Below are 57,671 nucleotides of genomic sequence, written 5' to 3'. Positions count from 1 at the left end.
AAGATTTCACCGACATCATACACACGGTTTCATCCTGCGAAGGGATCGATAAAGTGGCCATGACCACTAACGGTTACCGGATGGCAAAGCAGGTTGAAGACTGGCGGCAAGCAGGATTAACCCACATCAATGTCAGCGTGGACAGTTTGGATCCCCGGCTGTTTCACCAGATTACCGGTGAAAACAAATTTCATCAGGTGATGGAGGGCATTGACCGTGCTTTCGAAGTCGGCTACGAACAGATCAAAGTCAACGTAGTATTGATGAAAGACCTCAATCACCAACAGCTTCCTGCGTTTCTCGATTGGATCAAACATCGTCCGATACAACTGCGTTTTATCGAGCTGATGCAGACCGGCGAAATGGATGACCTATTCAATCGCCACCATGTTTCCGGAGTGGCCATCCGCAATCAACTGATCGCCAACGGCTGGGTACTCAAAGCGCGCGCCAACAACGATGGTCCCGCTCAGGTATTTGTGCATGCCGAATATCAGGGCGAAATCGGTTTGATCATGCCTTATGAGAAAGATTTCTGTAAGAGCTGCAACCGACTGCGGGTCTCCTCAACCGGCAAGCTGCATCTTTGCCTATTCGGCGAGCATGGCGTGGAACTGCGCGACCTGCTGCAACAGGATCAGCAGCACGATGCTCTGATTGAGCGTATTCAGGCGCAGTTGCAAACGAAGTCGGTCAGCCATTTCCTGCATGATGGTAATCCAGGCGCTACGCCACATCTGGCGTCAATCGGCGGCTAATTCAATTTATTCAAGCTCACCGGCAAAGTCCGGTGATTACATCCGTATTATTCAAGGTAGGTGGACTAATGGGTCACGCAGAAAGCAAATTCCAACCCGCTAATATCGCAGTACTAACCGTTTCAGATACCCGAACCGAGGAGAATGACACCTCGGGACGATTTCTGGCTGAAGGCGCCATTGATGCGGGCCACAATGTGGTTGATAAGCAGATCGTCATTGACGATAAGTATAAGATTCGCGCCATTGTGTCGCAGTGGATTGCCGATGAAAACGTTCAGGCGGTCCTGATCACAGGAGGCACAGGTTTTACTTCTCGTGATAGTACACCAGAAGCACTATTGCCGCTGTTTGATAAAGAAGTCGAAGGGTTTGGTGAGCTGTTCCGGATGGTCTCTTATGAAGAGATCGGTACTTCAACCATTCAGTCACGTGCGGTTGCCGGGTTTGCCAATCATACCGTGATCTTTGCTATGCCGGGATCAACCGGTGCCTGTCGTACCGGCTGGACTAAAATTATTCGCCAGCAACTGGATGCCAGCCACCGCCCATGTAACTTTATGCCTCACCTGGCAGTATAAGGGCAGCGCGATGAGTGAACTTACCCACATCAATGCTTCTGGCGAGGCGAACATGGTGGATGTGTCTGCTAAAGCCGATACGGTGCGTGAAGCTCGCGCGGAAGCGTTCGTCACTATGGCGGAATCTACCCTGGAGCTGATCATCTCTGGTCAGCACCACAAGGGAGATGTGTTTGCCACTGCCCGTATCGCCGGTATTCAGGCGGCCAAAAAAACCTGGGACCTGATCCCGCTCTGCCATCCTCTTTTGCTGTCGAAAGTGGAAGTGCAGCTGGAGGCGTTACCGGAGCAGAATCAGGTACGGATTGAATCAGTGTGTAAGCTGGCGGGGAAAACCGGCGTGGAAATGGAAGCGCTCACGGCCGCTTCAGTGGCGGCACTGACCATCTATGACATGTGTAAAGCAGTACAGAAAGACATGGTAATAGGCCCGGTACGTCTGTTGGAAAAGTCCGGCGGCAAATCGGGTCATTTTAAGGCGGAGTCATGATTACAGTTTTGTTTTTTGCTCAGACCCGGGAACTGGTCGGCACCGATCAGCTGACCCTGGAACAATCTTTTACTTCGGTCGAGGCCGTTCGCCAACACTTGGCCGAGCAGCCAGGTAAGTGGGACCTGGCTCTGGAACCGGGTAAGTTGCTGGCTGCAGTGAATCAAGCGATTGTACCCTTGACTCATCCGGTTCAAGACGGCGATGAAGTGGCGTTTTTCCCACCGGTAACCGGAGGCTGATATGACGATGCGTGTATCGGTTCAGCGGCAGGATTTCAGCCTGGCCGATGAATACCAGATGTTGTCAGAAGGCACGGCGGCTGGCGCGGTGGTGACTTTCGTCGGCAAGGTAAGAGACATGAATCTGGGGGATAACGTGACCGGATTGTCGCTTGAACACTACCCGGGTATGACTGAAAAATCACTGGGGCAGATCTGCGATCAGGCTGAGCAACGCTGGCCATTACAGAAAGTTCGGGTTATTCACCGTATCGGTGACCTCGATATTGGTGATCAGATCGTGTTTGTCGGTGTTACCAGTGCCCATCGTGATGCGGCTTTTGCCGCCTGCGAATTTATCATGGATTACCTGAAGACCCGAGCTCCGTTCTGGAAAAAAGAACGCACCGGTGAACAGACACGGTGGGTTGAGTCGCGCCAATCAGATCATCAGGCGGCTGAGCGCTGGTCTAAAGGATAGCGTCGATCGTTCTGATTGCAACTGACTGCAGATCCAGCCGTGATAGGATGCGCCAATTACAAAAATTGTTCGATTCCATTTAGTAAAAACAAGAAATTAGACGACAATTATCTAGTAGGCAGTAGGAGTTGCATTAAGGAGCGGGATATGGAATCTCTAAAAGTCAAAGATTATATGACCTTGCAGGCCGTGACGTTTAAACCGGATATGTCGTTAAGTGCCGCTTTGGAAAAAGTCATTCGGTCTGTTCATCTCGGTGGCCCGGTCATTAACGAACAAGAAGAAGTTATCGGTTTCTTATCCGAACAGGATTTGTTGGATAAACTGGTCAAGGCCAGCTATTTCAGCCAGGACACCAATCTGGTTAGAGAATGTATGCACAAAGAAGTGCTGTCGGTGTCGCCTGAAACCAGCATCATTGAGTTGGCTGAAATGATGAAAGTTGGCCGGCCGAAAGTGTATCCGGTAATCGATGAAGGCAAACTGGTAGGTATTATTACCCGTCGGGATGTACTGAAAGCGATTGGCAAAACGCTGATGTCCAATTTGCGTCATCCGGTTTGATTCTCCCTGTTACATAAATTGTTCAGACTGAATGTCATCAAGGAAAAGGCGCCGCCCGGCGCTTTTTTGTTGCTCTTTCGTGGCAGCCATTTTTTCTCATCCATTGTGCAATTTCTGCTTGACCCTGAAGTAGACTCCAAGGTTTATCCTTACCGTATTCACTACAAGAGGAAAGCCTATGTGCACCAAACATAAAGCCTGTCAGTCAAAACACACCTCTGTGCAAGGAAAGCAACAGAGCTGCTGCGCCGATAATCTGGCAAGCGGCACTGTCGCTGTAGATAGAGTCAGTTCCGGACATTCAGATCAATGTTCAGCGGCTAGCGGTAGCGATTCCGTTGGCGAAGACGACGAATCCGGTTCGTCCGGATTCAGCGACTCGAATACGCAGTTCAGTTGGTACATTGAAGGGATGGACTGTCCGTCCTGCGCGCGCAAAATCGAAACGGCGGTTAAGCAGCTCGACGGTATCGAGCAGGTTAAGGTCACTTTTGCCACCGAGAAGTTATTGGTGGAGACCGGTTCCGCCCACCTGATAGAACAGGTGGAACAGGCCGTCACTCGGGCGGGTTTTCGTTTTCGCCGCGCTGAGGGGCACGACAGTTATGAATTGCCGTCCGACCAACCGGAATTGTCTGCCTGGCGCTTATGGTTGTCGAACAATCTGCAAGTGGTGCTGATTTCGCTGGCGATTGTCGTGGCCGCATCGATTCAACCGTTTTACCCGCAAATTGGCCGCGGGCTGTTTTTCCTTACCTGTATTAGTGGCTTATTGCCGATTGTGAAAAAAGCGGTCACCCTGGCACGTACCGGCAGCCCGTTTTCGATTGAAACTCTGATGAGTGTCGCAGCTCTCGGTGCCTTGTATCTGGGCGAAACCGTGGAAGCGACCATGGTGCTGCTGCTGTTTTTGATTGGCGAGCGACTGGAAGCCTATGCGGCATCCCGGGCCCGTAGTGGTGTGCAGAGTCTGATGAAGCTGGTGCCGGAAAATGCCGTCAAACTGGTTGATGGCATTCGAATCACCGTCCCGGCCAGCGATCTGGTGCCGGGAGACCTGATTGAAATCTCGCCTGGTGGTCGGTTGCCCGCTGACGGTCTGCTTGAGGACGCGACCAGTCTGGATGAAAGCGCACTGACGGGAGAACCGTTACCGGTCGAGCGTTTGGCTGGTGAAGCGGTTATGGCCGGAGCCGTCGTAGTTGACCGGGTTGTCAGGCTGAAAGTGACTTCGAAACAAGGCCAGAACGCAATTGACCGAATACTGCACCTGATCGAACAGGCCGAAGCGCGGAAAGCCCCGCTGGAGCGATTCCTCGATCAGTTCAGCCGCTGGTATACCCCCACGATGATGCTGCTGGCGCTGTTGGTGATTATTCTGCCACCGCTGATGTTCGGCCAAGAGTGGCAAACCTGGATCTATCGCGGACTGGCTCTGTTGTTGATCGCTTGTCCGTGCGCCCTGGTGATTTCCACCCCGGCGGCGATTACTTCCGGCCTGGCCGCTGCGGCCAGACGCGGGGCGCTGATCAAAGGTGGCGCGGCTCTGGAGCGGCTGGGTAAAGTTGAACTGATGGCGTTCGATAAGACCGGCACGCTCACGCTGGGTAAACCTGGGGTGACCGACATTATTGGCCACGGTGAGTTTAGTCGTGATGAAATACTGGCGTCTATTGCTGCGATTGAAGTCGGCTCCAGCCATCCTTTGGCCGTTTCACTGGTGGACAGGGCTGCGCAGCAGCAGCTTAGTTTGGCGGAAGCTGACAATAAGCGGGCGCTGATCGGCAGTGGTGTTGAAGGCGAGATCAATGGTTGCTTATATCAGGCCATCGCACCATCAAAGCTGGCCATCCCGATGCCAGAACAACTGGCGCAACAGGTAACCCAGCTAGAACGGGAGGGTAAGACGGTGGTCGTGGCGACGCGCCGCCGAGACCAGCTCATGGGCCTGATCGCCTGGCAGGATACCGTAAGAGAGGATGCCAGGCACGCTATCCAGGCCTTGGATTACCTGGGTATTCAGGCACTGATGCTCACCGGTGATAATCCTCGCAGTGCTGAACATATCGGCCTGAGCATAGGTATCGATTTTGAAGCGAATCTGCTGCCAGAAGACAAAGTGGCCCATATTGAGCAAATGTCGCAGCAGTGCCATGTCGCTATGGTTGGGGACGGTATCAATGATGCGCCGGCGATGAAAGCGGCGGGGGTCGGTATTGCGATGGGCGGCGGAACCGACGTCGCGTTGGAAACCGCCGATGCGGCGATTACGCATAACCGTTTGCTGGAGCTGGCGGGGATGATTGAGCTTTCCCGGGCCACCTTACAGAATATCAGGCAAAATATTACCCTGGCGTTAGGGTTGAAAGGGGTTTTTCTGGTCACCAGCCTGTTTGGCATCACCGGTTTATGGGTCGCGGTATTAGCTGATAGTGGCGCCACCGCTCTGGTGACGCTGAATGCACTGCGATTGCTTAAGTTCAAGTCGAAACTTCCATCACTGCAAGTTGGTGGTCGTGACCAGTGATGGGCATGTTGTTGCATTATTGTCGCAATTAAATGTGATGCCAAACGATTTTCTATGTAAGTAATGTGTTTGCTATTCATTTTGATGTGACGGTTATCACTATATGTGTAGGGGGAGTTGGCTAGAGTTACAGCAATTCCAGTCGATTGATGCAATTGACCACCTATTCCAAACAAGGAGCTTCTTATGTCTCAAGCGGTTTTCCACCTTGGTGTTGACCAAGCTGACCTAAACGGTGCCACACTGGCGATTATTCCTGGCGATCCTGCTCGTGTGCAGAAAATTGCCGAACTGATGGATAACCCAGTATTTCTGGCCAGTCACCGTGAATACACGTTGTACCGCGCAGAGTTAGATGGTAAGCCGGTGGTGGTCTGCTCGACGGGTATCGGCGGTCCTTCAACCTCAATTGCAGTCGAAGAACTGGCGCAGCTAGGCGTAAGAACGTTTCTTCGCGTCGGGACTACTGGTGCGATTCAACCCCACGTTCAGGTTGGCGATATGATCGTTACAACCGGTTCGGTGCGCCTGGATGGGGCCAGCAGCCACTTTGCACCGATGGAATTTCCGGCTGTGGCCGATTTTGACGTCGCCACCGCAATGAAACAGGCGGTAGAAGAGAGTGGCAGTGCGGTACATATGGGGATTACTGCGTCGAGCGATACCTTCTATCCGGGTCAGGAGCGCTACGATACCTATACCGGCCGAGTGGTGAAACGCTTCCAGGGCTCTATGGAAGAGTGGCAGTCGATGGGCGTGCTGAACTACGAGATGGAGTCGGCTACGCTACTGACCATGTGTGCCAGCTCCGGCCTGCGCGCCGGCTGTGTGGCCGGGGTTATCGTTAACCGTACTCAGGTAGAAATACCTGATCATGATACCCTGAAGCAGGCGGAAAGCCGCTCAATTCAAATCGTGGTCAATGCCGCGCGTAAATTGCTGTAATTTATTTGCTTCGCGAATCAACAGGCCACCACTCATGGTGGCCTGTTCTCTTTTCGTCGTCATGGGTTTTCAGTTGCCAGCTTGGCCGACTGCTTAGCGCTGGATTGGCTGACGCTGAGATAGATAGCCACTAAGATGGTCGCCCCACCTGCAAACTGCAGTAACGACAGTTGCTCGCCTAACACCAGATAACCGAGCAGGCAGGCGGAGACACTGCTGAGAAAACCGAGGAACGATATCGTGACGGCGGGTAACCGTTCAATGCCGCGAAACCAGATCAGATAACCGAACAGGCTGGCGACAAAACAGAGGTGGCCATAACCGAGCGCATCGCGGACAGTAAATGAACTTGGCCATAAATTCATTTGCCAGACTAGCGGTAACAGTAACAGCCCTCCCAGAGTCAGCTGCCAGCCGGTAAAGCCCAGCAGTGACATATTGTCAGGCCTTCCCCAATACTTGGTCAGTACCAGTCCGGTCGCCATGCTAAAGGTGCCAAGCAAACCAATTAGTACGCCTTCACCATTGAGCGCGGCATCGTCGTTCAGCACCAGCATCGCCATCCCCAACACGCCAAGTAGTAGTGCCAATGTGTAGCGGCGGGTAAAACGGGTAGCAAACAGCAGTCGGCTTAATACCAGCACCAGCAGAGGCTGTCCTGACATCAGTAGTGCCGCCATACCGCCGGGCAGCAAATATGCGGCACTAAACAGGCAGTAGAAAAACAGCCCGATATTCAGGGTGGCCAGCACAGTCAGTTTCAGCCACCATTGGCCCTGCGGACGATTGCGAGTAATTAATAGCAGGATCACTCCGGCAGGCAAGGCCCGGACCATCGCGGCAAACAGGGCGTGTGTGTCTGGCAGCAACTGGGTACTGACCAGATAGGTACTGCCCCAGACCAGCGGTGCCAGGGCGGTGGTCAGCAAAAGGGGAATACCGGTTTGATTAGCCATATTTACCTCCATTATCTTAAGTTTAAGTAACTTTATAAAAAGATACTTTTTATAAAATAATGGTATTAAGTCTTTTGATCAAGTATCTTTTTTAAAAGGTAAATTAGGAGGTGTTATGGCAACTGATCACGTCGACGTTATATTGCAGCAGTGGCAGCAGCAACGGCCGGATTTGGACTGCTCATCAATGGCCATTATCGGCCGGATCAACCGTTTGTCGAGCTTGCTCAACAAGCAACTTGCCGAGGTTTTTAAGGCTCATCAACTGAGCGCCGTCGAGTTTGATATTCTGGCGACGCTGCGCCGAAGCGGTAACCCACAGACACCGACTGAACTGTATCAGGCGTTGTTGTTATCCAGTGGCGCAATGAGTACCCGGTTAGAGCAGTTGGTGCAAAGAGGGTTAATTGAGCGCCTGGCTGGCGAAGGCGACAGACGTAGCTGCCGGGTGCAGTTAACCGAGCAAGGTCTGCAACTTATCGACGCTGCCTTAGAGAGTCATGTGGCCAATATGGAGCGAATTCTGGCTGATTTTCCCGCCCGGCAAAGAGAGGCGCTGGCGAGTCTGTTGCAGCAGCTGTCTGGTCAAGTGGAAGGATAGCGCTAATCTTGGCAATGTGGTGGGTCAAAATGACGGAATTATTCGATAATAAGGGCCATCGGATGATGGCCTTTTTTATTGATTGCGGGCTATACCAGTGCCATCTTTGGCAAAGGCAGATAGAGTGACTCGGTAATGTCCGACAGAACCTGGTCGTACACCTGGCAGATGGACAGCGAGATATCGCTACTGACCCGGTACATTTCCTCGGAGCTGATGTCCATGTGACTGTTGTCGTGCATTTCGCTCAGGACATGCATTGCTTTTGAACAGGTTGGTGACGCGATCGACAGTGGGCTGATCAGCGCCAGCTGGTTTAGCTTGCGACGCATACGATCACAGTAGTAGTTGAGACGTAGCCGGCCCTCATCGTTGTCCAGATCCTGAATTGCGATACGCAATTGAGTCAGCGCTTCCATGGCGTCGATCACTTGCTGCCAGTTGGTGTGGTACTCATCGCTTAGGTCTTCGCGTCCGGATTCCACCAACCAGGCCAGAGCAATTTCATCCATCAGAAACATGCACTGGCGAATCACCTTACCGTGCATCATTTGGTTGCGGGCGACGGTTCTGTCTCGCCAATCTTTGCTGAGTTCCTTCAGCTTCAGTTGCAAGATGCGATACATGGGCCGGTTTTCAAACTGGGCGGTCGCCACCAAGTGGTTACTCTGTTCGATCAACTGGTCTTCTATTCGCACCAGTTCCGATTTCGGATCGTACTGACTGGTGAGAGCATAATGAGTGGCGCTGCGATGTTGTCGACAAAGATTGAGTAGCTTTCTTAAATCTACCAACAGTTCATATTTGCGCTGCAGGCCGGTCTGCTTCTGACGAGAAAAGAACAGCATTGCTGCCAGTATGCCGATAGAAATTAACATTGAGACAAAAACGAACATAACCAACTCCTTGTTATTAGTATTACTACTTTAGAGTTAGCAGTTTAAATGCCAGATTTAAATTTACTTATAAATCAATAATATAGGAGGTTTGCTGCTGAGCCATTGCATTGTAGTGGTGCAAATTGACCCAAAATTGTGATGTGGTTCAAATAAAAATCCCCGCGTTAAGGCGGGGATTGAGTGAGGTGAAAGCGGAATTTACATTACCCGCATACCCGGCTGGGCACCTTCATGAGGTTCCAGGATCCACAATTCGCTGCCGCCGGGGCCGGCGGCCAGGATCATGCCTTCCGACATGCCGAATTTCATTTTACGCGGTTTAAGGTTGGCCACTACAACAGTGTATTTACCAACCAGATCTTCCGGTTTGTAAGCGGCTTTAATACCAGAGAAGACCTGACGCATTTCACCACCGATATCCAACTGGAATTTCAGTAGCTTGTTCGCTTTCGGAACTTCTTCACATGATACGATCTTGGCAATGCGCAGATCGACTTTGGCGAAATCGTCGAATTCGATTTCATCCGCGATTGGATCTTTGCTCAGCTCGGTTTCGGTCGCCGCTGCCTGCGCTTGTTCACTGGCTGCTTTTTCCGCTGCCGCTTCTTCTTTAGACGCTTCTACCATGGCTTCGACGTGCTTAGGATCGATACGGTTAAACAGCGCTTTAAACTTAGTGACTTCATGGCCGGTTAGTGGCGCAGCAACGCCGTCCCAGGTCAGTTCCTGGTTCAGGAACGCTTCTGAGCGGGCAGCCAGCGCCGGCATAACAGGCTTCAGGTAGGTCATCAGCACGCGGAACAGGTTGATACCGACAGAACAGATATCCTGCAGCTCCTGATCTTTGCCTTCCTGCTTGGCCACTACCCAAGGCGCTTTTTCATCCACATACTGGTTGGCTTTGTCGGCCAGTGCGGTAATTTCACGAATGGCACGGCCAAACTCACGGGATTCGTACAGCTCGGCAATCCGCTCTGCGGCCGCCGCAAATTCTGCATACAGCACTGGCTCTACACAGTTTTGTGCCAGTTGGCCGTCAAAACGTTTACTGATAAAGCCAGCATTACGTGATGCCAGGTTGACGATTTTATTCACCACATCAGCGTTAACACGCTGGGTAAAGTCTTCCAGATTCAGGTCCAGGTCATCAATTCGGCTGTTCAGCTTGGCAGCGTAGTAGTAACGCAGGCATTCTGGATCCAGGTGATTCAAGTAAGTACTTGCTTTAACGAAAGTCCCTTTAGACTTAGACATCTTGGCACCGTTGACGGTGACGTAACCATGGACAAAAACGTTGTTTGGCTTGCGGTAACCGGCGCCATCCAGCATGGCAGGCCAGAACAGGCTGTGGAAGTAGACAATGTCTTTGCCGATAAAGTGGTACAGCTCGGCGCTGCTGTCCTGCTGCCAGTACTCGTCAAAATCCAGGTCATCACGCTTGCTGCACAGGTTCTTAAATGAGCCCATGTAACCGATCGGCGCATCCAGCCAGACGTAGAAGAACTTGTCTTTTTCGCCTGGGATTTCAAAACCGAAGTACGGCGCATCGCGGGAGATGTCCCACTGTTGCAGGCCGGATTCAAACCATTCCTGCATTTTGTTTGCGGTTTCAGACTGCAGCGAGCCAGAGCGGGTCCACTCTTTCAGCATGCTTTCAAACTGCGGCAGGTCAAAGAAAAAGTGTTCTGAATCTTTCATTACCGGTGTGGCACCGGAAACGGCCGATTTCGGGTTGATCAGCTCTGTCGGGCTGTACGTTTCGCCACAGGCATCGCAGTTATCGCCGTACTGATCTTCGGATTTACATTTCGGACAGGTGCCTTTCACAAAGCGATCCGGCAGGAACATCTCTTTTTCTGGGTCATACAGCTGAGAAATGGTACGGCTGGAGATAAAGCCATTCTTTTTCAGTTGCAGGTAGATATGTGACGCCAGTTCGCGGTTCTCTTCCGAGTGAGTGCTATGGTAATTGTCAAAGCTGATATCAAAGCCAGCGAAATCTTTCTGGTGTTCTTCACTGACGGCGGCAATCATCTCTTCTGGTGTAATACCCATCTGTTGCGCTTTAAGCATGATCGGGGTGCCATGGGCGTCGTCTGCACAGATGAAGTTTACAATATTGCCACGCAGGCGTTGGTAACGAACCCAGATGTCCGCTTGGATATGCTCAAGCATATGACCCAGGTGGATCGATCCATTCGCGTACGGAAGGGCACAAGTTACCAGAAGTTTTCTTGGATCGTTTGCCATACTTAATATTCGCTTTTCTCGATAGGTATAAAAAATAGAGACTAATACTACCCGATCCACCGCATGACTCCAAGGTATCCGCAACGGCAAAGCCTTAGTTTTTTCGGGGTTCTGTCTAGGGATGGGCGGTGATAGCATGGAGCATATCAAGGAGGGCCTATGCGTCAATTATTATCACAACAAGATTACAGCGATTGGTTAAACGAATTTCACCATCCCAACCTGATTGAAGGCTGGGCCAATACTCCAGGCGTCGTCGCCTTAAACGCCCAGCAGCAAGTGACGGTAAACCTGCCGTTTGCCGCTAATGAAGTTATTGAGCAACTGACCGCGTGGATTGAGCGGGGCATCGCATCTCAATCTGTGGCACCGTTTGCTGTTCAGGTTCACTGCCAGGTCAAATCGCTGCAAAGCCACGTTGACCATAGAGTCAATGGGGTTAAAAACATCATCGCCGTTACGTCGGCCAAAGGCGGGGTGGGGAAATCGACCACCGCGGTGAATCTGGCGCTGGCTATCGCCCGTTCAGGGGCCCGGGTCGGGCTGTTGGATGCAGATATTTACGGTCCGTCTGTACCGCTGATGATGGGTCAGCAGCAAGCCAAACCGGCGATTCGCGATAACAAATGGATGCAGCCGATCCCGGCCCACGGCATCGTTACTCATTCGATTGGCTACCTGGTGGACCAGGCGGATGCGGCAATATGGCGCGGACCGATGGCCTCGAAAGCGTTAAGCCAGCTGCTGAATGAAACGGAATGGCCCGATCTGGACTATCTGGTGATCGATATGCCGCCAGGTACCGGAGACATTCAACTAACCTTGTCACAGCAGATCCCGGTCACTGGCGCCATCATAGTGACCACGCCACAAGACCTGGCTCTGGCAGATGCCCGTAAAGGTGCGGCAATGTTTGATAAGGTCGACGTGCCGGTGATCGGTATCGTGGAAAATATGAGCTACCACATTTGCAGCCATTGTGGCGAGAAAGAGCATATCTTCGGTGTCGGTGGAGCCGGACGCATGGCACAAGAGAGCGGTCTGGCGTTACTGGCTCAAATCCCGTTGCATATTGAGATGCGGGAAGATGTCGACAGAGGCGCTCCGACGGTAGTGTCACGGCCGGACTCGCCGCACAGTCAATGTTACCTGCAACTGGCTGAGAAAGTGTGCAGCCGAATGTTCTGGCAGGGGCAAGCCAAACCGGACGCCATCAGTTTCACCCTGGTTGAGTAACACTGTTATTCAATGTAAACGATTGCCTTAGAGCGTGTTATTCCAAAATGGCCGCTCTGGGCAAATTCCTCTCCCAGTGACTGGTATCTACCCCTTGTTCTCCCTATAATCAGGCCGATTTCCTTTTCCACCACAATTCATCGGGTGAATCCATAATGTCTGATAACAATCAATGCGTCATTGTCGGTATCGCGGGCGCGTCTGCTTCCGGTAAAAGTTTGATCGCCTCGACTATTTATAGCGAGCTCAAAGCCAAAGTCGGCGATCATCAAATCGGGGTAATCACGGAAGATTGCTATTACAAAGATCAAAGCCACCTAAGCATGGATGAAAGAGTCAAAACCAATTATGACCACCCGAATGCGCTCGACCACGATTTGCTTTGCGAACACTTGTTGCAACTGACTCAGGGCCAGGCGGTGGATGTACCGGAATACAGTTACTCTGAGCACACCCGCACCAGCAACGTCAACACCATGACACCAAAGAAAGTCATCATTCTGGAAGGTATCCTGTTGCTGACGGAACCTCGCTTGCGTGAATTAATGCACGCGACGGTATTTATGGATACGCCACTGGATATTTGTCTGTTGCGCCGGGTTAAGCGCGATGTTGAAGAGCGTGGCCGTACTATGGATTCGGTACTGAAACAGTATCAGGAAACCGTGCGGCCTATGTTTATGCAATTTATTGAACCGTCAAAGCAGTACGCGGACATCATAGTGCCACGTGGCGGTAAAAACCGCATAGCGATTGATGTTCTCAAAGCACACATTGCAAAATTACTTAGAACTTAAAAGCTTAACAGTATTCTGGCTTTCTTTTTTGTTTGAGAAGTGGCACCTTATGTGCCACTTTTTTTGTCTCCGGGATGCGCAGAGTTGCGTATACTAGGAGGAAGAGTTATGCAAGGAACAAAGCGATGAAAAAACTGTGGTTGATAGTTGCAATTCCCGTTGGTCTGGTGCTGATCGCGATGCTGGCACTGGTGTTATTGGTCAATCCTAACCAGTTTAAGCCAATGATCATCGAACAGGTCAAAGCTCAGACTGGCTTAGAGCTGGTGATTGACGGCGAGTTGAGCTGGCAATTTTTTCCGGCGGTCGGTTTACAGCTGGGGCACACCGAGCTGAGAAACCCTGCAGGTTTCAGTCAGCCTAACCTGTTTAAAGTTGAGCAGGTTGGGGTAGAAGTGTCCGTTATGCCTTTGCTGAGCCAGCAGTTGGAAATCGGTAATGTTCGCCTTGATGGGGCGGAGATTTACCTGGAGACGCTAGCGGACGGGCGCAAAAATATCGACGCTTTGAGTCGAACTGAACCGCAGGCGGCTGATTCCGAGGAAGCTAAGCCAGCCGAAGAGACTCAAGCGCCATCTGAACCAGCGAGCGGCAGTGACTGGTCAATTAACCTGGCGGGTATCACCATCAGCGATGCATTGTTGCAGATCGAAGACAAGCAGGCTGGCACCCTGACCAAACTGTATGATGTCGGCCTGACCGTGTCTGAGTTTGCATTTGACCAGTGGACCACGGCGGAATTCGCCGCTAAAGGGGAAAACAACCAGCAACGATTTGCCGCAGAAGGCAGCGCTGAGTTTACAGTTAGCGCTAATCTGAAAGATTATGCCCTTCGCGAAGTGAAACTCGACAGCAGCTTCAGCGACCCTGCGACCCAGATCGATTCTGCCAGCCTGGAACTGGACAGCTTTGCCTTCGATAAAGCCAATATGTTCAGTTACGCAGTAAAAGGCCAGGCGGCGGACATGACTCTGGACATCAATGGCCATGGTCAGTTGACGGTCGATCAGGCGATATCCAAACTGATGCTGAATGGTCTGACGTTAAAAGGCCAGGTCAGCGGGGCTGGATTACCGCAATCGCCATTGGAGCTGGGACTGGACTCCGACCTGAGTTTTGATCTCGCCAGCAGTCAGTTAGCGCTGGTTATCAGGTCGTTGACCGCCAATGCCATCGCACTGGACGGCAAAGCCGACGTGACTCTGGCGGATATCCCCCGGGTACGTTTTACTCTGCACAGCCCGAATATCGACCTGGATGAATTTCTCGGCCTGAATACGGCTCAAGATGGCCAATCAGAGGCTAAGCCGGACCAGCAGCCGCAATCGACTTCACCGGCCAAACCCGCCGAGGAGCAAGAGCCGGACCTGAGCGTACTCAAGACGGTGGACGTAGCGGGTAAAGTCACCATCGACAAGTTCAAAGCCAGTAATGCCCGGATGCAGAACGTGGTTGCCGATGTATCGATCGCCAAAGGGTTTGCCAAGCTGGATGCCTTTTCCGCCAACCTGTATCAGGGCAGCGTAAAAGCGACAGCGACGCTGGATGGACGTAAATCGCCAGCCAGTTACACCGTCAGCAAGCAACTGAGCGGAGTAAAAATTCAGCCACTTCTGATGGACGTTGCCGGTAAAGATATGCTGGAAGGCACCGGTGCGATCAGCGCCAACCTGAACGGTTCAAGCCTGACTCCTGCGGGGATCCAACGTAATTTGGTCGGTCAGATTCTGGTGAATTTCGCCGATGGTGCATTCAACGGTATCAATGTTGCGCAGCTGATCCGTGAAAACTACGCTAAATTCAAAGGCCAGAGTTACGATGATTCCCAGCAGGTGCAAAAAACCGATTTCAGCGCCATGAAAGCGACCATTAACCTCAACAAAGGTCAGTTGCAGACCGATGATCTGCAAATGCAGTCACCCTTGTTGCGGGTTCGCGGTAAAGGAACGGCCAATTACCTGAGCCAGACGGTAGATGCCACTATCAGCACTTCCGTAGTCGGCAGCCTGGAGGGGCAGGGCGGTAAAGATATCGATGAACTGCGTGATGTGACGATTCCAATCAATGTCACCGGTAACTGGAGCGATCCTAAGTTCCGGCTGGTATTTGATGAAGTGCTGAAGCAGAAAGCGCAAAAAGAGATTGATCGCGGTTTGAAAAAGCTCGATGACAAGCTCGGCGACAAGATCAAAGATGAAAAAACCAAAGAGGCGGTTGATAGCCTGCTTAAGGGCTTGTTTAACTGACGCTTGAAACCAAACAGGTTGGCCATAGTGCCAACCTGTTTTACTTCCGCGGCAGACAGTTACCAGTCTACCCCTTTTAATGCTTTGACCCCGGCCTCGAAGGCGTGCTTTACATTACGTACTTCAGAAACGGTATCGGCCATTTCAATCAGCTGCCGATGCGCCCCACGTCCTGTGATCACCACCGACTGCATCGCCGGACGGTTGGCTAACGCTTCCACGACCTCGTCCAGATCGATATAGCCATAGCTCACCATATAGGTCAGCTCGTCGAACAGGATTACGTCCAGCGATTCGTCTTGCAACATACGCTTGCAATGTTGCCATACCTGTTGGGCGGCTTCGGTGTCCGCGGCGCGATTTTGCGTTTCCCAGGTAAAACCAGTGGCCATCACCTGAAACTCGACCCCAAGTTTTTCCAGTAAGTTCCGTTCGCCGTTATCCCAGGTACCTTTGATAAACTGCGCCACGGCGCAATTGAGGCCGTGACCGACGGCGCGGGCAATAGTGCCAAATCCTGAGGTCGATTTCCCTTTACCATTGCCGGTGATAACCAGCAGTAAGCCTTTCTCTTGTTGAGCTGCGGCGATTTTGGCATCTACCTGCTGTTTTACTTTTTGCTGGCGGGCCTTGTGGCGGTTTTCAGCCTGTTCCTTGTCTGTCATTGTCAGTCCTGATCACGAAATATTTACTGGCATGATACCCAAAAAGCCCGCGGTTAAATACGGCTAATCTGCAGGGCTATTGATTGGTCAGACAACTGCGGTGTTGAAAATTAATCCAGTAACTGTCTGTTGGCCAATGTATAATTTTTAGATGGCACGGAAAAAGTGGAGTCAAGGTATGGCCAATCAAAGCGAACCAAACAAAGCAATCAAACGAATTCTGGTGGTCTGCATGGGCAATATTTGCCGATCTCCGACCGGAGAAGCCATCTTGAGAACCAAAGCTCGCGAGTTAGGGATCGCCGTTGAAATTGATTCCGCCGGTACCATAGATTACCACCAGGGCTGCCGGCCCGATCTGCGGGCCATGCAGGTGGGTCAGCGGCGGGGATATTCTTTTGAAGGCATTCGGGCCCGCCAGGTCGAAGGGCGGGATTTTGACTATTTTGACTTGATTCTGGCGGCCGATATGCAAAACCTGGCGGATTTGCAATCGATCTGTCCTGCAGACTTACAACATAAATTGTCGCTGTTTTTGAGCCATGGCGACTCCGGTATGCTGGAAATTCCGGATCCCTATTATGGCGGCGAAGAGGGTTTTGAGCTGGTTTTAGATCTGATTGAAAATGCTGCCGAGAGGGTACTGGCCAAACTGTAATGGTTTGACACCAGCAGGCGCCAAACTACCTTTTTGACCGATGGCCACTATGCCGCCATCACCCGGCCACTGAAGTAGTCGTTAGTGACGATATATTCTGTGTTGCGAATCAGTTCGTGATAGACCTCACCCCAGTGGGGAACGCCATTTGGTGCATCCAGGCTGGGAACCACGCCGCCAACGCGAATATGAAATGGTGTCAGTTCTTTTGCCCAGCTCTGGGTTAAACCGGTCACCATGGATGCGGCACTTTCAAAGCCAAGCAGATCGTCATACCCCTCCCTGGAGATGATATTCACAATCACGCCTTTTTTGTTTTCCTTGCGCATACGCTCAGCGCTGGCCCGGCCAAAACTGAACATCGCCGAGATCATCGAAGTGAGGTTCTGACTAAATACATCGGTGGAACTGTCACTGATTAAACGTGGAAAAGGTTGAGTCGGCAATATATTCACCAGCACGTCAGGGCAGGTATTACACTGCTGATAAATGGCGTCATACATCTGCTGGATAGAATTCATCGAGCGGTTCGGCAACTGAAAGCAGTGTACCCGACCGGTTATGGAGAGGCATTTCTGATAACTGTTGTGCAAAGCCTGGATTTCCTGATCACATAAAATCACGGTTGCGCCCAAGGATGCAAAGTGCATTGCCTGGGTACTACCGAGCAAAGATCCCGCAGAAGTGATTAAAATTACAGCATTTTTAATGTCCATTTTGCGCTCGCACTAAAGTGATCGGGTTAAAAGTTGTCCACAAAGCATGGTAGATAAGCTGTGGGCTATGTGTGAAAGACATCAAATAACCGCTTTGAGTTCAGTACATTTGCTTCAGTTTGAGCAGGATTTCACATTTAGCGTTGAGAGTAATGTATGGACGTTTAATCTTTATGATTAATGGCCACTTCTCATGATCTGGAATTGACGCTGGGCGCTAACCAGTTGGTTGTACAAGGTGGCAGGCATCCACTGGCTTTGCGGTGGCTGGGACAGATGGCGGCGCTGGTGGCCGGATAAATTGTGGTATACCGCTTCATCCAGGTCATGGGTCGCTTCCGGCAGATAAGTCAGCGGCTCAGGGACCAAATAGTGGCACAGCTTGGCACTGGCCAGGCCTGCGGAGTGGAATAACTGCGCCTGTTTGGCCGATTGCGGGTAGGAGTCCTGACTGGAGCGCAAAGGCTGTAACTCCTGCAAGCCAAATTGTTGCCTGAGGCGCTGTTCGCTGTTGTCCGGTTGTTCGACCTGTTCTACCGGTGTGTTGTCACGCACATCGTCGGAAAACAGCGCCAGAGTCAGGGCGAAGTCGGCCCGGCGACCTTCATAAACCGCCCGGTTGATACCCGTGCCGAATTGAAGTTCGTTAATGATCGCGGCTTTATCTAACGTGTGGATTTGCATGATTCCCCCTGAATACAATCTGTTAACGGCATCAGCAGGGCAAACTTGAGGTCTTTTTAAAGGGGCAAATAAAAAAGCCTGCACAGTGGCAGGCTTTGTTTCAATCGGTTACAGACCGGAGATTATTTTGCCAGGTTATCGGCAACGAATTCCCAGTTAACCAGTGCCCAGAATGCATTCATGTAGTCTGGACGCAGGTTGCGGTAGTCGATGTAGTAAGCGTGTTCCCACAGGTCTACAGTGAGCAGAGGAGTGGTGCCTTCTTCAGTCAGTGGAGTACCGGCGTTAGAAGTGTTGACGATATCCAGAGAACCGTCTGCTTTTTTCACCAACCAAGTCCATGAAGAACCAAAGTTGTTGATCGCTGAATCAGTAAATTTCGCTTTAAAATCAGCAAAAGAACCGAATGCCGCGTTGATTGCGTCAGCTACTGCACCAGTAGGTTCGCCGCCGCCGTTTGGAGACAGACAGTGCCAGTAGAAAGTGTGGTTCCAGATCTGAGCTGCGTTGTTGAATACGCCGCCAGTAGAAGTTTTGATGATCTCTTCCAGAGTCTTACCTTCAAATTCAGTACCTGGGATCAGGCCGTTCAGCTTAACCACGTAAGTGTTGTGGTGTTTACCGTGGTGGTAATCCAGAGTTTCTGCAGAGATGTGTGGTTCTAGAGCATCTTTTGCGTAAGGAAGAGCGGGTAGTTCAAATGCCATTGCGGGATTCTCCATTTATATGAAAGAGTTACCTCTTTCGATTGCTTCCAATGTTATTAGTTGATTTGTCTTTACGACTGACTTTCGACTTATTTTAGCAAGTTTTTACTTTATTAAAAGGCGAAATTGGCAAATATCGTTGAAAATTATCGCACTCTATAACCTTATATAATGTGTGCTTTTTATTCTTGCCCAATGGTTTAAAATGTGCGGATACCAGCAAGAAAGCCCAATACGAGGAAGCAATGGAAACTATCGACAAAATTAAACAGCAAATCGCAGAAAACTCGATCCTTCTCTACATGAAGGGTTCACCAAAACTTCCAAGCTGCGGTTTTTCCTCTCAGGCTGCACAAGCACTGATGGCGTGTGGCGAGAAGTTCGCCTACGTGGATATCCTGCAGAACCCGGATATTCGCGCCGAATTGCCTGCGTACGCTCAGTGGCCAACTTTCCCACAACTGTGGGTAGAAGGCGAGCTGATCGGTGGTTGTGACATTATCATCGAAATGTTCCAGAAAGGTGAACTGCAACCGCTGATCAAAGAAGCGGCAGCCCGTGCAGCAGAAGATAGTGAGTAATACTGTATATAATTACAGTTTTGCTTGATTTATTAGGGTCACATTGGTTAATGTGGCCCTAATTTTTTGCTATTTTTCCGCCTGTTATGACACGTTTGTTTATTGCTGAAAAACCCAGTCTTGGTCGCGCGATTGCTGCGGCACTACCCGGACCAAAAAAAAACGCCCAGGGTTATATTCACTGTGGTAACGGTGATGTGGTCACCTGGTGTATCGGACACCTGCTCGAGCAGATTGAACCGGATGGCTATGACGAACGCTACAAAAAATGGCAGTTGGCGGATCTGCCGATTGTGCCCGAGCAGTGGCAGTTAAGACCAAGAAAGTCTGCCAGCAAGCAGCTGAGTGTGGTGCGAAAACTACTCAAACAGGCTGACGAGATCATCCATGCCGGTGACCCGGACCGAGAAGGACAGCTGTTGGTCGATGAAGTGCTCGATTACTGTAAAGTCAGCGCCGGCAAAAAGTCCGCGGCTCAGCGGCTTCTGATCAGTGATTTGAACTTGCCGGCGGTCAAGCGGGCACTGCAGCAGATGCGCAGCAACCGGGAGTTTGTGCCGCTATCGGTATCGGCGCTGGCTCGCTCCAGGGCAGACTGGCTGTACGGCATGAATATGTCGCGCGCCTATACCTTGCTGGGGCAAAAAGCCGGCTATCAGGGAGTGTTGTCCGTCGGCCGGGTTCAGACACCGGTATTGGGGCTGGTGGTGCGCCGGGATGAAGAAATTGAACGTTTTGTGCCGAAAGATTATTTCACCCTGGATGCACTTATTCCCTATCAGAACGGCGATCAAGTGTTTGATATCCGCGCGCGCTGGCAACCGAGTGACGCCTGCCAGCCCTGGCAGGATGAAGAAGGCCGGGTGCTGCATCACAAGCTGGTGGAGAATGTTGCCAGTCGCATTGCCAATCAGCCTGCTACGGTGGTGGAATCCGAAAACAAACAGAGTAAGCAAGCGCCGCCGTTACCTTATTCTTTATCCGCGTTGCAAATCGATGCCGCCAAACGCTATACCATGAGTGCGCAGCGGGTACTGGATGTGTGTCAGGCTCTGTACGAAAAACACAAGTTGATCACTTATCCGCGCTCCGACAGTCGCCATCTTCCCAATGACCACTACCGGCAGGCCAAGTCTGTGCTGGATGCGATAGCCAGTAATGACAAGTCGCTCCAGGTGGGTGTGCAAGGCTGTGATCTGAACCTGAAATCGAAAGCCTGGAATGACAGCAAAGTCGACGCGCACCACGCGATTATTCCCACGCCGAAGGGGGGAATGGCGGCCAGTTTGTCTGGTGATGAAGCAAAACTGTATACGCTGATCGCCCGTCAGTACCTGATGCAGTTCTATCCTGCGGCTGTATATGCCGAAGCTAAGCTGGTGTTCGATATTGCGGGAGGCTGCTTTATCGCCAAGGGTAAGCAGCTGATATCACCGGGCTGGAAGCAACTCACCGGCAAGCAGGAACAGGATGAAGTCAATGCAGTCGACACTGTCCCGCCTCTGGCTAAAGGTGAGGTGCTGGTTTGTCGTGAAGGTGAAATAAAACAGCGCCAGACCGAACCGCCGCGACATTTTACCGAAGCCACTCTGCTGCAGGCGATGACCGGCATCGCCCGTTTCGTGCAGGACAAATCGCTGAAAAAAATCTTACGGGATACCGATGGTCTCGGCACCGAAGCCACCCGGGCTGGCATTTTAGATACCCTGTTTAAGCGCCAGTTATTGCAACGACAGGGTAAGCAGATCCTCAGCACAGCAGCGGGTCGGGGGCTGATTCACGCTCTTCCGGATCAGTCTACCCATCCCGATATGACCGCCCATTGGGAGCATCAGCTGCAAGGGATGGCAGAACGCAATCAGGCTTACGCCCCGTTTATGCAGGCGCTAGAGCAAAATATTGGTCAGCTGATCGAGCAGGTGAAAACGGCCCCGGTTCCGGCCTCGCTCAGTGAGCTGCCTCCGGCCAAAAAGGCGGCCGGGGCATTTAAGAAAAAGCGCCGTTATAGTGGCAAAAAACGCCAGGGTTCTGCGTCATCGAACTGATTACCATGGGATAGGGCTGCCGTCGTAGTTGAAAAACTGGCCGCTCTGGGACTGGTCGCTAGCATCGATGAGCTGCATCAGGCTGCTGGCGGACTGTTCAGGGCTAATCAGCGCATTAGGCCCGCCCATGTCGGTCTGAACCCAACCCGGATGCAAGGCCAGCACGGTAAAACCGTAGGGCATCAAGTCATTGCTGAGGCTTTTCACCACAGAATTCAGCGCCGCTTTTGATGAGCGATAGATGTAACCGCCGCCGGCACTGTTTTCTGTCATGCTGCCCACCTTAGATGACAGGCAGGCGATTTTTTTCAGTTGCCCCTCGTTAAGGCGGGGATAGAGTGCCTCGACCAGTTTCAACGGAGCGATAGTGTTGATTTCCAGCACCTTACGCCACTGTTCCACATCGGTTTGGCCAAAACTGGTACTTTTCGGGCCATAATAGCCGGCATTGTTGATCAGCAAATCCAGCGCCGGCAGGCAATCCGCCAGCTGCTTGACTCGCTGATAATCGGTCACGTCCAACTGGTGGCATTTTAGCTCAGGATACTGCTCGGCCAACTGCAACAGTTGCTGTGAATCGTCGGGGGTGCGGTAAGTGGCATGCACACTCCAATTGGCCGCCAGATATCCTCGGACCAGGCACAGACCAATGCCGCGATTGGCTCCGGTAATAAAAACGCGTTTCATCTCAATGTTCCTTTTATCTCGGTCCGCTTGAGTTAAGCGAGAGCCAGCTTTTTTGCTAGTGTAGCCTGCCTGGGACAAGTTTTGCCAACCCGAGCCAATCTGATAGCATCGGCACAGTTATCATGAGTGAAGTAAATTATGACGCCGCTGGTCTATCACCCAATTTATTCTGCGTTGCTGTTGCCTGCTAAGCATCGCTATCCAATCAATAAGTATCAACTGCTGTATCAAACGGTAATGGAGCAGATGCAGTCACAGCCGGGCTGGCGAGATGTTTTTCAATTCGTTGAACCCAATCCACTGGCCGTGGATGAAGTGAAATTGGTGCACGATACGGATTATGTCGAGCAACTGGTGAGCGGACAGTTACCGGCTGCTAAAATGCGCCGGATAGGGTTTCCCTGGAGTGAACGCTTGATCGACCGTACTTTAACCTCGGCTGGAGGCAGTTGCCTGACGGCAGAGTTGGCAATAGAACACGGTCTGGCGATCCATCTCAGTGGTGGTTACCATCATGCTCACCACGATTTTGGCAGCGGTTTTTGTCTGTTTAACGATCTGGTGCTGGCCGCCAATCGGGCATTGCGTCACCCGGAGATTGATCGAGTGCTGATCATCGACAGCGACGTTCATCACGGCGACGGTACGGCCACCTTAACCGCGGGGCGTGATGATATCATCAGTCTCTCGTTCCACTGTGACAAAAATTTCCCGGCCCGAAAACCCGACTCTACACTGGATATCAGCCTGCCGCGCGGGACGGAAGATGGGCAATTTCTGGCCCACTTTACTTCTGTGGTGCCGATGGCGATCAATCTCTATCAACCTGATCTGATCCTGTACGATGCCGGTGTGGATATTCATCAGGACGATGAGCTGGGGTATTTCAACATTTCAACCGAGGCGATTTTACAGCGTGACACCTTTATGCTGGAGATGGCCCGACAGCGGCAGATCCCGCTAGCTTGTGTGGTGGGGGGGGGGTATCGTACCAACCATATCGACCTGGTTGAACCGCACTGGCAATTGCTGCAAGCGGCTTATACCCTGGAATCGGCTGGCAATTAATACGGGCGTGTCCAGCTTTCATCGCAGCTGCAACGATAAGGATAAACAGATGACGATACAACACCGGATCAGGGCGGCAGGATTACTGGTCGAAGGAGATCATATCCTGATGGTCAAAGTGAAAGACTTCAGCGGAGAATACTGGATTCCTCCCGGTGGCGGTCTGGAGCCGGATGACAAAAGCAGCAAAGCGTGCCTGAAGCGGGAGTTTTGGGAAGAGACGGGATTGGACGTCGACATCGGCCGTCTGCTGGCCGTTCGGGAGTTTCTGGAAACCAGCGCTGAACGCTATAACGCCGAATTCTTCTACCATGTCACCGGTTACCGCGGCACTCCACATACTAACAATCTGCAGGGGTTAAATGACCAGCAGTTTATTCAAACTGTCGAGTGGGTCAGCCTGGCACAACTGGCCGGGCGGCGTACCTATCCGGCCAATATTGTTCAGCTGGTCGAGCGTCTGGCACAAGGGGATTACAGCCACCATCTCGGCAGTTATGTCCAGGGCGATAACGATGATGTTGATGTGTTGTAGCGATAAGCTAACGGTACCGTTGAAACGGCAATGTTTAGCCTCTGTGGGCGGCGGGTATTGCTCTGTTTGCGGGGAACAGGCAGCAAAATAGCTAGCGGCGAATGTTTGCCGCTAGCTGATGATCTGGGTCCACTCAGGTTAGGCCAGAGCCAGCAGAATACCGCCAATGGTCAGCGCAGCTGACATGTACTGACCGGCAGAGTATGAGTCGTCCTCTTCCTCTTTGAGTTTGTCCGGATGTTCCATTCCCAGGGCACCATGGGCGAAAGATTCGACCTTGTCCCCTACAGTTTTGTCGGCCTTGGCCTCGGTCGTTTTGCCGTCTTGCTCAATCTGCTGCAGCGCTGCCAGCAGCGCTTTTCCTTCTGCTGATAACGTCACCGTGTTCTGGCTCACTTCGAGCGGTGCCGCCTGTGGCTGAGTATTGACTGAGTTGCCGTTCGGCTGGACCTGCTGGCCTGGTGCCACTTTCACTGGCGCCATACCTACTGGTGTCATGCTCGTCTCCTTCCCGTCGCTACTAATCTTGTATCGACCATTTAGCAATTAACTGAATTAAATTTTGCTATTTTTTGACTCAATACATTAAGCAAAAACCAGGCCCATAATTTGCCAGGTGGCGAAAAATAAACCTATTTCGGCTGGGTGGCGGCTGGGTTTTCAATACAGTTCAGCTCTGCATTGCGGTGACTTAACTGCTCAAAAGCTTGTTTCCGGTTGGCTTCCTGAACATACAGTGCAGGTGGAGCCAGTACCTGCAACTGATAATCCGTCCCGTTGCTATCAATCTCATCGACAGGGGTAATGGTCAGTACCTTAAGGGCTGGGTTACGGCGGAGGATCGACGCTTTGATACCTTCTCCCTGCTGGACATGGAATTTACCGGCAATATGCAGTACTTTCGCCCCGGGATGATCGGCGATGTAGTCGGTAATGCTCTCGGCCATGGTTTCGTCCCAGGTTACCTGAGCGGCAAAGTGACGCTCGGTCGAATCACTTTCACCGTGGTGCATCGATCCCATAAAGGTCCGTTTATACTCTGAATCACTGGTATCCACTTGCCGGGCAACGTATTCACGCTCAGATTGAGGAAGTCTGTCGAGATAGCCAATCCCTTCCCGACCGATACACTGAACAATATCTTTCGGTGCGTTGGCGGCAATCACAGGAGTATGGCTGGCTTTAGCCAGTTCAATCAACGGGCGATAGTCGCTGTCGTAGTTTGGCCAGGCCTTGGCCCGCTGGGTCAATATCTGCTCGCCAATTTGACCGGACAGGTAGTCGTCCAGGTGTGACTGGCTGTCACGATTGAACTGCTCCATCGACAGTGCAAGCGGCTGGGCCGAGGTCAACAGCTGGCGCAGCAGATCGGTTTGAAATCGGTGAATACCGGCATGGGTATGCCATTCGCCGACCAGTATCACGTCATAGTTAGCCACTTGCAGCGGCCACTGCTCCTGGTCGAGAGGCGTACCCTGCGCATCAAATAGCTGGTAGTCGTAGTAGGTTTTGAGATCGGAGCGGGAAATGGTGGATTCAGGCGCTGAACTACAGCCGGCCAAAGTGGTCATCAGTAACATCAGCCAGAGCGATCTCTTCATCGAATGGTCTCCGTGGGTACGCGATGTCAGCCGGGTAGATATGGTGCCATCGCGTTGTCAGTACGTGTTAGTCTGCGAGCTGACGCTGGTAGACCCGCAGCATAAAGTCTGCTTCACATTCGAACAACTGGGCAGATTTGAGCCACTGGCGCAGTTCATCAGTGGCCCGCCAGGCGAATGGTGTCATTTGCAGCAGGTCAAACGCGATGCCGTCAGTCAGACTCATAGAATAGTTAAGTTGTTGTTGTTTGACCAGTTTAAAGCTGTCGAATTGCTCCTGCTGTTCATCGTGCAATCGTACCTGCTGATAAATTCGTTCGCGCAACTGATAAAGATGCCGGCCTGCTGGTGTGACTGTGATCAGAACGCCGCCAGGTTTGATGGTGCGTTGCAGTTCTTCATCACGGCAAGGAGCGTAGATACGCAGTACCCCATCCAGAGACTGGTCGGCAAATGGCAGCCGGTGACTGGAGGCGACACTGAACCGACAATTCGGGTAACGTTTGGCGGCGTAACGAATCGCGACCTTGGAGATGTCCAGGCCAAATATTTGCGCATCCTGGTTTTTACCCTGCAGCGTGCTGGCAACCAAATCGGTGTAGTAGCCTTCACCACAGCCGATATCCAGCAGTACCGGGGCTGGGCCGCTCAGATACTCATCACACAGCTGGGCAACGGCCTGACGCATCGGTTGGTAGTGTCCGGCTTCCAGAAAGCGTCGCCGCGCCTGCATCATCTCTTTATTGTCACCCGGATCTTTGGAACGTTTATGGTGAGCGGGCATCAGGTTCACATAGCCTTCTTTGGCCAGATCGAACTGGTGGCGGTTACTGCATTGGTAGGAACGATCCGACAGGGTAAGAGGTTGTTGGCACAGGGGGCAGAGGTAAGCCATGGCGATCTCGATATGCTCAAATGGGGTCGTGAGTCTAGCAGGAACCCGCAGGGCTCGCCAGTCTCAGGCGGAGGGAATCGAGCGACCCGTAGCCGCTCGTTACTGGCAGAATTAATCGGCCGACAGGGTAGTGGCCAGCTGATAAGATTCGCCGGGGGCCAACAGTTTGCCTTGTTCCAGCGATGCCGCGTGCAGAGTGGATTCGACACACAACATGGTCAGGTAGCCATCGTCCGGCATATCGGCCATCGCTCTGGCGCCTTGCTGCCAGGGGTTCCAGATCACCGCGCAGTTATCGCCGTGGTTACGAACCTGAACTTCTCGCTCCAGCTGCTTGTCGCGCACGGTAATAAGGTCTTCCGGCTGGGTATAGACCCGGTCGACACTCTGGTCGATAGTTAAGATATCGCCACCCTGACACAATTTAGCGTCTTGCAGGCTATCGATATATTGGCTACCCATACCGGTAACTTCGACCTGGTGGATATCGGCGACATTGAGGTAACTGTGTAGCGCACCGGAAAAACGCCACACCTGCTGGTCGGTATTGGTCACGACCAGTGTGACTGTCAGTGTATCTGCCACTTCAATCTGTAGCCGCGCGTCAAACTGAAACGGCCACAGCTTCAGAGTTTCGGCTGACTGCTGTAGTGACAGTTCGATTATCACACCGTGTTCATTTTCCCGGTGCTGGCTCAGTTGCCACTCACTGGTACGGGCAAAGCCGTGTGCGGGAGCCGCGATACGGCCAAACCAGGGCCAACAAATCGGAATGCCGCCACGCAGGGCAGTCTGGCCGTCAAATTTAGCCTGTTGACTCATCCAGATCAGTTCGGCTTTATCTGCCGGTTGATAGGAGAGCAGGTGACCACCAAACAGTGAAATGGCCGCACGGGCTTTGGCGTGGTTGATACATAGCACGTTGACGTTATCTAACTTAACGACACGAATACTGTCTGACAGTACGCTTTGAGCGGGGAGAGTGGTTAAATCCATCTTCTTCAATTCCTAATCTTTGCTTCCGGGCCGTTTAACCTGGGAGCGTGAGCCAGGAGCACCTGCGGGGATGGCAGGTACAAAAAAGGCGACTCAATCGTCGCCTTTTGTATTCTATTGCTGTAGCTTACATTATTTAGAGATGTGAGCAATCAGGTCCAGAACTTTGTTTGAGTAACCGATTTCGTTGTCGTACCAAGATACAACTTTAACGAATTTGTCAGTCAGTGCGATACCAGCTTTAGCATCGAATACAGAAGTGCAAACTTCACCGATGAAGTCTTGAGAAACTACTGCATCTTCAGTGTAACCCAGAACGCCTTTCAGTGCGCCTTCAGACGCTTCTTTCATTGCTGCACAGATGGCTTCGTAAGAAGCACCGTTTACCAGGTTAACAGTCAGGTCAACTACAGAAACGTTAGCAGTTGGTACGCGGAAAGCCATGCCAGTCAGTTTGCCGTTTACTTCTGGAAGTACAACGCCTACTGCTTTAGCTGCACCAGTAGAAGATGGGATGATGTTCTGAGAAGCACCACGGCCACCGCGCCAGTCTTTAGCAGAAGGACCGTCTACAGTTTTTTGAGTCGCAGTAGTTGCGTGAACTGTAGTCATCAGGCCAGATTCGATACCGAAATTGTCGTTAAGAACTTTAGCGATAGGAGCCAGACAGTTAGTAGTACAAGAAGCGTTAGAAACGATGTCTTGACCTGCGTAAGTGTCGAAGTTTACGCCGTTAACGAACATTGGAGTTGCGTCTTTAGAAGGACCAGTCAGTACAACTTTCTTCGCACCAGCTTCGATGTGTTTACGAGCAGTTTCGTCAGTCAGGAACAGACCAGTTGCTTCAGCAACAACGTCAACACCGATTGCATCCCATTTCAGGTCAGCTGGGTTACGTTCTGCAGTTACACGTACAGTTTTGCCGTTAACGATCAGGTTACCACCTTCAACTTCAACGGTACCGTTGAAACGGCCGTGAGTTGAGTCGTACTTCAGCATGTATGCCATGTAATCTACGTCGATAAGGTCGTTGATACCTACGACTTCAATGTCGTTGCGCTCTTGTGCTGCACGGAAAACGAAACGGCCGATACGGCCAAAACCGTTAATACCTACTTTGATAGTCATTATAGTTGCTCCACAACTTAATTTCTGATGAAAGATAACTGGTAGTAAAATTACAAAATCCAGCGAAATTGTGCAACAGATAATCGGACTTAACTTGCTTAAAGTCAAAAAAAAGCGTCGCTTTTTTTCACAATCAGTCACAATGGGTTGTTTTTTAACCCAATTGCTGGTTTTTCTTGTTACCAGATAACATAAAATAACGTCATCACGGTGAAAACTTGCTTCAACGCGATGAAACGAACATGCTAGAAAGTATGTGCTACATATTATTAACGGCGCAAGTTTTTCACTGAAAAAGTCCATGAATGGTATGAAAAATAAGGAGAAACAATAAGTTGGAAAAGAAAGACCTATCAGTTGTCAAATCCGATCAGGAGTGGCGAGAGCTGTTAAACGATGAGCAGTACCAGGTTTGTCGGCAAAAGGGCACCGAGGCACCTTTCACTGGTACTCTGTTACATAACCGGGACACCGGGATATATCACTGTACTTGCTGTCATGCACCGTTGTTTGATTCGGCAAACAAGTATGATTCTGGCTGTGGCTGGCCCAGTTTTGATGCACCAATATCAATTGAATCAATACGTTATGTCGAAGATCGCAGTCATGGTATGGTGCGTACAGAAATTCGCTGCGCCGCGTGCGACAGCCACCTTGGTCACGTCTTTCCCGATGGCCCTGTCACGACAGGAGAGCGTTATTGTGTAAATTCGGTGTCGTTAATTTTCAACAAAAATGATAAAAGCGACGCCTGAGGCGTCGCTTTATATCAATTCAGTGACCAAAGTTGATCTGAGTTTAGAAAAGTTGCCAATCAGAAATTTGGCACCTGACTGGATTGATAGTGTCCGGACTCGACGGCGCTTTCAATGTCTTCTGCCACTTGATCCAGCTGCTGGTATTTCTGTTCACTGAATCCATACAACAACTGCATTTCGCGCGCTGAAACCAGTGGGACATTGTACCGACTGGCGACTTGAGTCCAGATGTACGCTAACTCTTTTCTGTTCAACTGATAGTAGGTACTGGCGAGCGTTTTAAGTATCTCGGTGTTGACTTCGTTGTTGCCGGTCAATTCCAGTGCCCGGTTGAGCAGGTCGATGGTTTTTTCTGGGTTGCGGTTGGTGTAAAAGGTTGCCAGCGCGAACTGCATCTCTGCCGTATCAAGTTCTCGGCTGCCTTCTTTCTGCAGGAACCGGCGCCGTGCCTGGTCATCGCCGATCTGACTCCAGAGGAAATACAGCGCTTCGGGCGAATCGGACTGTTTCAACTGCGATACTATTCGCTGTTGTTCATCACCGGCGTGGACCAGGGCATTGAAACGTGCCTGTTTGAGTTCGGTCTGATCGATAGGTTGGATTTGCGATGCCAGTTCCAGGCATTTACGGTAATCTGAAACTAAGTGGTATTCCTCAATCACTTGAGTGTCGCTAGGGTTACGTAACACTTCCAGGCGATGCCAGATCAGATCGGTGCGCGGTACTCGGCACTGTCCATCGTCGATATTCAGCAGTTCGCAACGAAGCGCCGGATTGTCGCTACAGAGTTTATTGGTATTCTTGCGGTTTTCAAAGCAGCCGTTGAGCAAAACCACCAGAGAAAGCAGTGATAAAATACGGATAGTTTTCATAGGCGATAGCATGTGATCCATTACACTTATTCTTAGTGCTCGTCTTGACTCAAGGTGCCAGCGGGTTATGTTGTTGCGACAAAAGTAACACAAAGGATACATCATGGACGCAGAACAATTGCTAAGTGCAATGACACCGGAAGTTTACGAGCGTTTACTGTTTGCCGTTGAAACGGGTAAGTGGCCTGAGGGTACAACACTTACGCAGCAGCAGCGAGACTCATGTATGCAAGCTGTGATGTTATATCAAAGTAAGCATAACACTGACGCACAGCACATGTCGGTGGCCCAGGGTGGCGAAATCTGCTTTAAGTCGAAATCAGAGCTGAAAAAGCAGTTCCAGTCTGACCAGGAAGATATTCTGCGGGTCAATCCAAATCGCAATTAATGCAGTGAAATAGAAAGAGGTTGCCAACAGGCAACCTCTTTTGCTTGGTTTCCGTTCAGAGGGAACTGAATCGGCTCAGCTACAGGCTCATTTCGCCCCTCAGTACCTGTTGCATCTGCTGCTTAATTTCGTCATAGCTCAGATTCTGGCTCAGCAGATAGTGCAATTTCGCCAATGCCGCTTCCGGAGTCATATCATAGCCGCTGATCACGCCGGCATCCGCCAGGGCACAGCCGGTCGCATAGCCACCCATATTGACTTTACCAGCCAGGCACTGGGTAAGGTTTACCACGATAACGCCCCGTTCGGAGGCCTCTTTCAGATGGCCTAACAACTCCGGGTTCTGTGGTGCATTACCTACGCCAAAAGTTAACAAAATCATGGCATTAACTGGTTGACGTAATGTGTTGCGAATCACCTCGTGTGAGATGCCCGGATACATGGTAATTACCCCAATAGGTTGCGGAGTAATATTGTGTACTTTGAACGGGCCAGTTGGCTGCTGATTAACGGTAACATTACTACTCACCTGAATGTTGATGCCCGCTTCCAGCAAAGCCGGCAAATTGGGTGAAGTAAAGGCATTGAATCCATCAGCGTGAGATTTAGTACTACGGTTGCCGCGCATCAGCTGGTTGTTGAAAAACAGTGTCACTTCGTTGATCGGATAATTCGCCGCAATGTGCAGGGCGTTAAGCAAGTTAGCCTGACCATCTGAACGCAGTTCCGCCAGTGGGATCTGTGACCCGGTTACAATCACCGGCTTGGCCAGATTTTCCAGCATGAAAGAGAGCGCGGATGCCGTATAGGCCATGGTGTCGGTACCATGCAGAATCACAAAACCATCGTACTTGTCGTAATTATCGCGTATATCGTCGGCGATCTGCTGCCAGTCTTTAGGTGTCATATCCGAAGAGTCGATCAAAGGATCGTATTCATGAATCGTAAACAGCGGCATTTCAGGGCGATGGAATTCTGGCATGCTGGCCAGTTGCTTTTCCATAAAGCCGGCGACTGGTATATATCCGTGCGCGGATTTTTGCATACCGATAGTACCGCCAGTGTAGGCGATATAAATGTGTTTTCTTGCCATGGTCTTATCAGATAATAGTAGGTATTGCCATGGTGGCAGAGTATATCGCTATTTAATGCCTTGGGGCTAATTAATCCTGCGAATGTCGATGCAATAACGCTATAGCCAAATCAAATTCATAATTGGCGACGGTCAAGCACAGTCTGGAATAGGTTTCTTGATTGATGCCTAGCTTACTGGGCGAGTCGACTGACTCAATTAGTTCGATGACCGCAATGTCTGACTGCTCCAGCAACTCCAGGACCTCGGCAAGCAACTGGTGATCGATCAGCTCCGGTAGAATGGCTTCGCTGCCGACCGGGACATTGATTTCCGTTGACTTGGTGGGCCCATCCATCTCTGCGGTATTTTTACCAGCATCCGGGATCCACTTGCCCAGTGTGGCAAAAAAGCTCGGTACGTCTATGGGTTTAGAGACAAAATCGTTCATTCCGGCTTCAAACGCTCGACTGCGATCAGCCTCCATTGAGTTAGCCGTCATAGCCAGGATGGGGAGCTCTTTCAGCGCCAGTTGGTCACGTATAACCCTGGTGGCTTTGTAGCCATCCAGGACCGGCATCTGACAGTCCATCAACACCACATCAAATTGGCTGTCATTTTTCAAATGCTCGACCGCTTGTTGACCATCATGGGCTTCCACTACGGAAAATTGGCGTGAGGTAAGCAGGTCTGCCGCCAGCAAGCGGTTGATTTCGTTGTCTTCGACCAATAATGCCCGGCAGCCGGAGAAATCGAATTGTTGTAAACGATCGCTGTTTGTCCGAACCAGCTGTGGGTCCGCAATGGCTGTTTTCTCAGAGGTTCGAGAAGAATTGTTTGGCAGTTTAGCTGGTAGCGTAACGGTAAAGGTTGAGCCTCGCTCTTGCTGGCTGTACACGTCTATATCACCGCCCATCAGGTTACAGAGCTGTTTGGTTATCGCCAGGCCCAGTCCGGTACCGCCAAACTTACGGGTTGTTGAGCTGTCGGCCTGTTCAAATGGCCGGAATAAACCGGCGATTTGCTGTTCGCTCATGCCGATGCCGGTATCAGCGACCACAATCTGCAGGGTAAGTTGTTGCTGGTGTTGCTCGACCACTTTGATCTCCAGGTCGATCTGTCCCTGGCGGGTGAACTTGACCGCATTGTTGGTCAGGTTACGTACAATTTGCGCCAGTCTCAGTGGATCGCTGATCAATACTTCGGGTAACTTATCATCCAGCTTGACTTCAAGTTTCAGCCCTTTCTCCTGGGCTTGCAGTTTGAGCATTTCCAGAATGTCCAGGATGCAGTCGCGGATATCGAACTCGACCAGTTCGATATTCAGTTTGCCTGACTCAATTTTGGAAAAGTCGAGGATATCATTCAGGATCCCCAGCAGGGACTTGGCACTGCGATGAGCCATCTCGACATATTTGCGCTGTTGCCGACTGAGATCAGACTCCAATACCAGATGACTCATACCTATGATGGCGTTCATCGGCGTGCGGATCTCGTGACTCATGTTGGCAAGAAAATCCGATTTGCTCTGGTCGGCCTGTTCAGCCCGGTCACGCGCTTGAATCAGTTCCGCATTGATGGCCAGTAACGCCTGTTGCGATGTTCTTACCAGGAAGGCGAGGAAAAACAGACTGGCCAAAAATGCTACGCCGCCCAGGGCAACAAACTGCGAGTAGACCCGGGCGTCCTTCATCAGCTGTACTCTGGCGGTTCGAATATTATGCAGCGTCTGTTCAGTGGCCACTATGTTGGACACCATCTGTTCTGCTATGGCTGTTGAATCTTGTTTAACGGTCACCATGGCTTCGAAGTTACGCTGATACAAGTCGATCTCCTGGGCCACTGTGGTGAATGCCAGCGTTTCGTCAGCTTCAATCAGCTTGTTTTTAACATGGTTGGCACGAGACTTTGCCTGGGACAGCAGTTCATTGACCTGATTGGCGATCACTAGCCGTGAATCATGGGTACGGGCCGCAAGAAAATCCCGATCCAATTGGCGCGCATCACTGATGTTATTCCGCAGTTGGGTCACTTCTTCTGACAGGTCCAGCCTGCGTTCCAGAGTTTCTTGTATTTGAATGATTTGTTGGCGGGATCGTTCAAAGATCATCTGTTCATCATCACGAAGCTGATAAGCCAGCGAACTGAGGTTGACCAGACTCAGCTCCAGAGCCTGGCGCTCTGCCTGGTTCAAAGGTCGGCTGCGCTGGGTCAGTAGCGCGGCTTTTAACTGGAGGAAATGTTTCTCTATCGCCTGACCCATATCGTCGATCAAGGCCAAACTGAACTCGGAGTTTGTTGCTGAACGCAGTGCCGCCAGGTTTTCCGCCAGTAAGTTCTGATGGGCAAACAACTGGGTCAGGTTGATATCACTCTGTCCAACCAGGTAACTGGTTTCCATCGTCTGCAAGATCTGCGACAGCAGCAGCAGTTCGTAGGCCTGATTTACGCTGACGGACACCTGGCCCATTTTATTGCGCAGTGACTGGATCTCCGCTTTGTCTTTATCGATATAGCGGCCTTGCAGGTACTGCAGTGTGGAGGTTGTTGAGGTCACTTTGCGGGCAGAACGGACCATCTGGTCGTGGATATCTCTTTCCGACTGGGTTAACTCAATAAATTTGGAGAAGGTGGTTTTAAAAGTCGTCAGCCTTTCAGCCAGCTCATTGAGGATTTCCGGGCTGGCAATCTGTTCGATACGTCCTTGCTCAACCAGTTTAAGCGCTTGTTCTATGCCTTCCAGTGCGGTGTTGGCAGAATAGATATCGAGGTCGCGGGTATAAATCAGTTCGTTGATTCTGGCATCGTCATGTAACCGGGCCAGAGAGGTCGCACTGTTGTAGCGGTCAATGGTTTTAAACAGATTGGACACGGTAACCCAGCCAAAGGTACCGATGACGAACATAGCCAAACCCAGCACAAAAAAACCGAAAAAAATACGGTTATGTTTATCCTTTAAGTCAAACCAGGATTTAAAGCGGTTTAGTTTGGTCACGTTATGGCACCCTCCAGCGAGTTCGGATTCCATGCCCGTTGCAGATATATAACTTAAATTAATGAGTGGAGATAAACTCATTCATTTCAATTGGTAAGATAATTCTATTGCACCGCTTTCTGCAATAGAGACCAATAAAAAACCGCGGCCAGGCCGCGGTTTTTTATTGCCGGGGTGTGTTACAGCATCTGACAGTTAAGGCAGAAGGCGTACTGGCCTTTCGGGTCATTGAAAGAATTGAGCATAGCGGCATCTTTTACCAGCTGCTCGCTCACCGGAATGAAGCTGGCAGGCAGCCAAGTGTTAAGTTCAATCCCGAGTGAAACCTGAACCTGTTTCATCAGATTCTGCATGAACTGCTCAGCCGGGGAGAGCGGTTCGCTGACCCACATTAACTGATACTGGTCCAGTTTGGCCAGCTCAGCGGCGACTTTGATCGCATCGTCAAAATCACCGATTCGGTCGACCAGTCCCAGCCTTAATGCATCCTGCCCGGTCCACACCCGGCCTTGGGCAACATCGTCCATTTGTGCCGGGTCAATGCGGCGACTTTCGCTGACCAGTCCGGTAAATCGCTGATAGCCGTGCTCAATTCCCAGTTGCATCACCTGTTTGACACCGTCACTAAGGCCGGTAGTGACCCCTGAGCCGGAGAACGGTGACGTGCCAATACCGTCGGTATAGATCCCCATTTTATTGAGGCCTTTTTCAAATGTGGTGATCACGCTGAAAATGCCGATGGAGCCGGTCAGGGTGGTTGGCTGGGCAATAATCTGATCGGCACTCATCGAGATCCAGTAGCCGCCGGATGCGGCCAGACTGGACATTGAGACCACCACCGGCTTACCGGCAGCCTTGATGGCGTCGATTTCGTTGCGGATCACTTCCGAAGCAAATGCGCTGCCTCCCGGACTGTCCACCCGCAATACCACGGCTTTCACCTGGTCGTCGTTGCGCGCCTGGCGCAGCAGTGCCGCAGTGGAATCGCCCCCGATGGCCCCCCGAGGTTGGCTGCCATCCATAATCGCGCCGCTGGCAACCACTATTGCAATTTCATCCTGATTAGGCTGGTTGGAGTCAGGTACGATGGTGTCCAGGTAATCGTAGTAACCAATCGCGTTATAGCTGTCTTCACCGTCGCTACCAAAAGCATCAACCAGCTTGCTGCGTACCTGCAAGCGGTTCGCCAGTTCATCAACCAGGCCCACTTTCAGCATCAGAGCGGCCAGATCGCCGCCAGTCGACTGCAGCTGTTCGAGGAATGAATCCATGCTCGGGCTCAGCACGGCAGGGTCAACTTGACGGTTAGTGGCCACGTCATCGACATAGGCCCCCCACATCTGGCCAAGCCATACTGACGCTGATTGCTTAGCGGCATCAGACATGTCATCACGAATAAAGGGTTCAATCGCCGATTTATAGGTACCGACTCGGAATACGTGAGTATTGACTTCGAGATTTTCCAGCAGGCTCTTGTAATAGAGGGAATAACGGCTGTAGCCCTTTAGCAGAATCAAGCCGTCTGGCGACAGGAACACTTTATCTGCGTAACTGGCCAGGTAGTACTGACTCTGGTTGTAGACATCACCGACGGCGTAAATGGGTTTTCCGGCCGCTTTAAACTCATTCAGCGCCTTGGCAATATAGCGCAGTTTGGTGAGGTGGGTTTCAGACAGGTCACTCAGCGATAACACCAAGCCGGAGATTTTGTCGTCATTTTTGGCGTAGCGAATGGTTTTGACCAGGTCGTACAGCACGTTTTCTTTCGGTAACTCTTTGCCAATCAGCGAGCCGGTGAATGAATCCATTGGATTGATGTAGGTCGCCTGTTCGACGATCGGACCGGACAGGTTCAGTACCAGAGCCGATTTTTTCTCCACTTGTGGGATTGGTGATTCAGTACTGGTGAACAGGTAGTAGAGGATCACTAAGGTAAGGATAAAAAACAGGTTGGTCAGCGCGAGCCTGATAAAGGAGATCAGTTTCCAAATTCCCTTAAAAACCATACCAATAAACTTGAATACTTGTTTCATCATGTCTCCGCTTTAGCTTCAAAAGCTGGCTTTGAGGGTAACGATAGGGTAATTACCTAAAAGAATGAAAGAGTTACATATGAGTTGTTCATCATATGTTAACTAGTATAGGCAAACAATGACAATCTGAGTGGTGTGACAAAAAGTTGCATATCCTGACAATCTTGATCGCTGTTAAAAAAATGTAAACGGGTGTTTGATTTTTGATCTCACCAGGAATACTCTGGTCAGACCATAACGATGAAAACAACAAAAGTGATGTCTGCTATGTACCCACATTTACTACAGCCATTGGATTTGGGCTTTACTCAGTTGCGCAACCGTGTCCTGATGGGCTCAATGCATACTGGTCTGGAAGAACATAAGGAAGGACTCGACAAACTGGCCGCTTTTTACGAAGAGCGCGCTAAGGGTGGGGTCGGTTTGATTGTCACCGGCGGCTTTTCACCCAATTTACGCGGCCGTCTGCATCCTTTCAGCGCCGAATTCAGCAAACCGAAACATGCCCGTGCTCACCGGGTGATCACTGAAGCGGTGCATCGTCACGGAGGCAAAATCGCACTACAAATCCTACATGCCGGTCGCTACGCCATGCATCCGTTTGCCCAGAGTGCCTCAAATATCCGAGCGCCGATTGCCAAATTTGCCCCCAGTGAAATGAGCTGTCGCCAGATCAACAATACCATCGACGCTTTTGCCAACAGTGCGCAACTGGCTCAGCAAGCGGGTTACGATGGGGTGGAAGTGATGGGCTCGGAAGGGTATCTGATCAACCAGTTTATTTGTAAGCGCACCAATATGCGTTATGACGAGTGGGGTGGCAGTTACGAAAACCGTATCCGTTTCCCGCTGCAGATAGTAAAAGCGATTCGCCAGGCGGTGGGCGAAGAATTTATCATCATTTTCCGCTTGTCGATGCTGGATCTGGTGGAGCAGGGCAGTACGCTGGACGAAGTGGTACTGTTGGCTCAAGAGTTGGAAAAAGCCGGAGTTACCATCCTCAATACCGGTATCGGCTGGCATGAAGCAAGGATTCCGACCATAGCGACCCAGGTGCCGCGCGCAGCGTTTACCTGGGTAACCGAGAAAGTCAAACCGCATGTCAATGTTCCGATCGTGACCTGCAACCGCATCAACAACCCGGCGGATGCTGAACACATCATTTCCCATGGTCAGGCTGATATGGTCTCCATGGCCAGACCATTCCTCGCCGACCCCTATTTTGTCGCCAAAGCGGAAAAAGGTCAGGCACAACTGATCAACACCTGCATCGGTTGTAACCAGGCTTGTCTGGATAACGTTTTTAAAGGGCAGCGGGCCAGCTGTCTGGTCAACCCGATTGCCTGCCGGGAAACTGAACTGCGGATCACACCTGCTGAGCAGAAAAAGTCGATCGCCGTCGTCGGTGCTGGTCCGGCTGGGCTGGCTTGTGCCACCACCCTGGCCAGACGCGGTCACCATGTCGATCTGTTTGAGAAAAATGACCGTATTGGTGGCCAGTTCCGTCTGGCGATGCAGATCCCCGGCAAAGAAGAATTCCGGGAGACGATCCGCTATTTCGCCAATCAGATCGACATCACCGGCGTGAATCTGCATCTGGACACCGAAGCGAATTTTGACCTGTTGGCTGAGTATGATGAAGTGGTGATGGCTTCCGGAGTTGAGCCGCGTAAAGTGGCGATTGAAGGGGTCGATAATGCGGAAAAAGTGGTCGATTACCAGACCTTGATTCGGGAAAAGACCCCGCTAGGTGAGAAAGTTGCGATCGTTGGTGCTGGTGGTATCGGTGTGGATGTTGCCACTATGGTAACCGAGCCGCACGATCATCAACTGGACGACTGGTTACATGAGTGGGGAATAGACAAAGAACTCACCCACCCGGGCGGCTTATACCCTTACCCGGATTCCGTCAGTGATAAAACCGTCTGGTTGCTTCAGCGTCGTAAAGGCAAAGTTGGTAAAGGTCCGGGCAAAACCACCGGCTGGATCCACCGGCGCACGCTGGAAAAACGGGGGGTAAACCTGATCGGCGGCGTGACCTATAACAAAATCAGTGACGCCGGTCTGCAGATTGAAGTTGATGAACAGCCAAGGCTGCTGGACGCAGATAAAGTGGTGATCTGTGCAGGCCAGGAGTCGGTTCGACCATTTGAAAACAAATGGCACCTGTTTGGCAGCAAGTTGCATGTTATCGGTGGCGCAGATCATGCTGGTGAACTGGACGCGGTGCGGGCAATTCGCCAGGGCGTTGAGCTGGCGGTGAAGTTGTAACCTAGCGCAGCAACATCCACGACTGACACTTAGCAATAAAAATGGCGCCAACGGGCGCCATTTTCAGTTTAATCGTCGCTCAACATCGTGTTAGCAAGATTACAGAATAACCGTTCTGTTGCCGTAGACAAACACGTGGTCATTCAGAACTTTATTGAGTGCTTTACTAAGAACATTCTTTTCTACGTCGCGACCGGCCTGCGCCATATCGCTGGCGCTGAAGTTGTGATCAACTGGAATAACGTCCTGTTTGATGATCGGCCCCTCATCCAGATCATTGGTTACGAAGTGCGCGGTCGCACCGATGATTTTCACACCGCGTTCATAGGCCTGCTGATACGGTTTGGCACCGATGAAGGCCGGTAAGAAACTGTGGTGGATATTAATTATCCGGTTACGGTACTTTTCAACGAAGTTCGGTGTCAGTACCCGCATATACTTGGCCAGAACCACGTAGTCAGCCTGGTATTGATCCAGTACTTCCATCACTTTCTGCTCATGTTCTTCACGGTTTAAGCCTTCATGAGAGACGCAGTGGTAAGGGATATCGAACTTCTCGGTCAGGCCTTGCAGTTTGTCGTAGTTGCCGATCACCGCCGAAATTTCAACGTCCAGGCTACCGTCATAAGTCTTCATCAGGATATCGCCAAGACAGTGTGCTTCCTTGGTGACCAGAATGACAATTCGCTTGCGGCGGGAGCTGATCAGTTTACGTTTGGCTTTCTCAGGCAGCGCCTGATCCAGATCGGCCAGTAACGTCTGGTCGTTGAAATAGCCTTCCAGCTCGGTGCGCATGAAAAAATGGCCGCTGATATTATCCACGAATTCGTTGTTGTGAATGATATTCAGCTGATGCTTGTAACAGATGTTGGTAATTTTTGAAATAAGGCCCGGTGCGTCAGTGCAGTGGGTCAACAAGGTTTTCTTTTCCATTGTGTTGCTACTTCCGTGAGTATTTTTAGAATCGTAAATTTTTCCTGGGCGCACCCGAAAAGCCGAGTCGCAATATGACAGTAACAATTAAACTATTATTTGGTCGGTTTCAACCAATTCTCCCACCTGCGGTGTGATTATTCCAAGTTTTCTCTTAATAATGAAATCTGCGGTTGCCGTGAGGGGAAAGCGAGTCGCACCTAAGCGGTAAATTTGCCATAATCCGGCTAACGAATTTCCGCTCAGCCGAGACTATGATAAACAAAACCTTTTCTGCTCAAGGGGCGCTGGGGAAAGTGATCCCAGGTTTTCAGCCCAGACAGGCACAGCTAGATATGGCCAATGCGGTAGCCAGCACCATCAGCCAGTCAGGGCAGCTGGTGGTAGAAGCCGGCACCGGAACCGGCAAAACCTTTGCTTATCTGGTGCCAGCGCTGCAGAGCGGCAAGAAAACCATCATCAGTACCGGCTCAAAAAACCTCCAGGAACAGCTTTTTCATCGCGATTTGCCGCAGATGGTCAATGCGCTGGGTTTTTTTGGTGTCACCGCGTTGCTCAAAGGGCGGGCCAACTATCTCTGTCTGGACCGGCTCAGCCGGCAGATGCTGGAGAGCCATAACGCCGCTGCCGATCCGAGTTTGTTGTCGCAACTGGTCAAAGTGCGCAGCTGGAGTTCAGAAACCCAGACCGGCGACCTGGGAGAATGTGAAGCTATTGCCGAAGACAGCCCGGTGATCCCTACCATTACTTCCACCAATGATAACTGCCTGGGCAAAGAGTGCCCGAGTTACAGTGACTGCTTTGTGCTGAAAGCGCGTAAGCGGGCAATGGATGCCGATGTGGTGGTGGTGAACCACCACCTGTTCCTGGCGGACCTGGCGATCAAAGAAACCGGCTTTGGCGAGCTGATCCCGGAAGCGGAAGTGTTCATATTCGATGAAGCACACCAGTTGCCGGATATTGCCAGCCAGTATTTTGGCCAGTCGGTATCCAGCCGTCAGGTTCAGGAGTTGGCGAAAGACATTGAAATTGGCTACCGGACCGAGGCCAAAGATATGCGCCAGCTGCAAAAAGTAGCACAAAAGCTGCAGCAGTCTGCCATGGACGTACGGATAATCCTCGGCGAACCGGGGTATCGCGGCAACTGGCGTGAGGCGCTCAATTCGCCTGCCGTCGCCCGGGAAATGGCCAGACTGATTGAGGCGGTGGATTTCGCTATCGAAGTGCTCAAGCTCGCGATCGGTCGAAGCCAGTTGCTGGACACTGCATTTGAGCGGGCCAATACCATCAAAGGCCGCCTTGACCGGGTGTGCGATATTTCCATAACCGGCTATTCCTACTGGTTTGACACCACCCCGCGCCATTTCAGCCTGCATATCACACCGTTGTCGGTGGCAGACAAATTTCATGAGCAGATAGAGCTTAAGCAGGGCGCCTGGATCTTTACTTCGGCCACGCTGGCGGTCAATGATGACTTTAGTCATTTTACCCGCCGCCTGGGCCTTAAGCCGAGCCAGCAATTTTCTCTGCCCAGCCCGTTCGACTATCAGCAACAGGCTCGATTATGTGTACCGCGATACTTGCCTGAGCCCAACAGCCCGGGTTTAGCCCAGAAACTGGTCACTATGCTGGCACCGGTGATAGAGCAGAACCAGGGGCGTTGTTTCTTTCTCTGTACTTCGCACAGTATGATGCGTGAATTGGGTGAGTTATTTCGTGCCCGCCTGTCACTGCCGGTTCTAATGCAAGGGGAAACCAGCAAACAGAAAACCCTGTCTGAATTCATGGAGCTGGGCAACGCTTTGCTGGTGGCAACCGGCGCATTCTGGGAGGGGATTGACGTTAGAGGCAATACCCTGAGCTGTGTTATCATCGACAAACTTCCGTTTACCGCCCCGGATGATCCGCTGCTTAAAGCGCGGATTGAAGATTGCCGACTGCGCGGCGGTGAAGCATTTGCCGAAGTTCAGTTGCCTGACGCCGTGATAACGCTTAAGCAGGGTGTAGGCCGGCTGATTCGGGACCAGAACGATCAGGGAGCCTTGATCATCTGCGATAATCGACTGGTCACCCGTGATTACGGCGGGGTATTTCTGGCCAGCCTGCCGGCAATACCCAGAACCCGGGATTTGGCTAACATCCAGCAGTTCTTGCAGCAGATTGCCAAGAGCGATGAGTGATAGCGGTAACCGACAACAGAAAGCTTTAACTGAAAACTAATACCAGAGATATACATGAGTGCAAAAATTCTTGCTCTAGATACCGCCACAGAGAACTGTTCCGTTGCTCTGCGAGTAGGTGACCAGACTTTCGTCCGCAGTGAAGTGGCGCCGCGCGACCACACTAAGAAAATTCTGCCAATGGTGGATGACGTACTTAAAGAGGCCGGCCTGACTCTCGGAGAGCTGGATGCACTGGCGTTTGGCCGTGGGCCGGGCAGTTTCACCGGAGTCCGCATCGGTATTGGTATCGCCCAGGGGCTGGCCTTTGGCGCAGATCTGCCTATGATCGGCGTTTCCACCCTGAAAGCCATGGCGCAGGGCAGTTTTAGACGTCATCAGGCCGAACATGTTGCTTGTGCCATTGATGCCCGGATGAATGAGGTCTATTGGGGGCGTTTTAGCCGGTTAGCAAATGGCGACTGGTCTGAAGCAGAGCCGGAATGTGTCATTCCGCCGGCTGAACTGAACACCCTGCTGAGCGAAGCGGACAATCAGTTCCACTGGCACACGGCCGGCACAGGATGGCAAAGTTATGCTGAGGAGTTGGCGCAGTTGACGCTGCCACTGGTTCAGGGTGACGTCCAGTTCCCTGAAGCCGAAGATATTGCCTTTCTGGCCCAGTTTGCACTGGCTGACGGTGCTACGGTGAGCGCTGAACAAGCCAGCCCTGTCTACCTGCGCGATAAGGTTGCCTGGAAAAAGCTGCCGGGTCGCGAATAACAACAGTGTCGAGTGCGCTCTGAATTGATGCGTCACAGAGAACGGGTCTACTATGGTATCAATTAACGGTTTACCGCCGTCGCATCCTTCCCGAGTCCAGCGAGCCAACAAGGCTAAGCGTAAAGATGAGGTGAAGCCAAACGATCAGCAGGCGGCGGTGACTCAACCGAGTAAAGTCGCCAATGCGGTAGCCAACTCGATCCGGTCGGCCGACCCGGCAGATATCCATCGGGCGCAGCTGCAGTATGATCTGCCGGAAGGTCGTGGCCGTAAGGCATTAGAAGAGTATATGGATGTGATGAATCAGGCCCGGCGAGAGGAACTTGCGCATCTGCTGGGCGTCGATATCTATATATAATGAAATTCTGTCTTCTTGTTAAAGAGAGGCTGCCATGTTAAATACACGACCAGTAAACACACCCATTTTAGGCTCATTGTTAGCGGTGCTGCTGTCGATGATGCTCTCCGCCTGTGCGTCATTGCCGGCTGAATTGAGTTCGGAAAATCCCGATGTTGTCACCAGTTATACTGTCTGGACCGGACAACCAGAACAATCCGTTGAAGTCCGGTTAGGCGGGGTTATTGACCGGTTGGAAAATTTACAAGACAAAACCCGCATTGAAATCGTCAGCCTGCCGATAGACTCGGCCGGTCGGCCGGATATTGACGTCGAACCTCAGGGCCGTTTTATCGCTTACGTCGATGGTTATCTGGAGCCGGTCACTTATGCCAGAGGTCGCTTGATTACCGTGTTAGGCCAATCTACAGGGGAAAGGGAAACGGTTAAAGTGGGGGAATCTGAGCATCAGCTACCAGTGATGCAAGCAACCGGCAGCCATGTATGGCGGATAGAGCAACGTATGATCATTAACGATTACGGTGCTCCGTTTCAGTGCTGGGATGAGTTTTGCGATTGGGGCTACGATTTTGGTCCACGCCAGCGCGAAGGACGCATCATTCAACAAGTAAAATAAAAATGAGACAAAAACAGTACCCGATAGCAGATGGTCATATTACCACTTTGGAACTTGGCGACGCCGGGAGTGCAGAGCACTCGATGGTGTTTGTCCACGGTTGGTTAGACAATGCTGCCAGCTTCGAACAATTAATGCCGCAACTGCATCAGCAGTTACCAGACTGGCACCTGTGCGCCATCGACCTGCCCGGCCATGGTCTTTCAAGCCATAAACCGGGCGGCAGCTTCTACCCGTTTCACGATTATATTGATGACCTGCACCAGTTTCTGAGTGCACTGCCGGCCAGTCAGGTGGTGCTGGTGGGGCATTCTCTCGGCGCTCTGATCACCAGCTGCTACAGTGCCGCCTTCCCGGAGCAGGTATCCGGGCTGGTGCAGATTGAAGGTTATGGCCCGCTGGCCGAGGAACCGCAGTTGTGTGTGGACCGGTTGCGACAGGGGGTGATCGACCGTCAGCGCTTGCGCCGTAAGCCGGTACGTGGCTTTGATTCGCCTGAGCAGGCCATAATGCGCCGGGCAGGGATCAACCAGGTTAGCGAACAGCAGATCGCACCGATTGTCCTGCGTGGTTTGGCGCAGCGTGAACAGCGCTGGTGGTGGCGTCATGATATCCGGTTGCAGAGCGCATCGCTGTATCGCATGGACTTTCAACATGCCGAACAGTTTATTCAATCGGTCCGCTGTCCACAGCTGGTCATTCTGGGTCAGGATGGCTATTCCCACCTCAAATCCAACATGCTGAAGAATGAACCGCCACACGCGCAATTTTTGCAAATCCCCGGCGGCCACCACTGTCATCTGCAGCATCCGGATAGAGTAAATGCACTAATTTCTGATTTAGTTAACAAAATTAAAACATCTGTTTAAGTGGTTCGTGCTCAGTGCCGATTGCTGTGCTGTAATAGTGCCGATAATAAATAGGTAACAATTTTGCTGTGTCACTGGCACAGCGTTGCTGGTCAATAACGAGGAGTAACAACGTGGATAAACCTTGGCTTGCACGCTATCCGAGCGATGTACCTGAGACCATCAATCCAGACCAATACCCATCCCTGGTGGAAATGTTCGAACAGTCGGTACAAAAATATGCCGACCAGCCTGCCTTTATGAACATGGGCGTGGTGATGACTTTCCGCAAACTGGAAGAGCGCAGCCGGGCGTTTGCGGCCTATCTGCAAAATGACCTCAAACTGAAAAAGGGTGATCGTGTCGCATTGATGATGCCGAATCTGCTGCAGTATCCGGTTGCGTTGTTTGGCATCCTGCGGGCCGGTATGATTGCTGTCAACGTTAACCCGCTCTACACCCCGCGAGAACTGGAACATCAGCTCAATGACGCCGATACCAGGGCGATTGTGATCGTGTCTAACTTTGCCAGCACTCTGGAACAGATTGTCGATAACACCCCGGTTAAACATGTGGTCCTCACCAGTCTGGGCCAGATGCTGCCGCGCGCCAAAGGTACCCTGGTGGACTTTGTGGTCAAATACGTGAAAGGTATGGTGCCCAAATATGATTTGCCCGGGGCCATTTCCATGCGTAAAGCCTTGCAGCAGGGGCGCCGGCAGCAGTATGTCAAACCGTTTATGACCGGTGATGATATTGCGTTTCTGCAGTATACCGGTGGAACCACCGGGGTAGCCAAAGGCGCAATACTGACCCATCGCAATATGGTCGCCAACGTGATGCAGGCAAAAGGTGCGTATGGACCTGTCCTGACTCCGGGGCGGGAAATGGTGGTCACCGCACTGCCGCTTTATCACGTGTTTGCATTGACGGTAAACTGCCTGCTGTTTGTTGAACTGGGTGGTGCAAACTTGCTGATCACTAACCCGAGAGACATTCCAGGCTTTATTAAAGAGCTGCAAAAGTATCCCTTTACCGCGATCACCGGTGTTAACACCCTGTTCAATGCTCTGGTGGCAAATGAAGATTTCCATGAGCTGGATTTCAGCCATCTGAAATTGTCCGTGGGCGGTGGTATGGCCGTGCAACGTGCGGTGGCCGAGCAATGGAAAAAGTACACGGGTGTCCATTTGCTGGAAGGCTACGGTCTGACGGAGTGCTCTCCTTTGGTGACGGGCAACCCGCATGACCTGACCGAATATACCGGCGCGATAGGTTTGCCGGTGCCGTCGACGGAAGTCCGTATTGTTGACGACGAGGGCCGGCCGCTGCCGCTGACGGAAGTGGGCGAACTGCAGGTGCGCGGACCGCAAGTAATGCAGGGTTACTGGCAGCGCCCTGAGGCAACCAAGGAAGTGATCGACCCGGACGGCTGGCTGTCGACCGGTGATATCGTCAAATTCGATCAGCAGGGGCTGATCCATATTGTTGATCGTAAGAAAGATATGATTCTGGTGTCCGGCTTTAACGTCTACCCGAACGAGATCGAAGACGTGGTTGCGCTGCATGGTAAAGTGTTGGAAGTGGCCGCAATCGGTCAGCCGCATGATGTGTCCGGCGAAGTGGTCAAAATCTACGTGGTGAAACGAGATCCGAGCCTGACTAAAGAAGAGTTGATTGCTCACTGCCGACAGCATCTAACCGGTTACAAAGTGCCAAAACTGATCGAGTTTCGTGATGAGCTGCCAAAAACCAACGTCGGAAAGATACTTCGCCGGGTACTGCGCGAAGAAAATGACGCTAACATGGCTAAGGCCAGCTAGCCATAACAGCGCAAATTCAATCAAATAGTGCTAAGATGCCGGCTCAGAGAGTCGGCATTTTTTTCAGCCACAGCAACAGCGAGATATTTGTGGATTACCAAATCATAGATCAAGACCAGGAGTTAGCTCAGATTTGCCAGCAGGCGAGGGAAGCTGACGTTGTTATGCTCGATACCGAATTTGTCCGGATTCGCAGTTTCTATCCCCAATTGGGCCTGATCCAGTTATACGATGGCGAACGACTATCCCTGATCGACCCTCAGCAAATTTCGGATATGACCCCGCTGGTTCACCTGCTGACCGATGCCTCGGTGTTAAAAGTGCTGCATGCCTGCGGTGAAGATTTGGAAGTGTTCAACAATGCCATGAACTGTGTTCCACAGCCAATGGTCGACTCGCAACTGATGGCGGCTTTTCTGGGCCACGGCCTCTCGACCGGCTTTGCCACTTTGGTGAGCGAAGAGTTGGGGGTGGAGCTGGATAAAAGTGAATCCCGCACAGACTGGACGGCGCGACCACTGAGCCAGAATCAGCTTGACTATGCCGCCGCTGACGTCTTCTATCTCTGGCCGCTCTACCATCAGTTGCAGCAAAAAGTTCAGCAGGCAGGTTGGTGGGATGCGCTGCAACAGGAAAGCGATCTGCTGGTCAGTAAACGTATCCGCAGCACCGACCCGGACCAGGCATACCTGGACATCAAAGGGGCGTGGCAACTGAAACGCAAAGAGCTGGCGATACTGAAAGTGCTGGCAACCTGGCGTTACAAAGAGGCGGTGAAGCGTGACCTGGCGCTGAACTTTGTCTGGAAAGAGAACGATCTGCTAACCGTCGCCAGGTTGGGCATCAGCTCAATGAAGCAAATGGAGCAGGCGGGCTTTGATCCAAGAGCAATACGTCGTCACGGTAACCGTATCATCGCGCTGGTCAAAGCCGCCCAGCAGATTCCGGCCGACGAGTATCCGGAAGCGATTGAGCGCCTGATGGACCAACAGGGTTACAAGCAGCTGTTCAAACAGTTAAAAGATGAAGTAAAACATGTTGCGCAGGCGACAGGCCTGGCGAGCGAATTTCTCGCTTCTAAAAAACAGCTTAATCAATTGATTAGCTGGGTATGGAAAAAGCAGCGCAGTCCGGCGGAATTGCCCGACTTAATGCAGGGCTGGCGACTGGACTTACTGGGTGAAAAACTCGACCGCCTGATCAAGTAACAGTAGTTGGGTGGTAGGAATTAAAAGGGCGTGCATTGCACGCCCTTTTAATTTGTTCGGTCTGGCTGGTTTAACCAGCCAGAACATCCGTTGCAACTTTGTAGCTTGGATCTTCTTTAACATTGATTTCCACCAGGCTGCCGGCTTTATGTAGCAGCGCGCGGCAATCCTGACTTAAATGGCGCAGGTGCAGAGTCTTACCGACGCTGGCGTAGCGTTCTGCGATGGTTTCGATCGCTTCAATGGCGGAATGGTCCGCTACCCGAGACTGGGCAAAGTCAACAATCACATCCTGTGGGTCGCCTTGTGAGTCGAACAGCTCCAGGAAGTTGGCTGCGGAACCAAAGAAAATCGGTCCGTTGATTTGGTACACTTTGGACCCTTCTTCATTAATGTGACTGCTGGCGTAGATATGTTTAGCGTGTTCCCAGGCAAACATCAGCGCAGATACGATCACGCCCACGGCGACCGCAATCGCCAGATCGGTAAACACGGTCACGATCGTCACCAGGACAATAACGAAGAAGTCTTGTTTAGGTACCCGGCGCGCCAGCTTGAATGTTGCCCATTCAAAGGTCCCGATAACCACCATAAACATCACACCTACCAGCGCTGCCAGTGGAATCATCTCAATCAGTGACGACGCAAACAGGATAAAGAACAGCAGCATCAGCGCGGCGACAATGCCAGACAAGCGGCCACGGCCGCCGGAATTGACGTTAATCATCGACTGACCGATCATCGCACAGCCACCCATAGCGCCAAACATGGAGCAGGTCACGTTGGCCAGACCCTGGCCCATACATTCCCGGTTAGACTGGCCACGGCTGTTGGTCATTTCATCCAGCACGGTCAGGGTCAACAGCGATTCGATCAGACCAATCGCCGCCAGAATCACCGCATAAGGCAGAATGATCTGCAGCGTTTCCATTGTCATCGGTACGGCTGGAATTGAGAACGTTGGTAGCGTACCTGCCAGGGTAGCAGCCTCATTGCCTGACATCGCACGCAGGAAGTCCACCACGGTACGGGTTTCCAGTCCCAGCCCTTGAACCAGCAGGGTAATGGTGACGATAGCAGCCAGTGAAGATGGGACCGCAGTGGTGATCTTTGGCAGGAAGTGAATGATAGCCATGGTTAAGGCGACCAGGCCCAGCATCAGCAGCATCTGGTCCTGAGGTAGCCAGGTCAGCATACCGCTCAGGTCCGGTGCTTTAAACTGGCCGAGTTGGGCCAGGAAAATCACGATTGCCAGGCCGTTAACAAACCCTATCATTACCGGGTGTGGCACCATGCGAATAAATTTGCCCAGCTTGAACAGGCCGGCGGCGATTTGCAGAAAGCCGGCAAACAGAATCGCGGCAAACAGGTATTGGACGCCATGACTGGCCACCAGACTGACCATGACCACCGCCATGGCACCGGTTGCTCCGGAAATCATGCCTGGACGGCCGCCAAAGATGGAGGTAACCAGGCCGACGATAAAGGCGGCGTACAGGCCGACCATAGGGTCAACGCCGGCCACGAAGGCAAAGGCGACCGCTTCTGGCACTAAAGCCAGGGCAACAGTCAGGCCTGATAAAACATCATTTTTTACACTGTGTTTGGAAAACTGCGGAAATTCGAACATGAGTAGGTTTTTGGCTGCTTTAGTTTTAAGTTTCTGATGGCTGACTCCAGACACTGCGTGTGCGGTTTAGAATCAGATGAAGAATAGATTGAGCCGACGAATGCTACCGAAAAGTGTGATTAAGTTCAATAATAAAGCGGATTTAGCCGATAAATAAGGCAAATGGGCATAAGTGGTGGCTCATAGTGAACGAAAAGGGCAGCCGAAGCTGCCCTTTCTATTTATGCCAATCTCAGTAACTGCTAGGTTTACTCATCGCGGCACCCGCCTGATCGCGAGCAGACTGACTACCTGCTCCACGCATTTCGTAGCGCTCGGTGCGGAACGGCGCCGCATTGATGGTAATCTCGCTCAGCGTATTTGAACCTGGCGCTTTGGTCATCGGTGATGACGCATGGGCTTTCATCCGTGGCTCAACGGCATCTGCTCCTGATTCAGTAGCAGGCGACTTTTCGACAGCTTCAACTGCAGGCGCGTCGGCCGGCTCTACCGGAAGCTCAGGCTGGCTGGCTTCCTGCGGCGCTGGCTGAGTGGACTCCACCACGGCTGCAGGTTGACTGCTTTCAGCGACTTCTTGAGCTGCAGGTGCTTGCGTTGCAGCTTCTGCTGCAATGACTACTTCTGGCTTGCTTTCTTTAGTCTCTGCAACTGCTACCTGTTTTGGTTCAGCTGGTGCAGGAATATCCTGAACCACTGCTTGAGTGGCAATGATCACTTTGCCCATCGCCATTTCCGGACAAGCGACACCGCCGAACACGGCGCTGGCTGAAACTGGCAGTGCTTCGTTTACAGTCTGCTCAGCGGCAGCCTGCTGTGGCGCTGACTTAGCTTTAGGTTTGGCCAGGTCGTAACGTGGCATCACTTTACCCATTGCCATTTCCGGTGACGCAACACCGCCTTTACGCAATCTGAATGGATTCGGACGACGATCGCGACCGCGACGACGGCGTTGACCATTGGCACGCAGGTGACGTGGAGAACGGCGATTACGGCGTTGTTTTGGCTGTTCGCCTTCGCTGTTGTCAGCCGCGCTGGTTTCAACGGCTTGTGGCTGTGGTTCAGCCTGTCCTCCCGCCGGTTGCTCGACAACTTCCGCTTCTGCTGCGGCATTCTGGTCCTGAACGCGAACCCGTTTGTTCAGTTTACGGCGCTGGCGACGCTCTTTAACCTGAGCCGTTTTCGTTTCAGACTTGGCTGCTTTAGCACTGTCTTCATCGCGGGCGGCTTCGGCTGCCAGTTTCTGGCCTTCTTCAACCAGCTGAGTGCTCTTGACTTCGTCACGCTTAGGACGGCGATCCTGTCTGCCTTTACGACCTTTACCTTTAGCCTGCTCTTTGGCTGCCGGCTTGTCGCTGCTGGCTTTTTCAGCTGGCTTTTCATCGCGAGTAGCCGGGCGAGCGGCACCACCGTCACGGCGTTTATCACGAGACTGACGCTTGCGCTGGTCCGGACGACGGCGTTGGCGATTGCCTCTGTCACCCTGCGGCTTGCTTTCGACTTCTTCTACTACTTTGGTTTCTTCTTCGGCAGAACCGCTAAACAGTTTGCCAAGAGCAGTAAAGAAACGGCTAATCAGACCAGGCTGAGGTGCTTCCTGAACCTTAGCCGCGGCCGGTTTGGCTGCAACTGGTGCTGGTGCTGGTGCAGGCGCCGGGGCTGACTGAGCTGGCGCCGCAAAGCCTTTCAATGCTGGCTCTTCAATCCTGCGTGGTTTAGCTTCTACTTCAGTACCTTCACGACCTTCAGCCTCTTTCATGGCATCCAGTTTTTTCGGCAGCAGGTAAGAAAGAAGATCAAACTCTTCCCCTTCACGGACACGAATCACTTCGAAGTGCGGGGTTTCCATGTCGGCATTTGGCACGACAGTAATTTTAACTTCCTGGATTCGCTCAATGTGATTGACCGAGCGGCGTTTTTCGTTCAGCAAGTAAGAGGCGATAGGAACCGGAACCACGGCCAGTACCTGGGCGGTGTTGTCTTTGAGTGCTTCTTCTTCAATCAGACGCAGTACAGACAGTGCCAGTGATTCGTTATCACGAACTACACCGGTACCGGTACAACGCGGACAGATATGGTGGCTGGCTTCCGCCAACGATGGGCTGAGGCGCTGACGTGACATTTCCAGCAGGCCAAAACGGGAAATTCGGCCAATCTGAACACGGGCACGGTCAATACGCACTGCATCGCGCAGACGATTTTCGACTTCACGCTGGTGACGAACTGGGGTCATATCGATAAAGTCGATCACCACCAGACCACCTATGTCGCGCAGACGTAATTGGCGGGCAATTTCATCGGCAGCTTCCAGGTTAGTGTTCAGTGCGGTTTCTTCGATATCGCCGCCTTTGGTGGCCCGGGCAGAGTTGATGTCGATGGAGGTCAGCGCTTCAGTCGGGTCGATAACGATCGAGCCACCGGATGGCAGACGCACTTCGCGCTGGAACGCAGATTCGATCTGACTTTCAATCTGGTAGTGACTGAACAGCGGAACTTCGCCTTCGTATTTTTTAACCCGGTTAATGAAATCCGGACGTACCAGGCGAATATGCTCCAGAGCACGCTCGTAAATGGTATTGCTGTCGATCAGGATTTCACCGATATCGCGGCGCAAGTAGTCACGAATCGCACGGACGATGACATTACTCTCCTGATGGATCAGGAAAGGCGCTGGATTAGAATCGGATGCACCCTTGATCGCCTGCCAGTGATTAAGCAGAACGTTTAAGTCCCACTCCAGCTCTTCAGCACTTTTGCCTACACCAGCAGTGCGGACAATCAGGCCCATGCCTTGTGGCAGTTCCAGAGTACTTAAAGCAGCTTTGAGTTGAGTACGTTCATCACCTTCGATACGGCGGGAAATACCACCGGCACGAGGGTTGTTCGGCATCAATACCAGGTAGCTTCCTGCCAGTGAAATAAAGGTGGTCAGTGCCGCACCTTTGCTGCCGCGTTCTTCTTTTTCGACCTGTACAATGACTTCCTGACCTTCTTTCAGGACTTCTTTGATACTTGGGCGACCTTGATAGGTGTAACCTTCAGGGAAATATTCGCGGGCGATTTCTTTGAGAGGAAGGAAACCGTGTCTTTCGGCACCGTAATCTACGAAAGCAGCTTCAAGACTAGGTTCGATACGGGTGATACGTCCTTTGTAGATATTTGCTTTTTTCGATTCATGCCCCGGACTCTCGATGTCGAGATCGAACAGGCGTTGGCCATCGACCAAAGCAACACGCAACTCTTCTTTTTGAGTTGCGTTAATTAACATTCTTTTCATTTAATAAAATCTCGTTTTCTTTCTTTTATTGCATAACGCATGGTTGTTGCTGGTCGCCTGATTCATGGTGCCTGATCCCATGGCTATAGTGGTGCAGCCTCCCGGCTGGAGGGATGCTCTGAGGGCACTTCAGTCATCACAAGTTGATCTTATGATCCGCAATTGGGCGGTATATACTCAACATGAACGGGCGTGAGTGGACAACAAACGTGCTAAACCCAGTAATGTCTTACGCCAGTTGCTGCATACGGTATTTAGCGGAAATTACTCAAATTATGCTCAAAAATGCTCGGCTTGATTAAAATGTAGCCATTGCACTTCTTGCAGGTGTGAACTATAGCAGTCCCTTATGAACACAGCAATCTGCTTTGTGGTAATTCGGGAACAAAGGTAGATTATTTGTCAATTTTAGGATCGTTAACTTGCTGTAAATAAATATTAATTCCTGCCGTTGCTGAAAACTTTTAATTTTGGCTGAAAAAATCGCGTCTTAACCGACGGAGAAGCAGCTGAGTAGAGATAAAAATGCCGTTATTCACCATTTTCTTTTCAACAAACTCTCTATCGCAGCCAAATGCGGTGATACAATAGCGCCATGACTGCTGTAAGAACTCAAGTCCAGTTCGTCGAAATCGACGCAGATATGGCTGGCCAGCGAATTGACAACTTTTTACGTAACCACCTGAAAAGCATCCCAAAGAGCATGATTTATCGGATTTTGCGCAAGGGTGAAGTGCGGGTGAATAAAAAGCGGGTCAAGGCTGAATATAAACTCCAGGCGGAAGACGTGATTCGTATTCCGCCCCTGACTATTGAACCGCAGGCCGACAACAAAGCCCCGAGTACCAAGCTGGAGAGGGTGGCCGAGTTGGAACAGAACATACTGTATGAAGACGATCACCTGTTGGTACTGAATAAACCCTCAGGCACTGCCGTTCACGGGGGCAGCGGGCTCAAGTTCGGTGCGATTGAAGCGCTCAGGGCACTGCGGCCACAGGCACGTTTTCTGGAGCTAGTGCACCGGATTGACAGAGATACCTCAGGCATACTGTTGGTGGCGAAAAAACGCTCGGCACTGCGTCATCTGCAGGCCCAGTTCAGAGAAAAGACCGTCAAGAAATTCTATTTTGCTCTGGTGATGGGGCAGTGGAAAAACAGCTGCAATAAAGTCACGGCACCGCTACTGAAGAATGAGGTTAACAGCATTGTCCGGGTCAACCCGAATGGCAAGCCTTCAGAGACCCGTTTTAAAGTGTTGGAAAAATTTGCCCAGGCGACCTTAGTTCAGGCCAGCCCGATCACCGGGCGAACTCACCAGATCCGGGTTCACTGCCAGTATACCGGTCACCCAATTGCCTGGGATGATCGCTATGGTGATCGCCGCTTTGATGCTTACACCGGCCGTTTCGGTCTCGACCGGCTGTTTCTGCATGCGGCTAACATCCGTTTTATCCATCCGGCCACCGAGCAGTGGCAAGAGATCAACGCGCCTATGGATACCCAGTTAGAGACAACGCTGGCAGGGCTGAGACAACAGGCTGACTGATCCAGACTCGTTGGTGACACACAACAAACGGTAGCGCTCAGCTACCGTTTTTCATCGTACATGTCTGAGCGAGCATCGTTATGTGGTCAACGAGCCAATTACAATACCGGCATTCCCTGTTTTGCCAACAGGGTCACCAGCTCAATCAGCGGCAGGCCTATCAGGCTGTTCGGATCTTTGCCTTCCAGACGTTCGAACAGCGCGATTCCCAGCCCTTCACTTTTAAAGCTGCCTGCACAGTAATAAGGCTGTTCGAGGTCGACATACCGGGCTATCTGCTCATCACTCAGGTGGCGAAAGTGAACCGTGAACCGGTCCAATACCGTCTCGACGCTGTCCTGCTCACTGTTGTACAGCGCCAATCCGGTATAGAAATCGATGCTTCGACCGCTTTGTCGTTTCAGTTGTTCAATCGCCTTATCCCGGCTCAGCGGCTTACCGACAATTTCTCCGTCTATCACACAGACCTGGTCGCTGCCGATCACCAGGCTGGGATTGGAAACAGGGCAGGAGCGGGCTTTGCGCTCAGCCAGTCTGAGCACCAGCTGCTGGGGCATTTCACCGCTTAACGGTGTTTCGTCGCAGTCTGGTTCGGCGGTTTCGAACGCTAGCGCGAGTTTTTCTAATAAAGCCCGCCGGTAAGGCGACGTGGAAGCTAAAACCAGTTGGTATTTTTTCATTTTAAATTACAATTTATCCGACATTTGAACCAAGTTATCCGTAGGATAGCCTTGCTTAAATTGGTTCTCTAGCGGAAAGGAAAAAAACGATAACTTTTTTGCCTTTTTCTTTGACTCAAAACGATTTGGAAGATAGAATTCGCGCCCTATGCAAAAGGTAAAAATACCGCGAACGGTTGATCCGGCAAAAGCGGCACAAAAAAGACTCGACTACGATGGCATCATCCAGGTCAGCCTTTTTAAGCGCTTAGAGGAATCGGTCGAAGGCGTTAAACGCGACGCTCAAGTGTCACTGTCATTTGGGTTAGATGAGCAGCGGCTCGTTGTTATCTCTGGTAAAGCTAACATCGAAGTCGATTTAGAGTGTCAACGCTGTAACGAAAATTTCGCACATCAGTTAGATGTCGAATTCACTTATACACCGTATTACGGTGAAAAGAGTGAGCAAGACGCACCGGAAGAGTACGATTTGGTAGATCTGAACGAGTACGGTGAAGTTGATTTGATACAGTTGGTTGAAGACGAGTTCATCTTGAACTTACCCCAAGTTGCGATGCACGACGAAGCGGATTGTAGCGTTAATTCAGACAATTTGGTGTTTGGTGAACTTCCTGAAGAAGTTGAGGAAGAGAAGCCGAATCCATTCGATGTTTTAAAGAGCCTAAAGAAGTAATTCTTTACGCATTAACATAGGAGTAGGGTCCATGGCCGTACAACAAAACCGTAAAACACGTTCTAAGCGTGGTATGCGTCGTTCACACGATGCCCTGTCTACCGCAGCACTATCTGTTGACGCAACTTCAGGTGAAACTCACCTGCGTCACAACGTTACTGCTGAAGGTTACTACCGCGGCAAAAAGGTTATCAACAAGTAAGGTTGACCTTTGCAGAATATAACCGTTGCACTTGATGCAATGGGCGGAGATTTCGGTCCCCGCGTCACAGTGCCTGCCGCAGTGCAGGCACTGTTGCATTTCCCAGAGCTGAAAGTGATTCTGACCGGTGATCAACAAGCGATCACCTCTCAATTATACGAACTTGGTTACCACAACGAGGCACGATTGCGCGTTGTACATTGTGACCGGGTGATTTCAAATACCGAAAAACCTTCCCTGGCCCTGCGTAGCTGCGCTGGCAGTTCCATGGCAACCGCCATTGATCTGGTCTCGGACCATCAGGCTGATGCCTGTGTCAGCGGCGGAAATACCGGCGCTCTGATGGCCATTTCCCGCTTCCGTCTCAAGTTACTTCCCGGCATCGATCGTCCGGCGTTGGTCTCCGCCATGCCGACCGCAGCCGGCAACAAAACCTGGATGCTGGATCTGGGTGCCAACGTATCCAGTGATGCTGATTCGCTGTTCCAGTTTGCTGTCATGGGCAGTGCGTTAGCTGAGCAGCATCTTGGCCAACAACCAAGGGTGGCGATTCTCAATATTGGTGCAGAAGAGATAAAAGGTAATGATCTAGTGAAGCGCTGCGCAGAAATGCTGAGTCAAACCCAGTCGCTCAATTATATCGGCTATATTGAGGGGAATCAGTTATTACACGATGTCGCCGACGTGGTAGTGTGTGACGGCTTTGTCGGTAATGTATGTTTAAAAACCTGTGAAGGGACGGCGCAGCTTTTTATAGATAAGTTACGTGAAAAAATGACGGCCTCATCTATAAAGAGTTGGATTGCAAGAAAATTGTTTTCCGGGTTATTTGATGAACTAAAAACATTGAACCCCGACCAGTATAACGGTGCAAGTTTGCTAGGATTGCGCGGCATTGTCATTAAAAGCCATGGAAGTGCTGATGTAACTGCAGTCATCAATGCGATTGGCGAAGCAGTACACGAGGTCAAACGACAGGTACCAAGCCGTATTAGCGATCGTTTGGAAGCGGTTTTACTCGAGAGGCATTATTAGTCTTCATGTATAGCAAAATATTAGGTACTGGCAGCTACCTGCCATCTCAAGTGCGTTCTAACGCAGACTTAGAGAAAATGGTAGACACTAGTGATGAATGGATCGTTGCCCGTACGGGGATTAAAGAACGCCGCATCGCTGCCGAGAATGAGACAGTTGCCGACATGGGCTATCTTGCCGCGAAAAATGCAATTGAGATGGCGGGTATCGACAAAAACGATATCGATTTGATCTTGGTTGCAACAACCAGCGGATCTCACGCTTTCCCATCAGCAGCCTGTCAGGTGCAAGCACTGCTTGGTATTAAGCATTGCCCAGCTTTCGATATGGCAGCGGCCTGTTCAGGTTTTGTGTATGCGCTTTCGGTTGCCGATCAATATATCAAAACCGGCCATTGCAAAAATATTCTGGTTATCGGCGCGGATGCGCTGTCTAAGACCTGCGATCCCAATGACCGCTCTACCATCATTTTGTTCGGTGATGCCGCAGGAGCCGTGGTCGTAGGCGCGAGTGAAGAGCCGGGTATTCTTTCTACTACTATTAACGCAGACGGCCGCTTTGGTGATTTATTAAGCCTTAAGCATCCGCACCGACGTGACGAAGTTACCGGTGAGTTCGAGCATAGTGAAGATATCAACTGCTGGTTACACATGGCCGGTAATGAGGTCTTCAAAGTCGCGGTGACTCAACTTTCTCGTCTCGTTACTGAGACGTTGAAAGAAAATGGTATGGATAAGTCAGAGCTTGACTGGCTGGTTCCGCACCAGGCCAACCTGCGCATTATTTCAGCCACGGCGAAAAAGCTCTCTATGTCTATGGAGCAAGTGGTCGTCACACTGGATCGTCATGGCAATACGTCAGCGGCCACCATTCCGACGGTCATGGATGAAGCCGTCCGAGACGGCCGCATTCAAGAGGGGCAGTTGCTCTTGCTGGATGCTTTCGGTGCCGGATTCACTTATGGCGCCATGCTGGTCCGGTGGTAGCGGCATGGCG

General features: G+C 51.5%; 53 protein-coding genes (1 of these 53 running past the window's edge). 32 read left to right on the top strand and 21 right to left on the bottom strand.

The annotated features are described in order from the left end of the window. The 8 genes from moaA to udp all read left to right on the top strand — a co-directional run. Window positions 1-758, top strand: partial view of a GTP 3',8-cyclase MoaA gene (moaA, locus tag ACQY6F_RS02690; RefSeq protein WP_428772034.1) — the 3' portion only. The gene continues 232 nt to the left of window position 1, outside the view; the window shows 758 of its 990 coding nt (coding positions 233-990); its start codon lies beyond the left edge, outside the window; it ends in the stop codon at window positions 756-758. A 68-nt stretch (window positions 759-826) separates the two neighbouring features. Further along, window positions 827-1,339: a molybdenum cofactor biosynthesis protein B gene (moaB, locus tag ACQY6F_RS02685; RefSeq protein ID WP_428772033.1), complete on the top strand. Its 513-nt coding sequence runs from the start codon at window positions 827-829 to the stop codon at window positions 1,337-1,339. 10 nt (window positions 1,340-1,349) lie between these two features. Then, window positions 1,350-1,829 (top strand): cyclic pyranopterin monophosphate synthase MoaC, encoded by a 480-nt coding sequence (gene moaC / locus ACQY6F_RS02680; RefSeq protein WP_428772032.1) that lies wholly within the window; start codon window positions 1,350-1,352, stop codon window positions 1,827-1,829. Beyond that, window positions 1,826-2,071, top strand: coding sequence for a molybdopterin synthase sulfur carrier subunit (gene moaD, locus ACQY6F_RS02675; RefSeq protein ID WP_428772031.1), 246 nt, complete (start codon window positions 1,826-1,828; stop codon window positions 2,069-2,071). Before moaC ends, moaD begins: the two co-directional genes overlap by 4 nt. Before the next feature lies 1 nt (window position 2,072). Beyond that, window positions 2,073-2,531, top strand: coding sequence for a molybdopterin synthase catalytic subunit MoaE (gene moaE, locus ACQY6F_RS02670; protein WP_428772030.1), 459 nt, complete (start codon window positions 2,073-2,075; stop codon window positions 2,529-2,531). A gap of 147 nt (window positions 2,532-2,678) precedes the next feature. Further along, on the top strand, window positions 2,679-3,095 hold the full coding sequence (locus tag ACQY6F_RS02665; protein ID WP_428772029.1) for a CBS domain-containing protein: 417 nt from the start codon (window positions 2,679-2,681) through the stop codon (window positions 3,093-3,095). A gap of 178 nt (window positions 3,096-3,273) precedes the next feature. Further along, window positions 3,274-5,622, top strand: a complete 2,349-nt coding sequence (locus ACQY6F_RS02660; protein WP_428772028.1) for a zinc/cadmium/mercury/lead-transporting ATPase — start codon at window positions 3,274-3,276, stop codon at window positions 5,620-5,622. Between the two features lie 186 nt (window positions 5,623-5,808). Further along, window positions 5,809-6,567 carry a uridine phosphorylase gene (gene udp, locus ACQY6F_RS02655; protein WP_428772027.1) on the top strand — a complete coding sequence of 253 codons (759 nt, stop codon included), beginning with the start codon at window positions 5,809-5,811 and terminating at the stop codon, window positions 6,565-6,567. Between the two features lie 59 nt (window positions 6,568-6,626). Here udp and ACQY6F_RS02650 read toward each other — a convergent pair whose 3' ends face one another. Continuing rightward, window positions 6,627-7,523, bottom strand: coding sequence for an EamA family transporter (locus tag ACQY6F_RS02650; RefSeq protein WP_428772026.1), 897 nt, complete (start codon window positions 7,521-7,523; stop codon window positions 6,627-6,629). A gap of 115 nt (window positions 7,524-7,638) precedes the next feature. Between ACQY6F_RS02650 and ACQY6F_RS02645 the strand changes: the two genes are divergently transcribed. Beyond that, window positions 7,639-8,124 (top strand): MarR family winged helix-turn-helix transcriptional regulator, encoded by a 486-nt coding sequence (locus ACQY6F_RS02645; protein ID WP_428772025.1) that lies wholly within the window; start codon window positions 7,639-7,641, stop codon window positions 8,122-8,124. 89 nt (window positions 8,125-8,213) lie between these two features. Here ACQY6F_RS02645 and ACQY6F_RS02640 read toward each other — a convergent pair whose 3' ends face one another. Further along, the gene (locus ACQY6F_RS02640; RefSeq protein WP_428772024.1) at window positions 8,214-9,020 is read right to left on the bottom strand and encodes a hypothetical protein; all 807 of its coding nucleotides are present in this window, start codon (window positions 9,018-9,020) and stop codon (window positions 8,214-8,216) included. Window positions 9,021-9,221: 201 nt separating this feature from the next. Further along, the gene (gene metG / locus ACQY6F_RS02635) at window positions 9,222-11,273 is read right to left on the bottom strand and encodes a methionine--tRNA ligase (RefSeq protein WP_428772023.1); all 2,052 of its coding nucleotides are present in this window, start codon (window positions 11,271-11,273) and stop codon (window positions 9,222-9,224) included. Window positions 11,274-11,432: 159 nt separating this feature from the next. Between metG and apbC the strand changes: the two genes are divergently transcribed. The 3 genes from apbC (at window position 11,433) to ACQY6F_RS02620 (ending at window position 15,552) form a co-directional block, all read left to right on the top strand. Beyond that, window positions 11,433-12,509, top strand: coding sequence for an iron-sulfur cluster carrier protein ApbC (gene apbC / locus ACQY6F_RS02630; protein ID WP_428772022.1), 1,077 nt, complete (start codon window positions 11,433-11,435; stop codon window positions 12,507-12,509). Between the two features lie 155 nt (window positions 12,510-12,664). Beyond that, the gene (udk, locus tag ACQY6F_RS02625) at window positions 12,665-13,306 is read left to right on the top strand and encodes a uridine kinase (protein ID WP_428772021.1); all 642 of its coding nucleotides are present in this window, start codon (window positions 12,665-12,667) and stop codon (window positions 13,304-13,306) included. A 125-nt stretch (window positions 13,307-13,431) separates the two neighbouring features. Next, window positions 13,432-15,552, top strand: a complete 2,121-nt coding sequence (locus tag ACQY6F_RS02620; RefSeq protein WP_428772020.1) for an AsmA family protein — start codon at window positions 13,432-13,434, stop codon at window positions 15,550-15,552. 59 nt (window positions 15,553-15,611) lie between these two features. Here ACQY6F_RS02620 and cobO read toward each other — a convergent pair whose 3' ends face one another. Beyond that, the gene (gene cobO, locus ACQY6F_RS02615) at window positions 15,612-16,217 is read right to left on the bottom strand and encodes a cob(I)yrinic acid a,c-diamide adenosyltransferase (protein ID WP_428772019.1); all 606 of its coding nucleotides are present in this window, start codon (window positions 16,215-16,217) and stop codon (window positions 15,612-15,614) included. Window positions 16,218-16,425: 208 nt separating this feature from the next. Here cobO and ACQY6F_RS02610 point away from each other — a divergent pair, with 208 nt between their 5' ends. Beyond that, window positions 16,426-16,875 (top strand): low molecular weight protein-tyrosine-phosphatase, encoded by a 450-nt coding sequence (locus tag ACQY6F_RS02610; RefSeq protein WP_428772112.1) that lies wholly within the window; start codon window positions 16,426-16,428, stop codon window positions 16,873-16,875. 47 nt (window positions 16,876-16,922) lie between these two features. On the opposite strand, the gene ACQY6F_RS02605 is transcribed toward ACQY6F_RS02610, so the two are convergent. The 3 genes from ACQY6F_RS02605 to sodB all read right to left on the bottom strand — a co-directional run bounded on the left by ACQY6F_RS02605 (window position 16,923) and on the right by sodB (window position 18,982). Further along, window positions 16,923-17,591 carry an SDR family oxidoreductase gene (locus ACQY6F_RS02605; protein ID WP_428772018.1) on the bottom strand — a complete coding sequence of 223 codons (669 nt, stop codon included), beginning with the start codon at window positions 17,589-17,591 and terminating at the stop codon, window positions 16,923-16,925. Window positions 17,592-17,768: 177 nt separating this feature from the next. After that, window positions 17,769-18,275: a VC2046/SO_2500 family protein gene (locus ACQY6F_RS02600; RefSeq protein WP_428772017.1), complete on the bottom strand. Its 507-nt coding sequence runs from the start codon at window positions 18,273-18,275 to the stop codon at window positions 17,769-17,771. 122 nt (window positions 18,276-18,397) lie between these two features. After that, window positions 18,398-18,982: a superoxide dismutase [Fe] gene (sodB, locus tag ACQY6F_RS02595; RefSeq protein WP_428772016.1), complete on the bottom strand. Its 585-nt coding sequence runs from the start codon at window positions 18,980-18,982 to the stop codon at window positions 18,398-18,400. Window positions 18,983-19,227: 245 nt separating this feature from the next. Between sodB and ACQY6F_RS02590 the strand changes: the two genes are divergently transcribed. Further along, complete coding sequence (locus ACQY6F_RS02590; RefSeq protein ID WP_428772015.1) at window positions 19,228-19,563, top strand: Grx4 family monothiol glutaredoxin; 336 nt, start codon at window positions 19,228-19,230, stop codon at window positions 19,561-19,563. Between the two features lie 86 nt (window positions 19,564-19,649). Continuing rightward, a complete protein-coding gene (locus tag ACQY6F_RS02585) occupies window positions 19,650-21,608 on the top strand; it encodes a DNA topoisomerase III (RefSeq protein ID WP_428772014.1) in 1,959 nt (652 codons plus the stop codon). Here ACQY6F_RS02585 and ACQY6F_RS02580 read toward each other — a convergent pair whose 3' ends face one another. Beyond that, window positions 21,609-22,295, bottom strand: a complete 687-nt coding sequence (locus tag ACQY6F_RS02580) for an SDR family oxidoreductase (RefSeq protein WP_428772013.1) — start codon at window positions 22,293-22,295, stop codon at window positions 21,609-21,611. A 138-nt stretch (window positions 22,296-22,433) separates the two neighbouring features. Here ACQY6F_RS02580 and ACQY6F_RS02575 point away from each other — a divergent pair, with 138 nt between their 5' ends. Both ACQY6F_RS02575 and ACQY6F_RS02570 read left to right on the top strand, forming a co-directional pair. Continuing rightward, window positions 22,434-23,363, top strand: a complete 930-nt coding sequence (locus ACQY6F_RS02575) for a histone deacetylase family protein (RefSeq protein WP_428772012.1) — start codon at window positions 22,434-22,436, stop codon at window positions 23,361-23,363. 55 nt (window positions 23,364-23,418) lie between these two features. Then, window positions 23,419-23,898 (top strand): NUDIX domain-containing protein, encoded by a 480-nt coding sequence (locus tag ACQY6F_RS02570; protein WP_428772111.1) that lies wholly within the window; start codon window positions 23,419-23,421, stop codon window positions 23,896-23,898. A 138-nt stretch (window positions 23,899-24,036) separates the two neighbouring features. Here the strand turns inward: ACQY6F_RS02570 and ACQY6F_RS02565 are convergent, their stop codons facing one another. The 5 genes from ACQY6F_RS02565 to gap form a co-directional block, all read right to left on the bottom strand. Next, window positions 24,037-24,396 carry a hypothetical protein gene (locus ACQY6F_RS02565; protein WP_428772011.1) on the bottom strand — a complete coding sequence of 120 codons (360 nt, stop codon included), beginning with the start codon at window positions 24,394-24,396 and terminating at the stop codon, window positions 24,037-24,039. A gap of 134 nt (window positions 24,397-24,530) precedes the next feature. Beyond that, a complete protein-coding gene (locus ACQY6F_RS02560) occupies window positions 24,531-25,499 on the bottom strand; it encodes a ChaN family lipoprotein (protein ID WP_428772010.1) in 969 nt (322 codons plus the stop codon). Between the two features lie 67 nt (window positions 25,500-25,566). Then, complete coding sequence (gene rlmA / locus ACQY6F_RS02555) at window positions 25,567-26,394, bottom strand: 23S rRNA (guanine(745)-N(1))-methyltransferase (protein WP_428772009.1); 828 nt, start codon at window positions 26,392-26,394, stop codon at window positions 25,567-25,569. A 111-nt stretch (window positions 26,395-26,505) separates the two neighbouring features. Further along, complete coding sequence (locus tag ACQY6F_RS02550; protein WP_428772008.1) at window positions 26,506-27,390, bottom strand: D-hexose-6-phosphate mutarotase; 885 nt, start codon at window positions 27,388-27,390, stop codon at window positions 26,506-26,508. A 132-nt stretch (window positions 27,391-27,522) separates the two neighbouring features. Continuing rightward, a complete protein-coding gene (gene gap, locus ACQY6F_RS02545) occupies window positions 27,523-28,518 on the bottom strand; it encodes a type I glyceraldehyde-3-phosphate dehydrogenase (protein WP_428772007.1) in 996 nt (331 codons plus the stop codon). A gap of 335 nt (window positions 28,519-28,853) precedes the next feature. Between gap and msrB the strand changes: the two genes are divergently transcribed. After that, window positions 28,854-29,273, top strand: a complete 420-nt coding sequence (gene msrB, locus ACQY6F_RS02540; protein ID WP_428772006.1) for a peptide-methionine (R)-S-oxide reductase MsrB — start codon at window positions 28,854-28,856, stop codon at window positions 29,271-29,273. Window positions 29,274-29,332: 59 nt separating this feature from the next. On the opposite strand, the gene ACQY6F_RS02535 is transcribed toward msrB, so the two are convergent. Beyond that, on the bottom strand, window positions 29,333-30,148 hold the full coding sequence (locus tag ACQY6F_RS02535) for a DUF2989 domain-containing protein (RefSeq protein WP_428772110.1): 816 nt from the start codon (window positions 30,146-30,148) through the stop codon (window positions 29,333-29,335). Window positions 30,149-30,251: 103 nt separating this feature from the next. Between ACQY6F_RS02535 and ACQY6F_RS02530 the strand changes: the two genes are divergently transcribed. Continuing rightward, the gene (locus ACQY6F_RS02530; protein WP_428772005.1) at window positions 30,252-30,536 is read left to right on the top strand and encodes a YeaC family protein; all 285 of its coding nucleotides are present in this window, start codon (window positions 30,252-30,254) and stop codon (window positions 30,534-30,536) included. A 79-nt stretch (window positions 30,537-30,615) separates the two neighbouring features. Here the strand turns inward: ACQY6F_RS02530 and ansA are convergent, their stop codons facing one another. The 3 genes from ansA to sppA all read right to left on the bottom strand — a co-directional run bounded on the left by ansA (window position 30,616) and on the right by sppA (window position 36,636). Further along, window positions 30,616-31,629 (bottom strand): asparaginase, encoded by a 1,014-nt coding sequence (gene ansA / locus ACQY6F_RS02525; RefSeq protein WP_428772004.1) that lies wholly within the window; start codon window positions 31,627-31,629, stop codon window positions 30,616-30,618. 70 nt (window positions 31,630-31,699) lie between these two features. Next, window positions 31,700-34,603 (bottom strand): ATP-binding protein, encoded by a 2,904-nt coding sequence (locus tag ACQY6F_RS02520; protein ID WP_428772003.1) that lies wholly within the window; start codon window positions 34,601-34,603, stop codon window positions 31,700-31,702. Window positions 34,604-34,782: 179 nt separating this feature from the next. Beyond that, on the bottom strand, window positions 34,783-36,636 hold the full coding sequence (gene sppA / locus ACQY6F_RS02515; RefSeq protein ID WP_428772109.1) for a signal peptide peptidase SppA: 1,854 nt from the start codon (window positions 36,634-36,636) through the stop codon (window positions 34,783-34,785). 267 nt (window positions 36,637-36,903) lie between these two features. Here sppA and ACQY6F_RS02510 point away from each other — a divergent pair, with 267 nt between their 5' ends. Next, the gene (locus ACQY6F_RS02510) at window positions 36,904-38,907 is read left to right on the top strand and encodes an FAD-dependent oxidoreductase (RefSeq protein ID WP_428772108.1); all 2,004 of its coding nucleotides are present in this window, start codon (window positions 36,904-36,906) and stop codon (window positions 38,905-38,907) included. Between the two features lie 99 nt (window positions 38,908-39,006). On the opposite strand, the gene purU is transcribed toward ACQY6F_RS02510, so the two are convergent. Continuing rightward, a complete protein-coding gene (gene purU / locus ACQY6F_RS02505) occupies window positions 39,007-39,840 on the bottom strand; it encodes a formyltetrahydrofolate deformylase (RefSeq protein WP_428772002.1) in 834 nt (277 codons plus the stop codon). Between the two features lie 254 nt (window positions 39,841-40,094). On the opposite strand from purU, the gene ACQY6F_RS02500 reads away from it, so the two are divergent. The 7 genes from ACQY6F_RS02500 to rnd all read left to right on the top strand — a co-directional run bounded on the left by ACQY6F_RS02500 (window position 40,095) and on the right by rnd (window position 47,635). Further along, window positions 40,095-42,020: an ATP-dependent DNA helicase gene (locus tag ACQY6F_RS02500; protein ID WP_428772001.1), complete on the top strand. Its 1,926-nt coding sequence runs from the start codon at window positions 40,095-40,097 to the stop codon at window positions 42,018-42,020. Between the two features lie 54 nt (window positions 42,021-42,074). Further along, entirely contained in the window at window positions 42,075-42,782 is a 708-nt protein-coding gene (tsaB, locus tag ACQY6F_RS02495) for a tRNA (adenosine(37)-N6)-threonylcarbamoyltransferase complex dimerization subunit type 1 TsaB (RefSeq protein WP_428772000.1), read from the top strand. Between the two features lie 52 nt (window positions 42,783-42,834). Beyond that, window positions 42,835-43,140 (top strand): chromosome partitioning protein ParA, encoded by a 306-nt coding sequence (locus tag ACQY6F_RS02490; RefSeq protein ID WP_428771999.1) that lies wholly within the window; start codon window positions 42,835-42,837, stop codon window positions 43,138-43,140. A 34-nt stretch (window positions 43,141-43,174) separates the two neighbouring features. Continuing rightward, window positions 43,175-43,756 (top strand): Slp family lipoprotein, encoded by a 582-nt coding sequence (locus ACQY6F_RS02485; RefSeq protein ID WP_428771998.1) that lies wholly within the window; start codon window positions 43,175-43,177, stop codon window positions 43,754-43,756. A 2-nt stretch (window positions 43,757-43,758) separates the two neighbouring features. Further along, complete coding sequence (locus ACQY6F_RS02480) at window positions 43,759-44,625, top strand: alpha/beta fold hydrolase (RefSeq protein WP_428771997.1); 867 nt, start codon at window positions 43,759-43,761, stop codon at window positions 44,623-44,625. A 113-nt stretch (window positions 44,626-44,738) separates the two neighbouring features. Next, window positions 44,739-46,427 (top strand): long-chain-fatty-acid--CoA ligase FadD, encoded by a 1,689-nt coding sequence (fadD, locus tag ACQY6F_RS02475; protein WP_428771996.1) that lies wholly within the window; start codon window positions 44,739-44,741, stop codon window positions 46,425-46,427. 89 nt (window positions 46,428-46,516) lie between these two features. Further along, window positions 46,517-47,635, top strand: a complete 1,119-nt coding sequence (rnd, locus tag ACQY6F_RS02470) for a ribonuclease D (protein WP_428771995.1) — start codon at window positions 46,517-46,519, stop codon at window positions 47,633-47,635. Window positions 47,636-47,705: 70 nt separating this feature from the next. Here rnd and ACQY6F_RS02465 read toward each other — a convergent pair whose 3' ends face one another. Both ACQY6F_RS02465 and rne read right to left on the bottom strand, forming a co-directional pair. Then, the gene (locus ACQY6F_RS02465; protein ID WP_428771994.1) at window positions 47,706-49,265 is read right to left on the bottom strand and encodes a SulP family inorganic anion transporter; all 1,560 of its coding nucleotides are present in this window, start codon (window positions 49,263-49,265) and stop codon (window positions 47,706-47,708) included. Between the two features lie 232 nt (window positions 49,266-49,497). Then, complete coding sequence (rne, locus tag ACQY6F_RS02460; protein ID WP_428771993.1) at window positions 49,498-52,539, bottom strand: ribonuclease E; 3,042 nt, start codon at window positions 52,537-52,539, stop codon at window positions 49,498-49,500. Between the two features lie 595 nt (window positions 52,540-53,134). Between rne and rluC the strand changes: the two genes are divergently transcribed. After that, complete coding sequence (rluC, locus tag ACQY6F_RS02455) at window positions 53,135-54,085, top strand: 23S rRNA pseudouridine(955/2504/2580) synthase RluC (protein WP_428771992.1); 951 nt, start codon at window positions 53,135-53,137, stop codon at window positions 54,083-54,085. Between the two features lie 98 nt (window positions 54,086-54,183). Here the strand turns inward: rluC and ACQY6F_RS02450 are convergent, their stop codons facing one another. Continuing rightward, entirely contained in the window at window positions 54,184-54,765 is a 582-nt protein-coding gene (locus tag ACQY6F_RS02450) for a Maf family protein (RefSeq protein WP_428771991.1), read from the bottom strand. Window positions 54,766-54,913: 148 nt separating this feature from the next. On the opposite strand from ACQY6F_RS02450, the gene yceD reads away from it, so the two are divergent. Genes yceD through ACQY6F_RS02430 form a run of 4 tightly spaced genes read left to right on the top strand, consistent with a single transcriptional unit; the run spans window position 54,914 to window position 57,661 of the window. Beyond that, the gene (gene yceD, locus ACQY6F_RS02445; RefSeq protein ID WP_428771990.1) at window positions 54,914-55,438 is read left to right on the top strand and encodes a 23S rRNA accumulation protein YceD; all 525 of its coding nucleotides are present in this window, start codon (window positions 54,914-54,916) and stop codon (window positions 55,436-55,438) included. A 31-nt stretch (window positions 55,439-55,469) separates the two neighbouring features. Then, window positions 55,470-55,640, top strand: a complete 171-nt coding sequence (gene rpmF, locus ACQY6F_RS02440; protein ID WP_428771989.1) for a 50S ribosomal protein L32 — start codon at window positions 55,470-55,472, stop codon at window positions 55,638-55,640. A 9-nt stretch (window positions 55,641-55,649) separates the two neighbouring features. Further along, window positions 55,650-56,675 carry a phosphate acyltransferase PlsX gene (plsX, locus tag ACQY6F_RS02435; protein WP_428771988.1) on the top strand — a complete coding sequence of 342 codons (1,026 nt, stop codon included), beginning with the start codon at window positions 55,650-55,652 and terminating at the stop codon, window positions 56,673-56,675. A 5-nt stretch (window positions 56,676-56,680) separates the two neighbouring features. Beyond that, the gene (locus tag ACQY6F_RS02430; RefSeq protein WP_428771987.1) at window positions 56,681-57,661 is read left to right on the top strand and encodes a beta-ketoacyl-ACP synthase III; all 981 of its coding nucleotides are present in this window, start codon (window positions 56,681-56,683) and stop codon (window positions 57,659-57,661) included. Window positions 57,662-57,671: the final 10 nt, after the last annotated feature.

It is taken from the genome of Vibrio sp. (genome assembly GCF_050299255.1).
In the GTDB taxonomy this organism is placed as follows: domain Bacteria; phylum Pseudomonadota; class Gammaproteobacteria; order Enterobacterales; family Vibrionaceae; genus Vibrio.
The sequence above is the reverse complement of the archived record's forward strand: the minus strand, read 5'-3'. Positions and strand labels throughout refer to the sequence as shown.

Excerpts from the sequence above, each read along its gene's own strand:
- ACQY6F_RS02650 (WP_428772026.1), bottom strand. The coding sequence starts at position 7,523 with ATGGCTAATCAAACCGGTATTCCCCTTTTGCTGACCACCGCCCTGGCA.
- moaD (WP_428772031.1), top strand. The coding sequence starts at position 1,826 with ATGATTACAGTTTTGTTTTTTGCTCAGACCCGGGAACTGGTCGGCACC.
- ACQY6F_RS02565 (WP_428772011.1), bottom strand. The coding sequence starts at position 24,396 with ATGACACCAGTAGGTATGGCGCCAGTGAAAGTGGCACCAGGCCAGCAG.
- ACQY6F_RS02530 (WP_428772005.1), top strand. The coding sequence starts at position 30,252 with ATGGACGCAGAACAATTGCTAAGTGCAATGACACCGGAAGTTTACGAG.
- ACQY6F_RS02490 (WP_428771999.1), top strand. The coding sequence starts at position 42,835 with ATGGTATCAATTAACGGTTTACCGCCGTCGCATCCTTCCCGAGTCCAG.
- ACQY6F_RS02465 (WP_428771994.1), bottom strand. The coding sequence starts at position 49,265 with ATGTTCGAATTTCCGCAGTTTTCCAAACACAGTGTAAAAAATGATGTT.
- metG (WP_428772023.1), bottom strand. The coding sequence starts at position 11,273 with ATGGCAAACGATCCAAGAAAACTTCTGGTAACTTGTGCCCTTCCGTAC.
- purU (WP_428772002.1), bottom strand. The coding sequence starts at position 39,840 with ATGGAAAAGAAAACCTTGTTGACCCACTGCACTGACGCACCGGGCCTT.
- ACQY6F_RS02560 (WP_428772010.1), bottom strand. The coding sequence starts at position 25,499 with ATGAAGAGATCGCTCTGGCTGATGTTACTGATGACCACTTTGGCCGGC.
- rne (WP_428771993.1), bottom strand. The coding sequence starts at position 52,539 with ATGAAAAGAATGTTAATTAACGCAACTCAAAAAGAAGAGTTGCGTGTT.
- ansA (WP_428772004.1), bottom strand. The coding sequence starts at position 31,629 with ATGGCAAGAAAACACATTTATATCGCCTACACTGGCGGTACTATCGGT.
- ACQY6F_RS02605 (WP_428772018.1), bottom strand. The coding sequence starts at position 17,591 with ATGGACATTAAAAATGCTGTAATTTTAATCACTTCTGCGGGATCTTTG.
- apbC (WP_428772022.1), top strand. The coding sequence starts at position 11,433 with ATGCGTCAATTATTATCACAACAAGATTACAGCGATTGGTTAAACGAA.
- rluC (WP_428771992.1), top strand. The coding sequence starts at position 53,135 with ATGACTGCTGTAAGAACTCAAGTCCAGTTCGTCGAAATCGACGCAGAT.
- ACQY6F_RS02645 (WP_428772025.1), top strand. The coding sequence starts at position 7,639 with ATGGCAACTGATCACGTCGACGTTATATTGCAGCAGTGGCAGCAGCAA.
- ACQY6F_RS02590 (WP_428772015.1), top strand. The coding sequence starts at position 19,228 with ATGGAAACTATCGACAAAATTAAACAGCAAATCGCAGAAAACTCGATC.
- ACQY6F_RS02550 (WP_428772008.1), bottom strand. The coding sequence starts at position 27,390 with ATGGATTTAACCACTCTCCCCGCTCAAAGCGTACTGTCAGACAGTATT.
- sodB (WP_428772016.1), bottom strand. The coding sequence starts at position 18,982 with ATGGCATTTGAACTACCCGCTCTTCCTTACGCAAAAGATGCTCTAGAA.
- ACQY6F_RS02580 (WP_428772013.1), bottom strand. The coding sequence starts at position 22,295 with ATGAAACGCGTTTTTATTACCGGAGCCAATCGCGGCATTGGTCTGTGC.
- cobO (WP_428772019.1), bottom strand. The coding sequence starts at position 16,217 with ATGACAGACAAGGAACAGGCTGAAAACCGCCACAAGGCCCGCCAGCAA.
- udk (WP_428772021.1), top strand. The coding sequence starts at position 12,665 with ATGTCTGATAACAATCAATGCGTCATTGTCGGTATCGCGGGCGCGTCT.
- udp (WP_428772027.1), top strand. The coding sequence starts at position 5,809 with ATGTCTCAAGCGGTTTTCCACCTTGGTGTTGACCAAGCTGACCTAAAC.
- ACQY6F_RS02575 (WP_428772012.1), top strand. The coding sequence starts at position 22,434 with ATGACGCCGCTGGTCTATCACCCAATTTATTCTGCGTTGCTGTTGCCT.
- ACQY6F_RS02640 (WP_428772024.1), bottom strand. The coding sequence starts at position 9,020 with ATGTTCGTTTTTGTCTCAATGTTAATTTCTATCGGCATACTGGCAGCA.
- yceD (WP_428771990.1), top strand. The coding sequence starts at position 54,914 with ATGCAAAAGGTAAAAATACCGCGAACGGTTGATCCGGCAAAAGCGGCA.
- ACQY6F_RS02450 (WP_428771991.1), bottom strand. The coding sequence starts at position 54,765 with ATGAAAAAATACCAACTGGTTTTAGCTTCCACGTCGCCTTACCGGCGG.
- rpmF (WP_428771989.1), top strand. The coding sequence starts at position 55,470 with ATGGCCGTACAACAAAACCGTAAAACACGTTCTAAGCGTGGTATGCGT.
- ACQY6F_RS02585 (WP_428772014.1), top strand. The coding sequence starts at position 19,650 with ATGACACGTTTGTTTATTGCTGAAAAACCCAGTCTTGGTCGCGCGATT.
- tsaB (WP_428772000.1), top strand. The coding sequence starts at position 42,075 with ATGAGTGCAAAAATTCTTGCTCTAGATACCGCCACAGAGAACTGTTCC.
- moaC (WP_428772032.1), top strand. The coding sequence starts at position 1,350 with ATGAGTGAACTTACCCACATCAATGCTTCTGGCGAGGCGAACATGGTG.
- ACQY6F_RS02500 (WP_428772001.1), top strand. The coding sequence starts at position 40,095 with ATGATAAACAAAACCTTTTCTGCTCAAGGGGCGCTGGGGAAAGTGATC.
- gap (WP_428772007.1), bottom strand. The coding sequence starts at position 28,518 with ATGACTATCAAAGTAGGTATTAACGGTTTTGGCCGTATCGGCCGTTTC.
- ACQY6F_RS02660 (WP_428772028.1), top strand. The coding sequence starts at position 3,274 with ATGTGCACCAAACATAAAGCCTGTCAGTCAAAACACACCTCTGTGCAA.
- ACQY6F_RS02480 (WP_428771997.1), top strand. The coding sequence starts at position 43,759 with ATGAGACAAAAACAGTACCCGATAGCAGATGGTCATATTACCACTTTG.
- ACQY6F_RS02510 (WP_428772108.1), top strand. The coding sequence starts at position 36,904 with ATGTACCCACATTTACTACAGCCATTGGATTTGGGCTTTACTCAGTTG.
- ACQY6F_RS02665 (WP_428772029.1), top strand. The coding sequence starts at position 2,679 with ATGGAATCTCTAAAAGTCAAAGATTATATGACCTTGCAGGCCGTGACG.
- ACQY6F_RS02600 (WP_428772017.1), bottom strand. The coding sequence starts at position 18,275 with ATGCAAATCCACACGTTAGATAAAGCCGCGATCATTAACGAACTTCAA.
- moaB (WP_428772033.1), top strand. The coding sequence starts at position 827 with ATGGGTCACGCAGAAAGCAAATTCCAACCCGCTAATATCGCAGTACTA.
- ACQY6F_RS02485 (WP_428771998.1), top strand. The coding sequence starts at position 43,175 with ATGTTAAATACACGACCAGTAAACACACCCATTTTAGGCTCATTGTTA.
- ACQY6F_RS02535 (WP_428772110.1), bottom strand. The coding sequence starts at position 30,148 with ATGAAAACTATCCGTATTTTATCACTGCTTTCTCTGGTGGTTTTGCTC.
- ACQY6F_RS02430 (WP_428771987.1), top strand. The coding sequence starts at position 56,681 with ATGTATAGCAAAATATTAGGTACTGGCAGCTACCTGCCATCTCAAGTG.
- rlmA (WP_428772009.1), bottom strand. The coding sequence starts at position 26,394 with ATGGCTTACCTCTGCCCCCTGTGCCAACAACCTCTTACCCTGTCGGAT.
- sppA (WP_428772109.1), bottom strand. The coding sequence starts at position 36,636 with ATGAAACAAGTATTCAAGTTTATTGGTATGGTTTTTAAGGGAATTTGG.
- moaE (WP_428772030.1), top strand. The coding sequence starts at position 2,073 with ATGACGATGCGTGTATCGGTTCAGCGGCAGGATTTCAGCCTGGCCGAT.
- ACQY6F_RS02620 (WP_428772020.1), top strand. The coding sequence starts at position 13,432 with ATGAAAAAACTGTGGTTGATAGTTGCAATTCCCGTTGGTCTGGTGCTG.